The 57,091-nt window shown below is 71.4% G+C and carries 50 protein-coding genes (1 of these 50 cut by a window edge); 29 read left to right on the forward strand and 21 right to left on the reverse strand.

The features are described from left to right. On the reverse strand, positions 1-296 hold a 296-nt coding region (locus tag ACFQRJ_RS03995; protein WP_377017296.1), incomplete at its 3' end, for an NAD(P)-binding domain-containing protein. Between the two features lie 189 nt (positions 297-485). Between ACFQRJ_RS03995 and ACFQRJ_RS04000 the strand changes: the two genes are divergently transcribed. Further along, positions 486-1,193, forward strand: a complete 708-nt coding sequence (locus ACFQRJ_RS04000; protein ID WP_377017298.1) for a glycosyltransferase family 2 protein — start codon at positions 486-488, stop codon at positions 1,191-1,193. A 111-nt stretch (positions 1,194-1,304) separates the two neighbouring features. Here ACFQRJ_RS04000 and ACFQRJ_RS04005 read toward each other — a convergent pair whose 3' ends face one another. Next, positions 1,305-2,222 carry an LCP family protein gene (locus ACFQRJ_RS04005; protein WP_377017300.1) on the reverse strand — a complete coding sequence of 306 codons (918 nt, stop codon included), beginning with the start codon at positions 2,220-2,222 and terminating at the stop codon, positions 1,305-1,307. Between the two features lie 593 nt (positions 2,223-2,815). On the opposite strand from ACFQRJ_RS04005, the gene ACFQRJ_RS04010 reads away from it, so the two are divergent. The 6 genes from ACFQRJ_RS04010 (at position 2,816) to ACFQRJ_RS04035 (ending at position 9,877) form a co-directional block, all read left to right on the forward strand. After that, the gene (locus ACFQRJ_RS04010; RefSeq protein ID WP_377017302.1) at positions 2,816-3,823 is read left to right on the forward strand and encodes a glycosyltransferase; all 1,008 of its coding nucleotides are present in this window, start codon (positions 2,816-2,818) and stop codon (positions 3,821-3,823) included. Continuing rightward, positions 3,820-4,704 carry a glycosyltransferase gene (locus ACFQRJ_RS04015; RefSeq protein ID WP_377017304.1) on the forward strand — a complete coding sequence of 295 codons (885 nt, stop codon included), beginning with the start codon at positions 3,820-3,822 and terminating at the stop codon, positions 4,702-4,704. The genes ACFQRJ_RS04010 and ACFQRJ_RS04015 overlap by 4 nt, the downstream gene beginning before the upstream one ends. A gap of 135 nt (positions 4,705-4,839) precedes the next feature. Beyond that, positions 4,840-6,000 (forward strand): UDP-galactopyranose mutase, encoded by a 1,161-nt coding sequence (gene glf, locus ACFQRJ_RS04020; RefSeq protein WP_377017306.1) that lies wholly within the window; start codon positions 4,840-4,842, stop codon positions 5,998-6,000. A 52-nt stretch (positions 6,001-6,052) separates the two neighbouring features. Further along, positions 6,053-8,170 carry a glycosyltransferase gene (locus tag ACFQRJ_RS04025; RefSeq protein WP_377017308.1) on the forward strand — a complete coding sequence of 706 codons (2,118 nt, stop codon included), beginning with the start codon at positions 6,053-6,055 and terminating at the stop codon, positions 8,168-8,170. Then, positions 8,167-9,093, forward strand: a complete 927-nt coding sequence (locus ACFQRJ_RS04030; RefSeq protein WP_377017310.1) for an ABC transporter permease — start codon at positions 8,167-8,169, stop codon at positions 9,091-9,093. The genes ACFQRJ_RS04025 and ACFQRJ_RS04030 overlap by 4 nt, the downstream gene beginning before the upstream one ends. Positions 9,094-9,163: 70 nt before the next feature. Continuing rightward, positions 9,164-9,877 carry an ABC transporter ATP-binding protein gene (locus ACFQRJ_RS04035; RefSeq protein WP_377017610.1) on the forward strand — a complete coding sequence of 238 codons (714 nt, stop codon included), beginning with the start codon at positions 9,164-9,166 and terminating at the stop codon, positions 9,875-9,877. A 23-nt stretch (positions 9,878-9,900) separates the two neighbouring features. On the opposite strand, the gene ACFQRJ_RS04040 is transcribed toward ACFQRJ_RS04035, so the two are convergent. Together ACFQRJ_RS04040 and cofE are read right to left on the reverse strand one after the other, a co-directional pair. Continuing rightward, positions 9,901-10,584, reverse strand: a complete 684-nt coding sequence (locus tag ACFQRJ_RS04040) for a TIGR03089 family protein (RefSeq protein ID WP_377017312.1) — start codon at positions 10,582-10,584, stop codon at positions 9,901-9,903. Then, entirely contained in the window at positions 10,581-11,687 is a 1,107-nt protein-coding gene (gene cofE / locus ACFQRJ_RS04045; protein ID WP_377017314.1) for a coenzyme F420-0:L-glutamate ligase, read from the reverse strand. The genes ACFQRJ_RS04040 and cofE overlap by 4 nt, the downstream gene beginning before the upstream one ends. A 179-nt stretch (positions 11,688-11,866) precedes the next feature. Between cofE and ACFQRJ_RS04050 the strand changes: the two genes are divergently transcribed. Genes ACFQRJ_RS04050 through ACFQRJ_RS04060 form a run of 3 tightly spaced genes read left to right on the forward strand, consistent with a single transcriptional unit; the run spans position 11,867 to position 17,276 of the window. Continuing rightward, complete coding sequence (locus ACFQRJ_RS04050) at positions 11,867-12,166, forward strand: WhiB family transcriptional regulator (protein ID WP_377017316.1); 300 nt, start codon at positions 11,867-11,869, stop codon at positions 12,164-12,166. A 12-nt stretch (positions 12,167-12,178) separates the two neighbouring features. Then, a complete protein-coding gene (locus tag ACFQRJ_RS04055; protein ID WP_377017318.1) occupies positions 12,179-15,652 on the forward strand; it encodes a hypothetical protein in 3,474 nt (1,157 codons plus the stop codon). Further along, entirely contained in the window at positions 15,645-17,276 is a 1,632-nt protein-coding gene (locus ACFQRJ_RS04060) for a DUF5719 family protein (protein ID WP_377017320.1), read from the forward strand. Before ACFQRJ_RS04055 ends, ACFQRJ_RS04060 begins: the two co-directional genes overlap by 8 nt. A 28-nt stretch (positions 17,277-17,304) precedes the next feature. Here ACFQRJ_RS04060 and ACFQRJ_RS04065 read toward each other — a convergent pair whose 3' ends face one another. Next, complete coding sequence (locus ACFQRJ_RS04065) at positions 17,305-17,760, reverse strand: metallopeptidase family protein (protein ID WP_377017322.1); 456 nt, start codon at positions 17,758-17,760, stop codon at positions 17,305-17,307. 88 nt (positions 17,761-17,848) lie between these two features. On the opposite strand from ACFQRJ_RS04065, the gene ACFQRJ_RS04070 reads away from it, so the two are divergent. Next, positions 17,849-18,229, forward strand: a complete 381-nt coding sequence (locus ACFQRJ_RS04070) for a DUF3499 domain-containing protein (RefSeq protein WP_377017324.1) — start codon at positions 17,849-17,851, stop codon at positions 18,227-18,229. Further along, positions 18,222-19,913 carry a phosphomannomutase/phosphoglucomutase gene (locus tag ACFQRJ_RS04075; protein ID WP_377017326.1) on the forward strand — a complete coding sequence of 564 codons (1,692 nt, stop codon included), beginning with the start codon at positions 18,222-18,224 and terminating at the stop codon, positions 19,911-19,913. The genes ACFQRJ_RS04070 and ACFQRJ_RS04075 overlap by 8 nt, the downstream gene beginning before the upstream one ends. Before the next feature lie 21 nt (positions 19,914-19,934). On the opposite strand, the gene ACFQRJ_RS04080 is transcribed toward ACFQRJ_RS04075, so the two are convergent. Beyond that, positions 19,935-20,786, reverse strand: a complete 852-nt coding sequence (locus ACFQRJ_RS04080; protein WP_377017328.1) for an RDD family protein — start codon at positions 20,784-20,786, stop codon at positions 19,935-19,937. A gap of 117 nt (positions 20,787-20,903) precedes the next feature. Between ACFQRJ_RS04080 and ACFQRJ_RS04085 the strand changes: the two genes are divergently transcribed. After that, positions 20,904-21,899 carry a stage II sporulation protein M gene (locus tag ACFQRJ_RS04085; RefSeq protein WP_377017330.1) on the forward strand — a complete coding sequence of 332 codons (996 nt, stop codon included), beginning with the start codon at positions 20,904-20,906 and terminating at the stop codon, positions 21,897-21,899. A gap of 16 nt (positions 21,900-21,915) precedes the next feature. Here ACFQRJ_RS04085 and ACFQRJ_RS04090 read toward each other — a convergent pair whose 3' ends face one another. Genes ACFQRJ_RS04090 through ACFQRJ_RS04110 form a run of 5 tightly spaced genes read right to left on the reverse strand, consistent with a single transcriptional unit; the run spans position 21,916 to position 27,191 of the window. Next, a complete protein-coding gene (locus ACFQRJ_RS04090) occupies positions 21,916-23,214 on the reverse strand; it encodes a DUF58 domain-containing protein (protein ID WP_377017332.1) in 1,299 nt (432 codons plus the stop codon). Positions 23,215-23,225: 11 nt separating this feature from the next. Then, positions 23,226-24,251, reverse strand: a complete 1,026-nt coding sequence (locus ACFQRJ_RS04095; protein WP_377017334.1) for an AAA family ATPase — start codon at positions 24,249-24,251, stop codon at positions 23,226-23,228. Next, positions 24,248-25,408 carry a DUF4350 domain-containing protein gene (locus ACFQRJ_RS04100; protein ID WP_377017336.1) on the reverse strand — a complete coding sequence of 387 codons (1,161 nt, stop codon included), beginning with the start codon at positions 25,406-25,408 and terminating at the stop codon, positions 24,248-24,250. Before ACFQRJ_RS04100 ends, ACFQRJ_RS04095 begins: the two co-directional genes overlap by 4 nt. Further along, positions 25,405-26,052, reverse strand: coding sequence for a DUF4129 domain-containing protein (locus ACFQRJ_RS04105; protein WP_377017338.1), 648 nt, complete (start codon positions 26,050-26,052; stop codon positions 25,405-25,407). The genes ACFQRJ_RS04100 and ACFQRJ_RS04105 overlap by 4 nt, the downstream gene beginning before the upstream one ends. Then, positions 26,049-27,191, reverse strand: a complete 1,143-nt coding sequence (locus ACFQRJ_RS04110) for a glycerophosphoryl diester phosphodiesterase membrane domain-containing protein (protein ID WP_377017340.1) — start codon at positions 27,189-27,191, stop codon at positions 26,049-26,051. Before ACFQRJ_RS04110 ends, ACFQRJ_RS04105 begins: the two co-directional genes overlap by 4 nt. A gap of 124 nt (positions 27,192-27,315) precedes the next feature. Here ACFQRJ_RS04110 and mtrA point away from each other — a divergent pair, with 124 nt between their 5' ends. The 7 genes from mtrA (at position 27,316) to secA (ending at position 38,150) form a co-directional block, all read left to right on the forward strand. After that, on the forward strand, positions 27,316-28,011 hold the full coding sequence (mtrA, locus tag ACFQRJ_RS04115; RefSeq protein WP_377017342.1) for an MtrAB system response regulator MtrA: 696 nt from the start codon (positions 27,316-27,318) through the stop codon (positions 28,009-28,011). Between the two features lie 16 nt (positions 28,012-28,027). After that, entirely contained in the window at positions 28,028-29,725 is a 1,698-nt protein-coding gene (gene mtrB, locus ACFQRJ_RS04120) for an MtrAB system histidine kinase MtrB (protein WP_377017344.1), read from the forward strand. Beyond that, the gene (locus ACFQRJ_RS04125; protein ID WP_377017346.1) at positions 29,722-31,425 is read left to right on the forward strand and encodes an LpqB family beta-propeller domain-containing protein; all 1,704 of its coding nucleotides are present in this window, start codon (positions 29,722-29,724) and stop codon (positions 31,423-31,425) included. Before mtrB ends, ACFQRJ_RS04125 begins: the two co-directional genes overlap by 4 nt. 144 nt (positions 31,426-31,569) lie before the next feature. After that, positions 31,570-32,352: a ComF family protein gene (locus ACFQRJ_RS04130; RefSeq protein ID WP_377017348.1), complete on the forward strand. Its 783-nt coding sequence runs from the start codon at positions 31,570-31,572 to the stop codon at positions 32,350-32,352. Between the two features lie 241 nt (positions 32,353-32,593). After that, positions 32,594-33,352 carry a ribosome hibernation-promoting factor, HPF/YfiA family gene (hpf, locus tag ACFQRJ_RS04135; protein ID WP_377017350.1) on the forward strand — a complete coding sequence of 253 codons (759 nt, stop codon included), beginning with the start codon at positions 32,594-32,596 and terminating at the stop codon, positions 33,350-33,352. A 115-nt stretch (positions 33,353-33,467) separates the two neighbouring features. After that, positions 33,468-34,991, forward strand: a complete 1,524-nt coding sequence (locus ACFQRJ_RS04140; RefSeq protein ID WP_377017352.1) for a winged helix-turn-helix domain-containing protein — start codon at positions 33,468-33,470, stop codon at positions 34,989-34,991. A gap of 99 nt (positions 34,992-35,090) precedes the next feature. Further along, the gene (gene secA / locus ACFQRJ_RS04145) at positions 35,091-38,150 is read left to right on the forward strand and encodes a preprotein translocase subunit SecA (protein WP_377017355.1); all 3,060 of its coding nucleotides are present in this window, start codon (positions 35,091-35,093) and stop codon (positions 38,148-38,150) included. Between the two features lie 71 nt (positions 38,151-38,221). On the opposite strand, the gene ACFQRJ_RS04150 is transcribed toward secA, so the two are convergent. Next, positions 38,222-38,623: an Rv3235 family protein gene (locus ACFQRJ_RS04150; RefSeq protein WP_377017357.1), complete on the reverse strand. Its 402-nt coding sequence runs from the start codon at positions 38,621-38,623 to the stop codon at positions 38,222-38,224. Continuing rightward, complete coding sequence (locus ACFQRJ_RS04155) at positions 38,620-39,450, reverse strand: LysM peptidoglycan-binding domain-containing protein (RefSeq protein ID WP_377017359.1); 831 nt, start codon at positions 39,448-39,450, stop codon at positions 38,620-38,622. Before ACFQRJ_RS04155 ends, ACFQRJ_RS04150 begins: the two co-directional genes overlap by 4 nt. Positions 39,451-39,731: 281 nt before the next feature. Here ACFQRJ_RS04155 and ACFQRJ_RS04160 point away from each other — a divergent pair, with 281 nt between their 5' ends. Then, positions 39,732-40,277 (forward strand): hypothetical protein, encoded by a 546-nt coding sequence (locus ACFQRJ_RS04160; RefSeq protein ID WP_377017361.1) that lies wholly within the window; start codon positions 39,732-39,734, stop codon positions 40,275-40,277. Between the two features lie 82 nt (positions 40,278-40,359). On the opposite strand, the gene ACFQRJ_RS04165 is transcribed toward ACFQRJ_RS04160, so the two are convergent. Next, positions 40,360-40,599, reverse strand: a complete 240-nt coding sequence (locus ACFQRJ_RS04165; RefSeq protein ID WP_377017363.1) for a helix-turn-helix domain-containing protein — start codon at positions 40,597-40,599, stop codon at positions 40,360-40,362. A gap of 219 nt (positions 40,600-40,818) precedes the next feature. Between ACFQRJ_RS04165 and ACFQRJ_RS04170 the strand changes: the two genes are divergently transcribed. From ACFQRJ_RS04170 to ACFQRJ_RS04180, 3 genes are read left to right on the forward strand one after another with little or no spacing between them, the layout of a single operon-like run. Continuing rightward, positions 40,819-41,460, forward strand: coding sequence for an SAF domain-containing protein (locus ACFQRJ_RS04170; RefSeq protein ID WP_377017365.1), 642 nt, complete (start codon positions 40,819-40,821; stop codon positions 41,458-41,460). Continuing rightward, the gene (locus ACFQRJ_RS04175) at positions 41,457-42,683 is read left to right on the forward strand and encodes a CpaE family protein (protein ID WP_377017367.1); all 1,227 of its coding nucleotides are present in this window, start codon (positions 41,457-41,459) and stop codon (positions 42,681-42,683) included. Before ACFQRJ_RS04170 ends, ACFQRJ_RS04175 begins: the two co-directional genes overlap by 4 nt. Positions 42,684-42,695: 12 nt before the next feature. Continuing rightward, positions 42,696-43,157 carry a DUF6912 family protein gene (locus ACFQRJ_RS04180; RefSeq protein WP_377017369.1) on the forward strand — a complete coding sequence of 154 codons (462 nt, stop codon included), beginning with the start codon at positions 42,696-42,698 and terminating at the stop codon, positions 43,155-43,157. Between the two features lie 146 nt (positions 43,158-43,303). Here ACFQRJ_RS04180 and ACFQRJ_RS04185 read toward each other — a convergent pair whose 3' ends face one another. Then, positions 43,304-43,816: a DUF2505 domain-containing protein gene (locus tag ACFQRJ_RS04185; protein ID WP_377017371.1), complete on the reverse strand. Its 513-nt coding sequence runs from the start codon at positions 43,814-43,816 to the stop codon at positions 43,304-43,306. Positions 43,817-43,912: 96 nt separating this feature from the next. Here ACFQRJ_RS04185 and ACFQRJ_RS04190 point away from each other — a divergent pair, with 96 nt between their 5' ends. Next, positions 43,913-45,403 carry a sensor histidine kinase gene (locus tag ACFQRJ_RS04190; protein WP_377017374.1) on the forward strand — a complete coding sequence of 497 codons (1,491 nt, stop codon included), beginning with the start codon at positions 43,913-43,915 and terminating at the stop codon, positions 45,401-45,403. A gap of 84 nt (positions 45,404-45,487) precedes the next feature. Here ACFQRJ_RS04190 and ACFQRJ_RS04195 read toward each other — a convergent pair whose 3' ends face one another. Continuing rightward, the gene (locus ACFQRJ_RS04195) at positions 45,488-45,736 is read right to left on the reverse strand and encodes a WhiB family transcriptional regulator (protein WP_377017376.1); all 249 of its coding nucleotides are present in this window, start codon (positions 45,734-45,736) and stop codon (positions 45,488-45,490) included. A 426-nt stretch (positions 45,737-46,162) separates the two neighbouring features. Here ACFQRJ_RS04195 and ACFQRJ_RS04200 point away from each other — a divergent pair, with 426 nt between their 5' ends. Beyond that, on the forward strand, positions 46,163-46,612 hold the full coding sequence (locus ACFQRJ_RS04200; protein ID WP_377017378.1) for a hypothetical protein: 450 nt from the start codon (positions 46,163-46,165) through the stop codon (positions 46,610-46,612). 118 nt (positions 46,613-46,730) lie between these two features. Here the strand turns inward: ACFQRJ_RS04200 and ACFQRJ_RS04205 are convergent, their stop codons facing one another. The 5 genes from ACFQRJ_RS04205 to ACFQRJ_RS04225 all read right to left on the reverse strand — a co-directional run bounded on the left by ACFQRJ_RS04205 (position 46,731) and on the right by ACFQRJ_RS04225 (position 53,585). Continuing rightward, positions 46,731-49,244, reverse strand: a complete 2,514-nt coding sequence (locus tag ACFQRJ_RS04205) for an ABC transporter permease (protein ID WP_377017380.1) — start codon at positions 49,242-49,244, stop codon at positions 46,731-46,733. Then, entirely contained in the window at positions 49,244-49,981 is a 738-nt protein-coding gene (locus tag ACFQRJ_RS04210) for an ABC transporter ATP-binding protein (protein WP_377017382.1), read from the reverse strand. The genes ACFQRJ_RS04205 and ACFQRJ_RS04210 overlap by 1 nt, the downstream gene beginning before the upstream one ends. Positions 49,982-50,148: 167 nt before the next feature. Continuing rightward, complete coding sequence (locus ACFQRJ_RS04215; protein ID WP_377017384.1) at positions 50,149-50,838, reverse strand: response regulator; 690 nt, start codon at positions 50,836-50,838, stop codon at positions 50,149-50,151. A gap of 85 nt (positions 50,839-50,923) precedes the next feature. After that, positions 50,924-52,279: a sensor histidine kinase gene (locus tag ACFQRJ_RS04220; RefSeq protein WP_377017386.1), complete on the reverse strand. Its 1,356-nt coding sequence runs from the start codon at positions 52,277-52,279 to the stop codon at positions 50,924-50,926. Positions 52,280-52,403: 124 nt separating this feature from the next. Then, on the reverse strand, positions 52,404-53,585 hold the full coding sequence (locus ACFQRJ_RS04225) for a YihY/virulence factor BrkB family protein (protein WP_377017388.1): 1,182 nt from the start codon (positions 53,583-53,585) through the stop codon (positions 52,404-52,406). Between the two features lie 206 nt (positions 53,586-53,791). Here ACFQRJ_RS04225 and ACFQRJ_RS04230 point away from each other — a divergent pair, with 206 nt between their 5' ends. The 3 genes from ACFQRJ_RS04230 to ACFQRJ_RS04240 form a co-directional block, all read left to right on the forward strand. Continuing rightward, on the forward strand, positions 53,792-54,910 hold the full coding sequence (locus tag ACFQRJ_RS04230) for a CpaF family protein (RefSeq protein ID WP_377017390.1): 1,119 nt from the start codon (positions 53,792-53,794) through the stop codon (positions 54,908-54,910). 43 nt (positions 54,911-54,953) lie between these two features. Next, the gene (locus tag ACFQRJ_RS04235; RefSeq protein ID WP_377017392.1) at positions 54,954-56,687 is read left to right on the forward strand and encodes an N-6 DNA methylase; all 1,734 of its coding nucleotides are present in this window, start codon (positions 54,954-54,956) and stop codon (positions 56,685-56,687) included. A 98-nt stretch (positions 56,688-56,785) separates the two neighbouring features. After that, positions 56,786-57,091, forward strand: partial view of a restriction endonuclease subunit S gene (locus ACFQRJ_RS04240; protein ID WP_377017394.1) — the 5' portion only. It continues 804 nt past the right edge of the window; 306 of the gene's 1,110 nt are visible here — the first part of the coding sequence; the start codon lies at positions 56,786-56,788; its stop codon lies off the right edge, out of view.

Raw genomic sequence — 57,091 nt, forward strand, 5'->3', positions numbered from 1 at the left:
CCGAAGTCCGGCTCCCACGTGGCGTCGTTCACGAACAGCGGTACCACGATCACCACGGCGTCGGCCTGCGGGATCGCCTCGGCGTAGTCGGTCGTCGCCCGCAGCTGGCCCGCCGGGACCAGTTCGCTCAGCTTCTCCTGCAGCTGCGCCTCGCCCGGGAACGGTTCTCTCGCCTGGTTGATCAGCTCGACCTGGCGGGGATTGGTGTCCACGCCGATGACCTCGTGCCCTGCATCGGCGAACTGCACCGCCAGCGGCAGCCCGATCTTCCCCAGTGCCACGACAGCTGTCTTCACGGCGATTCCTCCTCCTGCGGCGCCGACGGGGCGCCGTGTACGCGATGACGGCCACCGGCGGCGGCCCACCGGGACAGGGTATCCTCCTCGGGCGTCCGGGAAGGTCAGTCCCGCACCGTCACGTCGTCGAAGCCGCAGTGTCCGCGCGGCCCCGAGATCCGGGCCGCGCGGAGCCCAGAAGGAGAGCCCTTGAGCACGTCCGAGCCCGAGCGCGAAGGGCCCGATCCGGGAGCCGAGAGCACCTGGTTCGTCGTCCCGCTGTTCAACGAGGGCGCGGTCGTCGGCGACGTGATCCGTGACCTGCGCATGCGCTACCCGCTGGTGGTCTGTGTGGACGACGGCAGCCAGGACGACTCCGCCGCCATCGCGGCCGACGCCGGTGCCGCCGTGGTGCGCCACCCCTACAACATGGGTCAGGGAGCGGCGCTGAAGACGGGCATCGACTATGCGCTCAGGGACCCGGGCATGCGGCAGGTCGTGACCTTCGACTCCGACGGCCAGCACCAGGTCGATGACGCCGCCTCGATGATCGCCATGCGCGAGGCCGAGGGCGTCGACATCGTGCTCGGTTCCCGCTTCCTCGACGCGCGCACCCAGCCGGGACTGCTGAAGCGGATGGTGCTGCGGGGAGCGGTCTGGTACTCGAACCTCACCAGCGGCGTGCGCCTGACCGACGCGCACAACGGGCTGCGCGTGATCGGCCGGGAGGCGTGCGAGAAGCTCACCATCGAGCAGAACCGGATGGCCCACGCCTCCGAGATCGTCGAGGAGATCGGCCGCCACGGCTTCACGGTGCGCGAGCACCCGGTGCACATCCTCTACACCGACTACTCCCGGTCCAAGGGCCAGTCGATGCTGAACTCCGTGAACATCGTCATCGACATGCTCTTCCGCTGACCTGCGGGAAGCGCGGCGCGGGCCGCAGGGACGTTCCCGCGGGAACGCCTCCGCGACCCCGCGGGAACGTCTCCGCGCGAGCCCGCGGGAACGTCTCCGCGCGAGCCCGTCCTATCCCTCCGCGGGGGCCTCGGCCGAGCCGTCCTCGATGGAGTCGAAGAACGCGGCGATGTCGTCGTCGTCCGTGAGGATCGCGATCCCGGAGTTGTTCGTCCGGTACTCCGGATCCTCGATCGGCATCGCCAGCGTGGTGCCCTCGTTCATCGCCTTCCGTGCCGTCAGCGCCATGCGGCCGGCGGCGAAGATGCCGGTGCCCTCGCTGGTGATCAGGGCGTCCGAGCCCGCCCCGGCCAGGCGCACCTGCGCGATCGGGTTCAGCAGCACCGAGGGCGAGGTGGCGCGGTCCATCAGCGCGCCGACGAACTGCTGCTGACGCTGCTGGCGACCGATGTCTGCCGTGGGGTCGAAGTAGCGGGCCCGCACGAAGGCGAGCGCCTGCTCACCGCCCACGTCGTGGCAGCCCTCGGTCATGGACAGACCGGACTTCTCGTCCTCGACGTCCTGATCGATGCACAGGTTCACGTGTCCCACGGCGTCGACCATCCCCGAGACGCCGTCGAAGCCGATCTCCACGTAATGGTCGATGGTCAGGCCCGTGAACTCCTCCACGGTCTCGACCAGCAACGACGCCCCGCCGAAGGCGAAGGCGGCGTTGAGCTTGTAGCCCCCGTGCCCGGGGATGTCCACCAGGGTGTCGCGGGGCAGGGAGACGAGATAGCTGTTCCCGCCCGGGGCCTTGTGCAGCAGCATGATCGTGTCGGTGCGGGCGCCCTCGGTGCCGTCGTCGCCGACCGCGTCACCGCCGCGCCGGTCCGAGCCGGCGATCAGGTAGGTCGTGCCGGGCGTGTTCTCGGCCTCCGAGAGGGCGTCGATGTGCTCGATGCGGCTGTTGGCCCACAATCCCAGGCCGGCTCCCCAGCCCAGCACGATGACCAGCAGGAGCACGAGCAGCGTGGCACCCAGCCGCATCGGCCGCGGCACGCGCGACCGGCGCCGGGGGTTGCGGCCCGCCCCGGGAGGCGGTGGCGGGGGAGGGCCGCCGGGGCTGTCGGGTCCGCCCGGATCGGCGAGGCCGCCGGCCTGCCCCGCAGTGCGGTATCCCTGTCCGTGGTGATGGACGGGAGCGCCAGCCGACCCTGCAGGCCGGCCCGGCCCGGGCCGAGGCTCCTCGGCGCGAGGCAGCGGCCGGGTGGGAGCGGGTCCTCCGTTCCGCGGCTCCGCGTTCCCGGGTCGCGGCACGGGGCGGGCGCTGCCTCCGGCGCGGGCGCGGCTGCCCGCAGGTCTGCGGGGTCCTCCGCGTCGCGGGGAGCGGGGCGGCTCCTGATCGCTCACAGCGGTCTCCTCTCCGGCCGGGGCCCGGCTGGTGTCTCGTATAGCGCCCGCCAGAGTAGCGGGCCGTGCGGCCCGACCGTCCGTGCCGTCGGACCGATGCCCGCGATGTCCCGAGAACATTCCGCGAACCTTCACACGTCCGGCATCCGGCCGGTGTCCTGGCCAGTCGTGGTCTCCGTACACTGGGACCCGCGCCGCCGAGGCGGCCACGCTCACCAGCAGGAGGCGACGTGACCCCATCCGCACCCGCAGGCGGCCAGATGCCGTCAGCAGGGACCGCTCACCCCGACGCCGCGACAGCACGGGTCGTCGCCGTGGTCGTCACCTACAACCGCGAGCAGCTGCTGCGCGCGTGCCTGGACGCCCTGGAGGCCCAGGAGCGCCGGCCGGATGCCGTGGTGGTCATCGACAACGCCTCGAGCGATCTCAGTGGCACGGTGGCCGACGAGCACCCGATCGGGGCCGACGTCGTCCACCTGCGGCGCAACGTCGGTGGGGCGGGCGGCTTCGCGGCCGGGATCGCCCGCGCCCTGGCGCGCCACGGAGCCCAGTGGATCTGGCTGATGGATGACGACACCATCCCGCGGCCCGGCGCTCTCTCCGCGCTGCTGAGTGCGCTGGAGGCCTCCCCGGTACGGCTGAGCGTGCTGAGCTCGCGCGCGGTCTGGACCGACGGGCGCGATCACCCGATGAACAGTCAGCGCGTGCGCCTGGGGGCGAGCGCGCAGGAGCGCCGCGACGCGGCTCGTGCGGGCGGTCATCCCATCCGCACCGCGAGCTATGTCTCGGCCCTGCTCAACGGTGAGGACGTGCGCCGCCTCGGGCTCCCGTGCGCGGACTACTTCATCTGGTCCGACGATTTCGAGCACACCGGCCGCCTGCTGCGCCACGGCCGCGGCCTCCACGTGCGCGACTCGGTGGTCGAGCACCGCACCGTGCGCTTCGGGGACGCCCAGGCCAACCCGGGCTCCCGCTTCTACTACGACGTGCGCAACCGGCTGTGGGCGCTGCTGCGCACCAGGTCCTTCACCCCCGTGGAGCGGGTCCTGTACGGCGGGCGCACCGCGCTGGGATGGGCGGGACAGCTCGTGCGCCACCGCGGCGACCTGCTGGGAGTCGGCACCCGCGGACTGCTGGCCGCGCTGCGCCGAGGGCCGCGCCCGACCGCCGTGGTGCTGCAGGCCGACGGGGAGATCGCGGCCGACGTCCGCGCCATCGAACGGGCGGCCGGCCGGTGAGCTCATCCCCGTTCGCGACACCGCCCTTCGCCGTCCTGATGCCCCTGTGGGGGCGCGATGTGCCCGCGCGCGTCGAGCTGGCCCTGGCCTCCGCGACGCTCGAGCAGGAGCTCCGGCCGGAGCTGCTGATCCTCAGCGTCGACGGCCCGCTGCCTCCGGCGCTGGAGCGGCTCGTCGAGCGTGTCGGATCCGGCGAGTTCGGCCCCGCCCGGGTGCTGCGCCACGAGACCCATCGCGGAGTCGCGGCCGCGCTGCAGGACGGGCTGGAGGCCTCGCCCCATGAGATCGTCGCCCGGGCCGACGCCGACGATCTCTGCCAGCCCCAGCGGTTCGCCCTGCAGATCCCGCGCATGGAGGGCTCCGCGCCTCACGGCCACGAGGGAGAGTGCGAGCCGCTCGACCTCCTCGGCGGCGCGATGCGGGAGTTCAGCGACCGGGTCGCACCCGGCCGGGGGCCGCTGCGCACCCGTCCGCTGACGCACCGCGACATCGTCGCCTACATGCCCCACCACAGTCCCTTCCACCACCCCACCGTGGTGATGCGGCGCTCGGTCGCGCTCGCCGTCGGCGGCTACCGCGACCTGCCGCTGCTGGAGGACTACTGGCTCTGGGAGCGCATGATGCTGGGCGGGGCAAGGATGGCGAACCTCTCCGAGGTGGTCGTCGACTACCGGGTCGAGGACGAGCTGTTCGCGCGCCGTGGAGGCTGGCGGCTGTTCTCGAGCGATGTGCGTCTGCAGCGTCGGCTGCTCGCCGACAAGGTCACCTCGCCCGCGCTGTGCCTGCGCAACCTCACCCTGCGCGGCGCCTACCGTTTCGCGCCCGGATGGGCCCGGCGACTGGGATACCGCCAGTTCGTGGAGAAGGCGGTCCAGGAATGACCTCGCGGCACGAACCCACGATGAGCGTGCCCACACTGTCCGACGCGCCGTGCCGACGTGCTCGGGCGCCCCGCCCGCTCCGCTACTGTGATCGGGTCTCCGGCGGACCTCCCGCCTGCTTCGAAAGGATCCTCTGTGTCGACTCCTGATCTCCTCATCGTCGGCTCGGGCCTGTTCGGCCTGACCATCGCCGAGCGCGCGGTGGCCGAGCACGGCGCGAAGGTGACCATCATCGACCGCCGTCCCCATCTCGGTGGCAACGCCTACTCCGAGGCCGATGAGCAGACGGGCATCGAGGTGCACAAGTACGGGGCCCACCTGTTCCACACCTCGAACCCGCGCGTGTGGGACTACGTGAACCGGTTCACCGAGTTCACCGGCTACCAGCACAAGGTGTACACGAACCACCGCGGCGTGGTGTACCCGATGCCGATCAACCTGGGCACCATCAACCAGTTCTTCCAGGCCGCCTACTCGCCCGGCGAGGCGCGGGCGCTGATCGCCGAGCAGGCCGGTGAGCTCGCCGGCACCGATCCCGAGAACCTCGACGAGAAGGGGATCTCCCTCATCGGTCGCCCGCTGTACGAGGCGTTCATCAAGAACTACACCGGCAAGCAGTGGCAGACGGATCCCAAGGACCTGCCCGCCTCCATCATCTCCCGCCTGCCCGTGCGCTACACATACGACAACCGGTACTTCAACGACAAGTACGAGGGCCTGCCCGCGCAGGGATACACGGCGTGGCTGGAGCGGATGGCCGATCATCCCGACATCGAGGTGCAGCTGGAGACCGACTACTTCGACACCTCGCAGCCGCTGAACAAGGACGCCACCCGCGGGAACCTCCCCGTCGTCTACACCGGCCCCATCGACCGGTACTTCGACTACGAGCAGGGCCGACTGGGCTGGCGCACCATCGACCTCGAGACGGAGCACCCCGAGGTGGGCGACTTCCAGGGCACCTCGGTCATGAACTACGCCGACGCGGAGGTGCCCTACACCCGGATCATCGAGCCGCGCCACTTCCACCCCGAGCGCGACTACTACCCGGACGATCGCACCGTGATCCAGCGCGAGTACTCCCGCTTCGCCGAGTCCGGGGACGAGCCGTACTACCCGATCAACTCCGGCGGTGACCGCGAGACCCTGCTGGCCTACCGGGAACTGGCCGACGCCGAGCCGCGCACGCTGTTCGGCGGCCGCCTGGGCACCTATCAGTACCTGGACATGCACATGGCCATCGGCTCGGCCCTGTCCATGGCCGACAACAAGCTGGCCGACCTGCTGCGGGCGTGACCCGCCCGCCCCGCCGAGCCGGGGCACCCCACCAGCGCCGACGAGGAGCACCATGAATTCGACCCCTGCCCCTGCTGCACCGCACCAGGAGGCCGCTGCCTCCGCAGCCAGCAGCGACGGCGTCGCCCCGCAGCGGCTGCTGCAACGGGTGATCCTGCCCGCCGAGGCGTCCCCGGACGTCGTCCCGCTGTACATCGAGGCGGAGGACGCCCGCTCGGGCGTCACCGGCGGCTCGTTCGGCCTCGGCGGCAACGCCGGGACCGCCGGCGGGCAGGAGGAGGCCTCCGGCTCGCGGTTCGGCTCGCACGCACAGGTCGAGATCAGCGAGCTGGACGACCGCCACTCCGTGCGGATCCCCGCCCATGCCATGCGCTCGTTCGGCACCTATTTCAACGCCTTCCCCGCGGCCTACTGGCGTCGCTGGACCCCGGTGCGCAGGATCCGCCTGACCGTGCGCACCGCCGGATCCGGCCACCTGGTGGTGATGCGCTCGACCGCGCGCGGCACCCTCCAGCGCCATGAGTCCCGCACCGTCAGCGGCGCTGGCGACCAGGTCTTCGACCTGCCGCTGACCGCCTTCGGCGACGGCGGCTGGTACTGGTTCGACGCCTACGCGGGCAGCGAGGACCTCACGGTGATGGGCGCGCAGTGGACGGCCGACGCCGACCTCGCCCGCACCGAGGGCAGCTTCTCGATCTCCATGACCACCATGAATAAGGTCGAGTACTGCCTGGACAACATCCGCACGATCGCGGAGGACCCGGACCTGCGCGCCCTGCTGGACGTGATGTACGTCGTCGACCAGGGCTCCGACCGGCTCACCGACCACCCCGACGAGCTCGGCCCGCTCCAGGAATCCCTCGGTGGGCAGTTGCAGATCATCGAGCAGGGCAACATCGGCGGCTCCGGCGGCTTCTCCCGCGGGATGTACGAGGCCGCGACCGCGGGCACCTCGACCTACGTCATCAACTGCGACGACGACATCGTCATCGAACCGGAGTCCCTGATCCGGATGACCACGTTCGCCGACTTCGCGACGAAGCCGACGATCGTCGGCGCGCACATGTTCGACCTCAACAACCGTTCGGTGCTGCACACCTTCGGCGAGGTCGTCGATCCGTGGCGCATCCAGCCCGCACTGGCCAACCCCTCCAGCGAGATGGGGCACGACTTCACCCTCGCCCCGCTGCGCTCGACCCCGTGGCTGCACCGCCGCGCCGACGTGGACTACAACGGCTGGTGGAGCTGCCTGATCCCCACCGAGACGGTGCGCGCGATCGGGCTCAGCCTGCCGGTGTTCATCAAGTGGGATGACGCGGAGTACGGACTGCGGGCCAAGAAGGCCGGATACCCCACGGTCTCGCTGCCCGGCGCCGGCGTGTGGCACATGAGCTGGGTCGACAAGGACGACCTCGTCGGCTGGCAGGCCTACTTCCACGAGCGCAACCGCCTGATCACGGCCCTGCTGCACTCGCCGTACGAGCGTGGCGGCCGGGTGATCAAGGAATCGCAGTTCATGGACGTCAAGCACTTGATCTCCATGCAGTACTACACCGAGGCCGGCCGCCTCATGGCTCAGCGGGACGTGCTCGAGGGCCCCGGTGCCCTGCACCCGGCGATCGGCACCAAGCTGCCCGAGATCCGCGCGATGGCCTCCGACTTCGACGACGCGGTCGCGAAGAAGGATCAGGACCTCTACCCGCCGGTCCACGTCGACAAGCCCCCGCGCAAGGGCCGGCCCTTCACCGAGCCGCGCCGGGTGCTGCTGCCCGCATGGACGGCCAAGACCCTGGTCAAGCAGCTCATCAAGCCGCCCAAGCCGCGGGCCGATGAGAACCCGCAGGCCGCGATCGCCCACCTCGACGCCAAGTGGTGGCGGCTGTCGGCCTACGACAGTGCACTGGTCTCGAACGCCGAGGGCACGCAGGTCGCCTGGTACAAGCGCAGCCCGCAGCAGGTGCGCGAGATGCTTGCCGAGGCGATCCGCGCGCACGTCGAGCTCCACCGTCGCTGGAACGCCCTGGCGCGCGCCTACCGGGAAGCCAGCGGGGCGATCACCAGCTTCGAGGCCTGGGAGAAGACCTTCGCGGACAACCCCGCGCCGGTGCGCGAGATCGATCGCGCAGACGGCCGGGAGTCAACCGGGACGAGCGGAGGCTCGACGGCGTGAACGACGCAGTCGAACCGCGCACTGCGAAGGTCCCCTCGCGCGCCGAGCAGGCCGAGGGGTGGCGGGCGCCGGGGCAGGACGCCGGCTGGCTGAACCCGCTGACCGAGCGCTTCCTGCTGCGGCTGCTGGTGCGCAAGGAGCTTCGGGTGCGCTACCGCGGCAGCGTGCTGGGCATGGTGTGGAGCTACGTGAAGCCCGCCGTGCAGTTCATCGTGTTCTACATCGCGCTCGGGGTGTTCCTGCAGCTGTCCAAGGGGACCCCGGCCTACGCCGTGTACCTGTTCAGCGGCATCGTCGTCATCAACCTCTTCGGCGAGGTGTTCGGCAACGCCACGCGCTCGATCACCGGCAACCAGGCGCTGGTCTCGAAGATCTACCTGCCCAGCCAGCTGTTCCCCTGGTCGAGCATGATCGTGGCGCTGGTGCATTTCGTCCCGCAGCTGCTGGTGCTGGTGGTCGGCGCGCTGCTGATGGGCTGGATCCCCTCGTTCACCTCCGCGGTCGCCTTCGGACTCGGCATGATCATCCTGCTGGTGTTCACGATGGGACTGGGCATGATCACCGCTGCCCTGAACGCCGCCTTCCGGGACGTCGAGAACTTCGTGGACCTCGTGGTCATGGTCGCCACCTGGCTCTCGCCGGTGCTGTATCGGATCTCCATGGTCCAGGAATCGATCGACGGCACGATCTGGTGGTGGCTGTACCAGCTGAACCCCCTGACGATCGTGGTCGAGCTGTTCCACACCGCGTTCTGGCGCTACAGCGAGCCCGTCGTGCTCAAGGTGCCCACGGATCCGACCCTGGTCACGCCCGGGGAGCCCTACGGGCTGTGGTGGGCCGGACTGCTGATCGCAGGGGCCGTCTTCGTCCTCGGCACCATCGTGTTCGAGCGCTCCAAGCGGCGCTTCGCCCAGGAACTGTGAAGGGAGGAGGCCCGTGAGCCCGAACGTGCAGGACATCCCCGACTCCGCAGCCGTCCCCACCGACCGCGAGATGGTGCGCATTCAGCGCGTCACCAAGCAGTTCTCCCTGCGTCATGATCGCGCGCTGAAGGAGCTGGTCTTCTCCGCGCTGCAGCGCAAGAAGCTGGCCGATACCTTCCTCGCGCTGGACGACGTCGACCTCACCGTCCATGCGGGGGAGACCGTGGGCCTGATCGGGTTCAACGGCTCCGGCAAGTCGACGCTGCTCAAGACCATCTCCGGGGTGCTGTTCCCGGACCGCGGGCGGGTGCTGCTGCGCGGGCGCGTCGCCGGGCTGATCGAGGTCGGCGCCGGCTTCCACCCCGACCTCTCGGGACGCGAGAACGTCTACCTCAACGGTGCGATCCTCGGGATGAGCCGCGAGCAGATCGACGCGAAGTTCGACGACATCGTCGCCTTCAGCGAGATCGAGGAGTTCATCGACACCGACGTGAAGTACTACAGCTCGGGCATGTTCCTGCGGCTGGCGTTCGCCGTCGCCGTGCACACCGAGCCGGACATCTTCCTGGTCGACGAGATCCTCTCCGTCGGGGACGAGCCGTTCCAGCGCAAGTGCCTCCAGCGCATCCGCGAGCTGCAGCAGGCCGGGCGCACGATGATCGTGGTCTCCCACGAGCTCGAGATGCTCGAGAAGCTGTGCTCGCGCATCGTGGTGCTGCGCAAGGGCGAGATCGTCTACGACGGCGATCCCACCGAGGCCGTGCGCACGCTCCGCGCGAGCTGACACGGCTGAGCGGGTCGCCCGGCTCAGGCTCGGCCGGTCACCGACTCCTCCTGCGCCTGGCGCTCGCTCACCGCGGCGGCGGGGCCGACGATGCCGCCCCCGGCCAGCAGGGCAGCCAGCACGGCCGGCGCCGATTCCAGCCCGTCCCCGGCCACCAGCAGCCGGGGCGGTGCCGACGTCGACGCAGTCCCGTCGCCGGCTGCTGCAGCCACCGGGTCCGGTCCGCTCCAGGCCGGCAGAGCCACGCCGAGCCGGTCCGAGCTGGCGCGCACCTCCGCCACCCAGTCGTGGGCGAGGGCGGGCAGCTCGGAGGAGAAGCGCGGGGCGAGGGAGAGGGGCTCCAGGGCCAGCACCTCGTCGGCATCCGCGGCGAGCTCGGACTCGGGACGGTCGGTGATCACCACCCGCGGCCCGGTGCGCTCCGGGCCGGCGCCGTGCCCGTCGGCGATCGTCACCTCGGCGCCCAGCGACCAGGAGGCCAGGGCCAGGACCAGTCGCTTCCAGTGCGGCGGCAGATCGATCAGGACGCTGTCGCCGAGCTCCAGCGCGATCTCGTCGTGGAGATGGCCGACGGCCTTGATCACCCAGTTGGCCAGCACATGCCCCGACAGCTCGATGCGGGACGCCTCGCCGTACCAGGCCAGGACGGGATGGGGGCCGCCGCGCTCGAGCGCGGCCAGCAGGCGGGTGGAGAGGTCGACGGTCATCGGGAGTCCTCCTGCGGGTGGGTGACGACGACGGTCAGGGGCGGCAGCGGCGCGGCGATGGCCTCGGCCCCGAGGGCGGTGCGGACCCGCTCGGCCAGTTCGCCCGCGGCGACCCAGTCTGCGGGATCGGCGCCGCCGGGAGTGACCAGGATGCGCCGCGGCTCGCCGCCGCCCTCGGCGGTGGCGTCCTCGGCGAGGTGGGCAGTGGCCGTGCGCGGCCTCCGGCCCGCCCGGGGCAGCGCAGCGACCTCGAGGGCGCGGGCGATCCGCTCCGCGGCAGGTTCCGGGGACATGCGGGCGATCGGCTCCTGGGCCGGGGCGAGCCCCAGCGCCACCCACACCGACTCGAGGCTGGGGCGGCGGAACCAGTCGTCGGCTCCGGTGCGCGAGAGGTCGCGGGCGGGGACGTCGTCAGCGGTCGCGCCGGGCACGCCGCGCACGATCGCCGCCGGGACCCCGGAGGCCTTGCCCTTGACCAGATCCGCGGCGGCGGCCAGCTCGTCGGCCAGGGCGCGTACGGTCACGGTCAGGGGGCGCCCGTCCGCGTCCGCCCCGCCGCGCAGATCCTGCAGGGAGGCGACCCCGGCGGCGCCGAGCGCGATGTCGCCGCTGCCCACCCGCCAGACCCGCGAGGAGGTGTCGGTCAGCACCACCCCGATCCGGACGCCGAGGGCGGCGATGAGTCCGCTGCGCAGCTCGGCGGCGCACGCATCGGGGTCCTCGGGCAGCAGCAGCGGGCCCTCGGGCGCGTTGGAGGAGTCCACGCCGGCGGCCGCGAGCACCGGTCCCGAGGCGATCTGGACGACGGAGGTGACCAGGCGGGTGTGGCGCCGGCGGGCGATGGTCCGCACCGCCGCGGCCTCGATCGCGGCCTCACGCCGGGCGGCGGGGACGGACAGGCCGAGCGACTTCGAGACGATCTTCGTCGAGACGCACAGGACGTCGCCCTCCTGGACGCCGGCCTCCCGGACGGCGGCGGCCAGGACGGCGGGGAGATCCTCGCCCGCCCGGATCTCCCCGAGGCCGGTGACCGGGATGACCTGCACGGGGCCCGGGGCGCGAGGCGAGGATCCGGCGGGGGCCGACGGCCGGTGCTGCGGCACTCGCGACGGAGGGTGCGGGGTGGCGATGAGGGATCCTCCGGGTTCTGTGATTCGGGACCGCCGGGCCGCGGGACGCGCCGGTGCCGCTTGACGGGCCATAACTACACGGGTGTATTTTAGGCCGCATCAGGCCGTCGGTGGTCATCGGTGGGCAATCAGCAGCGGAAGGAGAGGTGGCGATGGACGAGGAACAGGTCGAGGACGACGCGCGTGCAGAGCTGTCCCTGCTCGACTTCGCCGGGCAGGACTCCGACGATACCGAGCTGTCATGGCAGGAGCGCGCCCTGTGCGCGCAGACCGACCCGGAGGCGTTCTTCCCCGAGAAGGGCGGCTCCACCCGTGAAGCGAAGAAGGTGTGCGTCTCCTGCGAGGTGCGCGCCGAGTGCCTCGAGTACGCCCTGGAGAACGACGAGCGCTTCGGTATCTGGGGCGGACTGTCCGAGCGTGAGCGCCGCAAGCTCAAGCGCCGGGTGGTCTGACATCCTTCCCCGGTGAGCGAACCTCATGTCACTGCTGTCGTCCTGCTGAGCGGGTCGACGACCGCGCATTCCCTCAGCACAGCCCTCGAAGCCGTCACCGGCCAGTCCCGGCACGCCGACCGCCTCGTGGTGGTTGCCACCTCCGATCTCTCCGACGACGTCCAGGATGCCCTCGACGCGCAGGTCGCCGACGGGGTGGTCGACGACGTCGTGACCATATCCGCCTCCGCCGGCCCGGCGGGAGCGGTGCGTGAGGCCGCCGATCTGCTCTCGCGGGGTTCGCGCGAGTCGGGCCGCGCCCCCGCCGCCGACGTCGACGCCGGGGATATCGAGGACACCGCCCGGCCCTCCCGGCGACGCGCCCGAAAGGTCGACCGCACCGCGATCGAGAAGCGCCGCACCCAGCAGGCCGAGGACCTCGCCCGCATCCCGCAGCGGCTGCGCACGCGCCGCTCCCGCCCTGGCCGACGCGTCGGCCTCGGGGGCGGCGCCGATTCCGAGTCCTGGTCGTCCTGGCTGTGGTTCGTCGTCGACGGTTCCACGCCGGGGCCGACCGCTCTCGAGCACCAGCTGCGATTCGCCGCCGAATCCCCGAACACCGGCGTGGTCGGGGCCAAGCGCGTGCGTCCTATGGGGCCGGCACCGGACGGCGACGGCCCCGACCGGGACGGCCTCGGCCAGGACGGTCCCGGCCAGGAACGCCTCGATCACGACCAGCTCGATCACGACCGGAACGACGAGAGTGCGCCGGGAACCGCCCCGCATGCCGATGCCCTCGTGGACGTGGGCATCACGCTGACCCACGGCGGCCGCATCATCACCGGGGTCGACCCCGGAGAGATCGACCAGGGACAGGCCGACTGGCGCCAGGACGTGCTCGCCGTGGCGCTGCCGGGCATGCTGATCCGCGAGCAGACCCTGCGCGACGTGGGCGGTCTGGACCCCGACCTGCCCGCTCCGTGGGCCGAGATCGACCTGTGCCGGCGCGTGTGGCGCTCGGGCGAGCGTGTCGCGGTCCAGTCCGCTGCGACGGTCCTCTACCCCGCACCGACGCGGCCGGGCCTGGAGCGCCTGCAGGAGCAGCGCACCGGGCAGATCCTGGTGCTCCTCAAGCATCGCTCCCTCCTCATGGCCCTGGCCATGCTGCTCGTGCTGCCGCTGAGCACGATGCTGCGGATGGCCGGGGCGGTCGCCGCCTCCGCGCCGCGCCGCGCCGGGATGGAGCTGCGAGCCTGGATCGCGGCACTCGCCCGCGCTCCTCGGGTGCTGGGCCGGGGCCTTCGCGAGCGTCGGCGGGCCCGTGTTCCCAGCGGGCGCCTGGCCCCGCTCTACCTGCCCCGCGGTGAGGGCGCCCGGCGCCTGCTCGACGACACCTGGACCCGGCTGGTCGCCGACGACGACCGGATCCGCCGCATCCGACGCACCACCTGGGGCGTCGCCGGGACCCGTCACGGGATCGAGGACGCCGACTACGGTCGCCACCTGGTGTGGACCGTGGTGGTGGCGCTGACCGCGACCGTGCTGGGGCTGACCGCCCTGCGCCGCCTGTTCGGCAGGGGCGAGCTCACCGGCCCCGGGCTGCGAGCGATCCCTGAGAGCTGGGGCGCGCTGTGGGAGGCCGCCTGGTCCAGTTGGATCCCCGGCGGGCTGGGGGAGCGCGGGCCGGGCGACCCGCTGGTGCGCCTGCTGGGTCATCTCCCGCTCGGCGGTTCCCTGTTCATCGAGATCGTCGTGTTCGCCGCGGTGCCCGTGAGCGCGCTGGCCGCCTGGTGGGCGGCCGGCGCCGTGACCCGCGCCGTCGGGGCGCGGCTCGCGCTGACCACGGCGTGGGCAGTGGCGCCGTCGCTGCTGGCCGCTCTGGCGGCCGGGGCGTGGCCGCTGCTGCTGGTGCACATGCTGCTGCCTCTGATCGCGCTGTCGATCGGCCGGGCCGTCGGCCTCCCGCACAAGGTCTCGCAGGCGAGCATCTCGGCCGCCGCGATCGGCGGCCTGCTGCTGCTGGTCGCCGGCGCGATCCAGCCGGTGCTGGTGCTCCTGGGGGCGGTGGCGCTGGTGCTCATCGCACTCGGCGTGCCCGGCCGCCGGGCCCGTCTGCTGTGGGTCCTCCTGCCCTCCCTCGCTCTGCATGCCCCGTACCTGCCTGTCTACCTGGGCCACCCGCGCACGCTGCTGGCCGTGGGAGGTATGCCGGCCCGCGCAGGCACCGCCTCCACGACGGATCTGCTGTCGCTGTGGCCCGTGGCCCCGGGCCTGCAGGACGCGCTGGCGCCTCAGCTGGGGGGACCGGGCGGGACGATCGCCCTGCTGGCACCGGTGCTGCCGGTCGCCCCCGTCATCCTCGCCGCGATCTTCTCGCCCCTGCTGGCCGGGCAGGCGGGGCGGGTCGGCCGCTTCAGCGTGCTGATGGCCGCCGTGAGTCTGCTGACCGTCCTGCTGGCGCGCGAGACGCCGACCGCCCTCGGCGACGAGCAGCTGGTGACCGCTCCGCTGCACGGCCTGCTGAGCGTGACCCTGCTGCTGCTCTGCCTCGGGGCCGCGGCGAGCTTCGACGCCCTCGCCCGGCGGGAACCGGGTGACGGCCGCCTCCGTCGCCTCCTGACCTCGATCACGGGGGCGGCTGTGGCCGCGGTCTGTCTGGTCACCGTCGTCGGCGGGACCGCGCTGCTGCCCGGCCAGCTGCGCGTGGACCGTGTCGAGGGCGGCGAGGTCCCGGCCGCCGCCGCGGACCAGGGCCGCACCTCCGCCCGCGCCCGGGTGCTCGTCCTCGAGCAGGAGGCCGACGGCTCCGTCGGCGCCAGCGTGGTCGTCCATGGCGGCGACACCGTCATCCAGCACGCCGCGATCGACGACGCCCGGCACGTCGAGACCGTCCGCTCCGGAAACGCCCCCGACGAGGATCCCGGCTCCACCGCGCTGCGGGGTGCCGTCGCCGAGATGCTCTCCTCCGGGGCCGACGCGGCCGCGAGCGACGAGGTCCAGCAGGCCACCGCCACTCTCGCCGTCGCCTATGTCGTCGTCGAGGGCGACCCGGAGCAGCAGGCGGAGCTGATGCGGACCCTGGACACCTCCTCGACGTTCGAGAAGGTCACCGAAGGCGCCCGTGGCGGCATGTGGCGGGTCATCGACTCCGCACCCCGCGCCCGAGTCACCGGCGGAGACGAACCCGTCGCGCTGGACAGCGGCGTGATCGGCGCCGAGGGCACCGTTCCCGCCGCCCGGGATGAACGCACCGTGGTGCTCGCCGAGCGCTACGACACCCAGTGGGAGGCGACGCTCGAGGGCACCGAGCTCGAGCCGGTCGTCGTGGACGGCTGGGCGCAGGGCTTCACCGTCCCGCCCGGCACCGGCGGCGACATCGACATCCATCGCGAGCAGCCCTTCCGCCTGCTCTGGCAGGTCGGCCTGTACGCCGTGCTGGCCCTGACCGCGCTGATCGCGATCCCCTGGCGCGTGCGCCCCCGGGCCGCGGAGGAGATGTATGGCTGAGAGCGATCTGCACACCGACCGGGAGCTGGCTCCATCGCGCCGCGCCCCCCACGGTGGTCCCTGGCGCCCGCTGCTGGCCCTGGCTGCTCTGATTCCCCTGGCCGCCGCGGTGGGGGCGATCGCCGCCACCCCGGGGCCGGAACCGACGACACTCGCCCGCGCCGAGGCGCAGTCGCAGCCGGGGGCGACCTCGCTGCAGTGCCCCGGCCCGCTCACGCTGCCCGAGGAGCTCCTCGCGGAGGGGCCGGACGCCGATCTCGCCGTCACCCCGCCCACCGAGACGGTGGACCTCTCCTCCGTGGCCCTGGAACCGGAGTCCTCCCTGCTGTTCGGGGAGGTCAGCGCTTCGGAGACGCTGCAGGAGGACGACGGCTCCGTGCGAGCTCCCGACATCGTCACCGAGGGCAGCGACGGCACGGCCCTCCAGGACCGGACCGCCGCCCAGGACCTGGGAGCAGGCGTGCAGGCCGTGACCGGCATCGAGGATTCCCCGGTGGTGCGTGCGGCGACCTCGCAGGGTGGCCGCCCTGTGGCGGACACCGTGCAATCCACTGCCACCGACGCCGGCGACTATCGCTCCCTGTCGCTGACCCGCTGCGCCGAGCCGACCACGGACGCGTCGTTCCTGGGGGTCTCGACCGCCACCGGCGACAGCTCGGCGCTGGTCCTGCGCAACCCGACGCAGCGGCCGGCCACGGCCTCGGTGCAGGTGTGGACCGAGGACGGACCCGCCGCGATGGAGGGCCGCAGCCAGGTCGTGGTCGCTCCCGGCGCCGAGGAACGGGTGCTGCTGGAATCCGTGGCCGGTGGCCACGACGTCGTGGGCGTGCGCACCACATCGCTCGGCGCGCCGCTGGCGATGCACGTGCAGACGACCGAGCGCGACGGGCTGACCCCCGGGGGCGCCGAGATCCTCCAGCCGCTCGCACCCGCCGCCGAGGAGCAGGTGATGCCGGGTGTGGAGGTCGCCGGGACCCCGCCGGTCCTCGTGCTCGCCAACCCCGAGGGTGCGGACACCACCGCCTCCGTGGACGTCGCCGGTGACGACGGCCCGGTCGACGAGGCCGCCCTCGAGGATGTCGAGGTGCCCGCGGGCGCTGTCGTCAGCGTGCCGCTGGAGTCTCTGGGTGATGGCACCTTCTCCGTCTCGGTCACCTCCGCGGATCCGGTGCTGGCGGTCACGCGCTCCTCCGCCACGGGCGCGGACCTGCCGGGGGACACGGTGGGCAGCCCGGTCGATTTCACCCTCGTCGGCTCCGCGCCTGCCATCGCGTCCCACGCCATCACGGCCCTGCCGGCCGAGGGCGCGGCGGGGGAGCTGACCCTGGCGGCGACGGCGGATTCCGCGGTCACCGTCATCCCGATTGCCGCGGACGGGTCCGCCGGGGACCCGGTCCGGACCGAGGTCAGCGAGGGCGGCTCGACCTCGGTCGTCGCCGCCGACCTGGAGATCGACGGGCAGTCCGCGGCCGGTCTCACCGTGGTGCCGGAGGTCCCCGGTGCCGTGCATGCCACCTGGATGCAGCGCGAGAGCGACGGCGCCGGCGGCGTGCTGCTCTCAGCCCTGCCGGTGCACACGGCGCGCAGCGGCGGCGACCCGCTCACGGTGCGGCTGCAGGAGTGAACCGCGGGGGAGCCGGGACCGATCGAGGTCACTCGCTCCAGGCGCCCGGATCCACGTCCTCGGGAGCGATGTTCAGCAACGACCCGATCTGCTCGGCGAGCACCTGACGCACCAGCAGCTCCAGGTCCTGCTCGCCGGCGCAGCGGGTCTGGACCGGCCGGCGGTAGACGATCACCCGCGCCGGATGCTCGCGGGTGGGCGGCAGCGCCCGTCCCAGCAGCACCGTAGCGTCCTCCCACGGGGCCGCGTCGGCGGGAGGCACCTCCTCGACCAGCACCTGCAGATGGGCCAGGCGACGCGGGAAGCGCTCCGTGAGGTCCGCCCCGGCGTCGGCGACCAGGTCGTCGAACTGCTCGCGGCGGGTCCGGTAGCCGGGAAGATGCGGCGGGATCAGATCCCAGCGCCTGCCGCGGCCCCGGCGATCGCGGCGACGCGGCCCCGGGCGCGGTCCCGGCACCGCGGGTCGGATCGGCTCGACATCCATGGAGGCACTCTAACGGCCTGGGGGCGACGCCCGGAGGTCAGGGCGCGCCGCCGCCCGAGGGTCGGTTCGCCTGCGTACACTGCTGGACGTGCCTGCTCGTGAATGCTCCCGGACCTCCTGCTCGAGACCGGCCGTCAGCTCGCTGACCTTCGTCTACGAGGACTCGACGGCGGTGCTGGGGCCCTTGTCGCGCACCAGCGAGCCGCACGCGTACGACCTCTGCAGCGAGCATGCCGGCCGCATGACCGCGCCCCGCGGCTGGGAGATGCTGCGGGTGCCCGGCGGCTCCGACGTCAGCGATGATCTCGTGGCCCTCGCCGACGCGGTCCGACAGCGCCCGGCCCCCTCCGGACAGCCCGCGCCGAGCGCGGGGCCGGCGCCGCGCAGCGGCACTCGGACGCATCGCACCGCGGGGCCCGACGAGGTGCCGGAGCGCCACCTCCGCGTCGTCAGGAGCACCGATGACTGAGCGCCCTGCAGCCTCGTCCCCGGACCTCTCCGCACTGGTCACCGCCAATGACGTGCGCGGCGTCGCGGGCGAGGAGCTCAGCGAGGGCGTCGCCCGCGCGCTCGGCGCCGCCTTCACCGACTTCCTGGACGGCGATGCGCTGATCGTCGCCCACGACATGCGGATCAGCTCGCCGGATCTGTCCCGTGCGGTCATCGAGGGGGCCGTCCGGCGCGGGGCCATCGTCGGTGACGCCGGGCTCGCCTCCACCGACCAGCTCTACTGCGCCTCCGGGCTGCACCGTGCAGCCGGCGTCATGGTCACCGCCTCGCACAACCCCGCCGCCGACAACGGGCTCAAGCTGTGCCTGCCGGGCGCCCGGCCCCTCAGTCGCGACACCGGCCTGGACGAGATCCGCCGGGCCGCCGAGGCGTACCTGGCCGCGGGGGAGATCCCGGAGCGGGGCGAGGGTCGTACGCAGCCGCTGGACACGCTGCCCGACTACGTCGGGACGCTGCACGGCCTGGTGAGCGTGCCGGATCGCCGGCCGCTGCGGGTCGCCGTCGACGCCGGCAACGCGATGGCCGGCCTCACCGCCCCTGCGGTCCTCGAGAGCCTCGAGCAGCTCGACGTGGTCCCCGTCCACTTCGAGCTCGACGGGACGTTCCCGAACCATCCGGCCGATCCCCTGGACCGCGGCACGCTGCGCGACCTGCAGGACGCGATCCTCGCCCACGGTGCGGATCTCGGACTCGCCTTCGACGGCGACGCCGACCGCTGCGTGGTCCTGGACGAGACGGGCGCGGCCGTGCCGCCCTCGGCGATCACTGCGCTCATCGCCCGCCGCGAAGTGGCCCGCGCCCGTGCCGCAGGCGAGGAGCGGCCTGTCGTCGTCGCCAACCTCGTCTCCTCCCGCCACGTCGCCGAGGCCGTCCTGGAGGCCGGGGGAGAAGCGGTCCGTTCGCCCGTCGGCCACTCGCTGCTGAAGGCCCTGATGGCCGAGCACGATGCCGTCTTCGGCGGCGAGCACTCCGCGCACTACTACTTCCGGGACTTCTTCTTCGCCGACTCCGGCATGCTCGCCGCCCTGCACGTGCTCGCCGCACTGGGGGAGAGCGACGGACCGCTGTCCGCCCTGATCGCCGAGCACGACCCCTATCCCTCCAGCGGCGAGATCAACACCCGCGTCCAGGACCCCTCCGCTGTCAGGGAGCGGGTACGGGAGCACGTGGAGAACCTGCCCGGGGCGCGTCTGGACGACCTCGACGGGATCACCGCCGTGCACTGGGATCCCGGCTCCCTGCCCGAGGACCGCTGGTGGTTCTCGCTGCGCTCGTCGAACAACGAGCCGCTGCTGCGGCTGAACGTCGAGGCCGAGCTGGAGACGACGATGATCCGGATCCGCGAGGAGATCCTGGCGATCGTCCGCGACCAGGACCTCACCACGGCCCCGTCCTCGGCCGACGCCGACGCAGCGGACTCCGACGGGGGGTCGGTGCCGCCGGCGGAGTCGGAGCTTCCCCCCGGCGCTAGCGGAGCCGACGTGCCCAGCTGGGTGCGCTCGCGTCTGCGCTGCCCCGACTGCGGAGGCGAGCTGCGAGACGTCGACGCGGCCCTGCAGTGCACCGGATGTGCGCGCCGGCACCCCGTCGAGGACGGGATCCCGGTCCTCATCGCCGGTCGCCACGACTCTCCGTCGGCCTGAGCAGGAGCCGCACCGGTCGGCTCAGGCGGAGAACGGCACCGCGCGGACCTCGGCGGACAGCTCCCGCTGACGCTCCTGGCCGCGCCGCAGCCGCTCCTCGTCCCGGCGGGACCGTTCGGCGATCACCGCAGCCAGGAACTCCTCCGGATCCGTCCCCGGCGGCGGGGCCGGAGCGACATGGGGCAGGGTGCGCCGCAGCAGATCGCGCGAGAGCTCGCGGCGCGAGGTCGGGTGAATGGTCGCCGCGCGCGGCAGGAACGAGCGGATGTCCTGCATCAGCGTCACGGGGAGCCGGCCGACGTCCGCCGCGCGGACCCACTCGCTCAGCGCGGCCGGCACCTGCACCCGGCTCGCCTCGAGATCCCGCATCCGCTCCTGGATCACCATGGTCCCGGCCAGCAGATCACCCACCCGGCGTGACCTGCGGTCGATCACCGAGCAGGTCAGCGCGAGCGAGCCCGCGGTGGACCAGATCTCCAGCATCGCCATCACGGCCCGCAGCAGGCTCTGGCGCACGTGGACAGGGCCGCCGTCGTCCCGCACCACTCGGGTGCCCATCACGAGGCGGCCGACGGAGCGTCCCTGCAGCAGCAGCTCGCACAGGACCGGGTAGCCCACATAGACCAGCACCGAGACCAGCACCACTGCGGCGGCGACCAGTCCGTCATCGAGATCGGCCCGCGCGGCCGACCAGGCCACGGCGACCGTTCCGGCGATCAGGATCGCCAGCTGCACCGCGCCGTCGACGGCGGCCGAGAGCATGCGCGTGGCGAACGTGGCGGTGCGCAGGTCCAGCAGCACGGCATCGCCGGTGATCAGTGCTTCCCGATCGGGGCGCGCGGGTACCGCCGCCGTCGAGCCCATCGTTGCCATGCCCCCATCCTGGCAGGATCGGCCCGCGCCGGTGAGCGCCGAGCGTCGGCTTCCGACGGCGGGGCCTCCGACTTTCGTCGGCCGCCGCCGGGCGGCTGCGGATCCTAGGCTGACCCCGTGGACACCGACGCCTTCATCGCCGTGCACCGCCCGCAGTGGGAACGTCTGCGGGAGCTGACCCGCGCCCGGAGACTGGACGCGGCCGGCATCGACGAACTGCTCTCGCTCTACCAGGAGACCGCCACCCACCTGTCCACGGTGCGCTCGACGAATCCGGACCCGGCCCTGACCGCGCGACTCTCGCTGCTGGTCCATCGTGCCCGGCTGCGGATCACCGGCACTCGGACCCCGCTGTGGAAGCACGCGCGCAGCTTCTTCTGGGAGGACCTGCCGGCAGCCCTGTACCAGGCCCGGTGGACGGTCGCGCTCGCAGCCGGGATCTTCCTGCTCGCGGCGGTCGTCACCGGTGTCTACTTCGGCACGGACGCCACCGCTCGCGAGCTCGTGATCTCCGAGGCGGATCAGCGCGACCTGGCCGAGCACGACTTCGTCGCCTACTACTTCCAGGGCGAGGCCTCGGGCTTCGCCGCCCAGGTGTGGACGAACAACGCCTGGATCACCGTGCAGGCCGTGGTGTTCGGCGTGACCGGCATCTGGCCCGTGGTCATGCTGCTCCAGAACGCTCTGAACGTGGGCCTCTCCGGCGGGGTCATGGGCGCCTACGACGGGCTGGGCACGTTCTTCGTGTTCCTGCTGCCCCACGGTCTGCTCGAGATCACCGCCGTGCTGGTCGGGGCCGGGGCCGGGCTGCGGACGTTCTGGGCCTGGGTGCGGCCCGGGCCGCTGCCACGGCTCTGGGCGCTGTCCCGCGCCGCGCGCGCCCTGGTGACCGTAGCGATCGGGCTGGTCCCGGTGCTCCTGGTCTCCGGAGTGATCGAGGCCTTCGTGACGCCGAGCTCGCTGCCGCCCGCGGTGCGCATCGCCATCGGGGTCCTCGCCTGGCTCGCCTTCCTCGTGGTCATGTTCGGCCGCGGCCGGCAGGTGCACCGTCAGGGCGTCACCGGCGACCTCCCGCAGGAGATGGTGGGCGACCACGTCGCCACCGCCGGCTGAGGGGATCGCCCGGCGCTCAGAGGCGCCCGGCGGCCTTGAGGGCGAGATAGGCGTCCGCGAGCGCCTGCGGGGCCCGGTCGGGCGGAGCGTCGGCCACATGGGCACCGACCCGTTCCAGCGCGCGGGCGACCCCCGCCCGCTCGGCCCGAGCCTGCTCGGCGGCGGCAGCGCTGTAGACCGCCTCGACGTCTCCGCGGCCGGCGGCGAGCGCCTCCAGGGCGGGATCGGCGACGGAGGCCACCAACAGCGGATGGTCCCGGGCGATCCGGGCTGCGACCGGCAGCAGACCGGTGTGCACGACGGACGCCTCGACCGGGGTCACCAGGACCACCAGCGCACCGCGCCGCGAGCGCTCCGAGATGGCGCGGGCGGCGCGTTCCCAGTCGGTCTCGACCAGCGCCGGGTGCACGGCCGCGGTGGCGGTGACCATGTCGTTCAGCACCCGGGTGCGGTTCGCGCCCAGCACCGAGACGTGGGTGATGCGATCGATGCACATCAGGTCGACCCGGTCTCCGGCCTGGCCGGCGAGCGCGGTCAGCAGCAGTGCGGCGTCGAAGGCCGCGTCCAGGCGGGTCGAGTCGCCCAGACGGCTCGCCGAGGTCCGGGAGGTGTCCACGACGATCAGCACGTGGCGGTCCCGCTCCGGGCGCCACGTGCGCACCACGACGCTGCGCCGGCGGGCGGTCGCGCGCCAGTCGATCGAGCGCACGTCGTCGCCGTCCACGAAGTCCCGCAGGGAGTCGAACTCCGTGCCCTGACCGCGCTGATGGACGGCCGCGAGACCCTCGATCTCGCGCAGCCGCTGCACCCGCGAGGGCAGGTGCCGCCGGGAGCCGAAGGGATGCAGGGCCAGCATCCTGCCCGGGGCATCGACCCGCGCCGTGCGGCGAGCGAGGCCGAGCGGGCCGCACGAGGCGACCAGCAGCGCGCGGGAGCTGTGCTCGCCGCGACGGGTGGGTGTGAACGACTGGGTGAGGGCGCGCCGCTCCCGGGCGGGGATGCGCAGTGCGGAGCGCTGCCGGTCGAGCCCGGCCGTCGGATTCCAGGCGTCGCGCACCTCCAGGTCCGCGGTGCGGCCGGTGGGATTGGTCAGCAGCAGCCGACCGGAGGTCTCTCCGCCCAGCCGTACCTGCAGCGGGGCCTCGCGGCGCACCCGGATCGCCCCCGGACGCGGGGCGGCGAACGCATCGGCGAGAACCACCAGCGCCCACAGCCCCAGCAGCACCAGCAGCACCCACCAGATCGGCCACAGGACGATGACGGGCAGAGCGAGCAGCGCCAGCAGCGCCGCGCGCGGGGTCAGCGAGATCCTCATCGACGCGTCCCTCAGCGGGGCACCGGGACGGAGGCGAGGGTCGCGGCGAGCACGGACTCGACCTGGGTTCCCTCCAGCTCGGACTCGGTGGTCAGGCGGACGCGGTGGGAGAGCGTGGCCGGGGCCATGGTCTTGACGTCGTCGGGGGTGATGAAGTCCCTGCCGGCGAGGTAGGCCCAGGCGCGCGCGGTGCGCAGCAGGGCGATCGCGCCGCGGGGGGAGACACCGAGCGAGAGACTGGGCGAGCGGCGGGTGGCACGGCACACGTCGACGATGTACTGGACGACCTGATCCTCCGCGACGACGCGGGCGACGTCCTGCTGGGCACGGTGCAGGGACGGCACATCGACCACGGGGCCCAGTCCCATCGCGGCGAGGTCGCTGATGTCGAAGCCCTCCGCGTGGCGGCGCAGCACGTCGATCTCGTCGTCGCGCTCGGGGAGCGGCATCACGGCCTTGAGTAGGAACCGGTCCAGTTGCGCCTCCGGCAGGGCATAGGTGCCGTCGAACTCGATGGGGTTCTGGGTGGCGATGACCAGGAACGGGTCCGGCAGCGGACGGCTCGCCCCGTCCACGGTCACCTGCCGCTCCTCCATGGCCTCCAGCAGCGCCGACTGGGTCTTCGGGGGAGTGCGGTTGACCTCGTCGGCCAGCAGCAGGTTGGTGAACACCGGGCCCTCACGGAAGACGAGGTCGCTGGTGGTGTTGTCGTAGATCAGGGACCCGGTGATGTCGCCGGGCATCATGTCCGGCGTGAACTGGACGCGACGCATCCGCACGTCGAGAGCGGCGGCCAGGGACCGCACCAGGAGCGTCTTCGCGACCCCGGGCACGCCTTCGAGGAGCACGTGCCCACGGCACAGGAGAGCGACGACGAGGCTGGTCACGGCCGCTTCCTGCCCGACGACGCCCTTGTGGATCTCGGTGGCCAGACCCTGCAGCTGACCGCGGGTGTCCACGTCGACGGCGGGGCCGGTGGTGGGACCTGCGTCTGCAGTCCGGGGCGGGTGCGCTGCGGCGGGGGTGGGGTCGGTCATCGGTCGATCTCCTTCTCGAGACGGTCCAGGTCCTGGGCGAGGCGCACGAGGTCCTGGTCGCTGGTGACAGGGGTGGGGCCGAGCAGCGTCCGCAGCTGCTCGGGGGTGCGGTCGACATGGGACGCGAGTGCCGCGATCAGGCCGTCCAGAGCGGATTCGCGGCGCAGGCCGAGGCGATCGGCGAGCCGGGTCGAGGCCGCCGAGCGCAATGCCGTCGCGGCCGCGTCCCGCGCTTCGGCCTGCTGCAGCAGGCGGGCCCGTCCCAGGACCAGCTCCTGGGGGCGGACCGTGACCGGCAGGGGCTCGACCACCACGGGGCCGAAGCGCCTGCCCAGCGCGAGCAGCGCGATCGTGCCGGCTACGAGGATCCACAGTGCCAGCGGACCGGCCCAGTCGGGCAGGTACGTCAGGATGCTCTGCGCGCCCGAGTTCATCGGGTCGCTGGCCGAGGGCAGGTACCAGCTCAGCTCGCCGGAATCGCCGAGAGCATTGAGGACGACGGCGGAGTTGTCGGCCTCGCCGACGCCGTCGTTGGTCAGCAGATCCGCGCTGCCGAGGACCAGAAGACGGTCGTCGCCCACCACCAGGGCCCCGTCACCGGAGAGGAAGCAGTTCTCGCCCCCCTCACCGGCGCGGTACAGGGTGGAGCGCCCCCGCAGCCCGTCCTCACCGGGCACCCGCAGCTGGCGCGCCCCGTGGGCGAGATCCCCGCAGCCGGCACCGGCCTCCAGCTCGGTGGGGCTGCGGAGGGCGCCTGCGGGACTGATCTCCGTGCTCAGGGACGACAGCGTCATCTCGTCCGGCTGCACCAGCACCATGCGGCCGCCCCCGTCCTCGTGGGCCTCGGCCAGGGCGTCGAGCTGCTCGGCGGTGAGGCTGTTCGGGGCCGCGACCAGCACCGTGCGGCCGGCCCGGAGGGAGTCGGCGGCATCGGCCGTGAGACGTTCGACCTGCACGTCGACGCCGAGATCTCCGAGCACCTGGACCACGGCCTTCGAGCCCTGTCCGGTGGGCGCATCGGGCTCCAGCGGTCCGTCGCGGTAGATGCCGCGGGCGATGGAGGCCACCACCGCGGCGACCACCGCGAGCGTCACGAGCACGATGAGCCAGGGGCGGCGGCGCCCTGCCTCGGGACGGGGAGCGGTCGGCGAGCTCATGAGGCGGCTCGTTCGTCGGCGGCCGACAGGTCGGGGGTCGACTCGGAGATGTATTCGGCCAGACGCAGCAGGTCGTCGGCCTGCTTCGGCGACGTCGCGCGGTGGGAGTAGGCGGCGGTGTCGAAGGCATCGGCCCCGCGCAGCAGGCGGCCGCGAAGGTCGGGGAAGGACTGGGCGGCGCGGTTCGCGGCCTCGTGCGCCGTCATCCCGGCGGCCACGTCCAGCAGGGTGCGCTCGTCGAGATCGCGCACGAGCGCGCGCAGGGCGAGCACCGTGCCGTCGTCCGTCCGGCCCGCATCGATGGCGGAGCGGGCCGACGCGCGCAGCTCCGAGGCGCTGAGCACCGGCTGCGCATCGAGTCCCGCGGGGACGGCGAGGGTATGGCTGCGGCGGATCAGCCCGGTGCGCCGCAGCACCAGGAACGCCGCCAGCAGCAGGGCGAGAGCCACGGCGACGGCGAGACCGGCCTGGGCGGCGGAGGAGCCGTCGATGCCGTCGACGAGGTTCGTCAGCCACCGCTCGATCACGCCGAGCAGCCAGCTGACGAAGCCGGGGGAGTCGTCGTACTCGGATTTGGACAGCTCCTCGAGGATGCGGGAGCGGGCCTCGTCCGGGTCCAGGGGCGGGGGGCCGGCAGGGTTCATCGCATGCCGCCGGTGTCCCAGTTCTCCCGCGAGCGCCGCGTCAGCTCGACGTCCCACGCCTCGTGCCGCATGCGGTTGTCGGCGTAGACCGCCGCGAACCCGGCCGAGAGGAACGGCGCCAGCAGGAACGTCGCGATGTAGCTGCCGATCATGGTGATGAGTGTGAGCACGGTCATGGCGACCACGAGCGCCTGCATCGAGCTGCCCAGGAGGATCGCGACGTAGACGATGCCGCCGACGAACCCGAACACGCCGGCGACGACCTGCAGGGCGATGGTGTAGACGAGGTAGAGCAGCGCACCCGTCCCCAGCACCCGCCACAGCCGGCGCCCCCGGGTCATGGCGAAGCTGCGACGCAGTGACCCCAGGATCCCGGCGTCCTCCACCACCAGTGCCGGGACGGCAAGGATCGTGCGGGCCCAGATCCAGATCATGGCCAGCACGCCGAGGGCCAGCCCGAGCAGGACCGCGCCGATCGTGACGACGCCGGCCTCCTGCACCAGCAGCACCGGCAGCGCGCCGAGCGCCAACGGCACGGAGAAAGCGAGAACCGAGGCCACGGCGATCAGTGCGCTGATGGCTATCGCCGGCACGGCCAGGCGCCGGGCGGTGGACCACATCTGCGAGCCGGAGACGGGCTCACCGGTGGCCTCGCCGATCGCGACGCGGGTCAGGGCCACGGTGACCAGGGACGCGGCGAACATCGAGATGATCCCGGAGATCGCCGAGGAGACGACGGTCAGGACGAGATCCGAGGCATCCGGCCCGATGGGCGCCGCATCCGGGTTGTCCATGGTGGCCTGCATCTCACCGATGAACGGAACCATCCCCGCCCCGGTCAGGACCGTCGTCAGAGCGAACGCGACGCCGTAGACGGCCGCTGCGAGCCCGAGGACGGTCTTCGCGCGCAGCCGGTAGATCCGCACGGCGGCGCCGAACACCTCGCCGAGGCTCAGAGGCCGCAGCGGGAACAGCGGGACGTTCTCGGCCAGCTCCCGCCGTGGTCGCCCAGGGTGGCCCGCCTCGCCGTTCGCGCCCTCGGGCACCTCGTGAGAAGCGTCCTCGGAGGTCTCCGGGGCTCCGGGGCCGGGCTGATCGGAGCTCCCGCTCGTTCCCGGTGCGGTCCATCCGGTGCTCATCGGTTCCTCCTGCTGCTGGTGCCGTCCTGGGCTCTCTCCTGGGCCCTCGCAGGACAACTTACGGACTCCCGGCCCGGTACCCGATCCGACGAACGTCGATGACCATGTGTCGTGCGGTGGCACAATGAGGCGCATGACGACGCCTTCACGGATCCTCGTGGTCGACGACGATCAGGCGATCGCCGAGATGGTCGGCATCGTTCTGCGCGGCAAGGGCTACGAGGTCGCGACCTCCCCCGACGGCGCCTCCGCACTGGAGACGTTCCCGCGACTTCGCCCCGACCTCGTCCTGCTCGACCTCATGCTCCCCGGGATGGACGGGATCGAGGTGTGCCGGCGGCTGCGCCGGGACTCCGGGGTGCCGATCATCATGCTCACCGCGCGCACCGACACCGCCGACGTCGTCGAGGGCCTCGAGGCCGGCGCCGACGACTACCTCACCAAGCCCTTCGAACCCGAGGAGCTGGTCGCCCGCATCAAGGCGCGGGTGCGCCGGGTCGAGCCGCCCACCACGGAGCAGCTGAGCATCGGCGACCTCGTCATCGACGTCGACGGGCACGAGGTGCGCCGGGGCGATGAGCTGATCTCGCTGACGCCGCTGGAGTTCGATCTGCTCACCCAGCTCGCCCGCAAGCCGTGGCAGGTCTTCACCCGTGACGTGCTGCTGCGCGACGTGTGGGGATACCGGCACAGCGCGGACACCCGACTGGTCAACGTGCACGTCCAGCGGCTGCGCTCCAAGGTCGAGCACGACCCCGAGAACCCGCGCATCGTGGTGACCGTGCGCGGCGTCGGCTACCGCGCCGGGGGCGTGTCCTGACATCGCCGGAGGATCCGTGATCACCCGGGCCGCACCGGCGACGCGCGCGGCGGATCCGCGCAGCTGGCCGCTCGCGCTGCGCGTCGTGCTGGTGACCACGCTGCTGTCGATCGTCTCGATGCTCGCCGTCGGCGCCTACCTCTCCTCCGTCATCGCCGACGGCCTCTACGAGCAGCGCCGCGACCGCGTCCTCGAGGAGACGGTGGAGGTCCGCCGCGACCTCACCGAGACCCTGGGGCAGCTCTCCGGCGCCACCAGCACCCAGCAGCAGGATGCGGCGAACGCCTTCGTCCAGACCGCGGGCGGCCAGGGCGGCGGGGACCGCCGCGAGGTGGCGCTGGTCCCGGTGCAGACCTCCGGCGTCGCCTTCCCGGTCGCCTCCTCGGACCGGACGCTGTTCGACGAGGTCGATGAGGACTTCACCGCCGCCATCGCCGATCAGCCCGACGCCGTCTCGTGGCGATCGATCGGCCGCGAGGACAGCGAGGGCAACACCGAGCCGGCCCTGCTGGTGGGCACCCGGGTCCTCGTGCCCGGCGTCGGATCCTACGACCTCTACCTGGTCTACTCCCTGCAGGAGGAGCAGGACACCCTCGCCTTCGTCCAGCGCGTGATCCTCGGCGGCGGGGCCGTGCTGCTCGCCCTGATCGTCGGCATCGCGATCGTGGTCGCCCGCATGGTGACCACACCGCTGAAGCGGGCAGCGGGAGCCGCGGAGCGACTGGCCGGAGGGGACCTGACCAGCCGCGTCGAGGTCGCCGGCGCGGACGAGCTGGCCAGGGTCGGGGAGTCGTTCAACGACATGGCCCGCAGCCTGGAGTCGAAGGTCGAGGACCTCACCGAGCTCTCCCGGGTCCAACAGCGCTTCGTCTCCGACGTCTCCCACGAGCTGCGCACGCCGCTGACCACGATCCGGATGGCCGCCTCGGTGCTGGACGGCAAGCGCGACGAGCTGCCCGGGGAGCTCCAGCGCACCGTGGAGCTGCTCTCGACCCAGGTCCAGCGCTTCGAGGTGCTGCTGACCGACCTGCTGGAGATCTCCCGCTTCGATGCCGGCGCCGCCGAGCTCGAGGCGCAGCGGGTGGATCTGGACGCCCTGGTGGTCCGCGCCGTCGATGACGTGCGGCCGCTCGCCGGTGCCCGCGGCTGCCTGCTGGACGTCCGCCTGGCCGGGGAAGGGATGGACGCCGTGGTCGATACCCGGCGTGTGGACCGGATCCTGCGGAACCTGCTGACCAACGCGATCGAGCACGGGGCCGGCGGTCCCGTGCTCGTGGAGACCGGGTTCAGCGACGACGCGGTCGCGGTGGTGGTCCAGGACCACGGCCACGGGATCTCCCCGGAGGCGGCCGAGCGCGTCTTCGACCGCTTCTGGCGCGCCGACCCGTCCCGGGCGCGGACCCTCGGCGGCACCGGGCTGGGACTGTCGATCTCCGTCGAGGATGCCGGACTCCACGGCGGCTGGCTCCAGGCCTGGGGCCAGGAGGAGGAGGGAGCCGTGTTCCGGCTGACCCTCCCGCGCCGGCCCGGCGGCGCCCTCGCCCGCTCCCCGCTGCGCCTGGAGCGCTCCTTCGACCGTGACGCCCGCGAGAGCAGCTCGAGCACACCCACCGGGGAGATCCTCATCGGTCCCGGCCTGGTCCCCGACCTCACCGAACCCTCCGGCGAGCCCGGCCCGGGCCCCGGCTCCACGACGGCAGGAGGAGAGCGATGATCCCCGCCCGACGCGACATTCTGCGTGCGGCAGGTGCCGCGACCGTGCTCGGTCTGGGGGCCGCCTGCGCCCGTATCCCGACGTCGTCCCCGATCGACAGTCGCCCTCTGAGCGCGCGCTCCCAGCCCGGCGTCCCCTACGTCCAGGCGCTCCCGCCGCCGGCGGACGCCACGGCGGAGCAGGTCGTCTCCGGCTTCGTGCAGGCCGGGGTGGGATCCGAGGACGACTTCGCCGTCGCCCGCGAGTACCTCACCGACGATCTCAGCGAGGTCTGGGAGCCCACCGCCGGGATCACCGTCTACTCCGGCAGCCGAGAGCTGGAGGTCGAGGCGATCAGCGACACCGAGATGGTGCTCGTTCTCGAGGTCCTCGCGCTGGTGGACTCCGAAGGCGTGCGCAGCCTGCTGGCGGGACCGACCTCGCGGGAGATCGAGGTCGGCGTGGAACTGGTCGAGGACCAGTGGCGCCTCAGCGACGTGCCCGACGGGATCTTCCTGTCCGAGGCGGCCTTCGAGACCCTGTACGCCCCGGCGCGGCTCTACTTCATCGATGCCCGTTCCCAGCACCTCGTGCCCGACCACCGGTGGTACCCGCTCCAGCGCGGCGCGGAGGCCGTGCTGGAGGGACTCAGCGGCGGCCCGGTCGATTTCCTCGACGGAGCCGTGCACACCGAGGTGCCCGGCAATTCCGGAGTGGCCGACACCGAGGTCTCCACCGGCGCCGACGGCACCGCACAGCTCACGGTCCCCTCCGCGGTGGCCTCGCTCGCTCCGGGCCGCAGAGCGCTGGCACTGACGCAGCTGGAGTCCTCGCTGCGCTCCCTGCGCACCCTCTCGGGGGTCCGGCTGGTGCGGGACGGGGCAGACTTCGCTCCGAGCGAGGACGCCGGGATCGAGCGCGCTCTGCCGGGGCACCGCCCGATCGCGGCAGGTCCGACGGGCGTCATCTCGCTCGCCGATCCCGGGACCGACGCCCCCGCGACCCAGCTGGTTCCGGACCTGGCCGAGCTGGCGCTGAGATCTCCGGTGATCGCCCAGGACGGGGTGCTCGCCGCGGCCCTGACCAAGGAGGCCTCGGTGGTGCTGCTCGCCTCGACCGACGGCTCCGTGCCGCTGCGTGAGGCTGCCACCGGGGGCCTGTTCGTCCCTCCCCGGGTGGATGACGCGGGGTACGTGTGGACCTCCACCCGCTCCAGCGCCGGTGTGCTGATGGCATTGTCCGCCGACGGACCCGAGAGCGACGCCAAGGTCGACGCCCCATGGCTGGACGGCCGCGAGGTCCAGGAGCTCGACGTCGCCGCCGATGCCACCCGGATGATCGTGCTCTCCTCCGACGCCGGCGGGTCACGGCTGGACCTGTGCTCGGTGATCCGTGACGGCAACGGGGTCCCGCAGTCGGTGACCGAACCGGTCCAGGTGCGCACCTTCCTCTCGGACGTGACCCAGGCCAGCTGGTACGACGAGATCGCGGTCATCGTGCTCGGCTCCGATCCCGGCACGGGCGAGCAGCGCGCTCAGATCGTGGATTTCGCCACCGGGCGCGAGCCGCTCCCGTCGCTGCGACCCGACACCGACCGCATCGCCGGCACCGTCGTCGGCGAGACCATCTGGGCCGGCACGGCCGACGGCTCCCTGCTGCGCAACGACGGGGACGGGTGGACCACGGTCGACCTCGAGGCCCGCGACCCCTGGTTCTACTGAGCGGGCGGCTCCGGTGAGTCGGTCGTCCTCGGCAGCGCGCGGCACCGCTGATCGGCTCGTGCCACCTGTCCTCCCCACAGCTCGTCCGTCCCCGAACGGCCCCGGCCCCTCGTGCGCCGGGTCGGCGTGCGATGGGATCGGGAGATGGACGATGCGAGAGGCGGTCTGCTGCCGAGGATCCGTGAGGTCGCGGCCCAGACCTGCGCACTGGTCGCGCCGCGGCAGTGCCCGTGCGGCACGGACGGGGCCTGGCTGTGCCCGGGCTGCGCCGCGGCGCTGGAGTCCCCTCCGGTCCGCGTCGAGTCCTGCTGCGATGCTCTCCAGCAGCTCTCCGCGGCGCGCGTCCGCGAGGAGGGGGCGCACCGTCCCGCCGGCGTGGACCACACCAGCCTGCTGCCCGTGCTCGCCCTCGGGGAGTATGCGGGCGACCTGCAGCGCATGGTGCTCGCCTGGAAGAACGGCGGGATGCTCCATCTCGGCCGCCGGATCGCGCCGGCCCTCGCCCCGGCGGTCACCACCCTGGCGGCCGAGGCGCGGGTGAGGCGCCCCCTGCTGGTGCCGGTGCCCTCGCGCCGCAGCGCCCGGCTGCGCCGGGGCGAGGATCACACCGGCGAGCTGGCCCGGGACCTGGCGCGGCTGGGCGCGGGCCGGGCCCGGCTGCTGCGAGCAGTTCCCACCACCGGCCAGGAGGGGCAGGGAGCCCGGCAGCGCCGCACCCGTCGGATCCGGCTGTCCCCGGCGGCGGCCCGGCGCGCCGGGGAGGACCGCGCCCCGGTGGTGATCGTCGACGACATCGTCACCACCGGCGCGACCCTGCGCGGGATGCACGAGGCGCTGACCGAGGCGGGGGCGAGGGTGCTCGGCGCCGTGGTCATCGCCTCGGCGCGCGTTCCGGCACCGGCCGTGCCGCCGGGCGCAGCACCGTGAAGCGATGGCCGCACCCTCCTGCGGGAACACGGCGGATCCGCACGGACCCCATGCAGCGCACGCCGGGATTTTTTTTGGTCCCAGGGGCGCAAGGCCAGGAAACGTCGAGCAAAACGTGGCATGCTGGTGCGTCTCGTCACAGGATGACGAGTCCCTCTCTCTCAGGAGGTGCGCACCCCAGCCGACGAGCCACTGCGGCCGGGCTCAGAGCGGCCGCACCCGGATTGGAGGAGAACATCTCATGGAGATCAATGTCGTCGGACGTCACATGGACGTCCCGGATCGTTTCCGTCGCCATCTCACCGACAAGCTCGACAAGGTCACCCAGTTCGCCCCCACGGCGCTGCGAGTGGATGTGGAGATCTCACAGGAGAAGAACCCCAGGCAGAGCGAGCTCAGCGACCGTGTCGAGCTCACCGTCCATGACAACGGCGCCGTGATCCGCTCGGAAGCGCGGGCGGACGACCTCTTCGGCGCCCTCGACATCGCCTACGGGAAGCTGCTCGAACGCCTCCGCCGTGCCAGGGACCGGCGCAAGGACCGTCACCGCGGTCGCGACCGCGCCCATCACGGAACCGGTGCCAGCGTGCGCACCATGCCCGCGGACCAGGAACTGCCCGTCCCGCTCCAGGAGACGCCGGTGGAACCCGCCACCGAGCCGCGGGCCGCCGCCGGCGCAAGCGTCTCCGGGGCCGACGGGACCCGGAGAGAGACCGATGATCCCGAGCGTCCCGAGAACCCGGACCAGTCGGAGGCTGCGAACCCTGCGGACGTCTCCGAGCTGGATGTGGCCGAGTCCGGCAGCCCCGTGGTGATCCGCGAGAAGAAGCACCCCGCCACACCCATGGCCGTCGATGATGCCCTGTACCAGATGGAGCTCGTCGGCCATGACTTCTTCCTCTTCGTCGATGCCGACTCCGGCAACCCCAAGGTGGTCTACCGCCGCAAGGGCTGGAACTACGGTGTGATCGAGCTCGATTCGGAGCTGCAGTCGTCCTGAGACCCCGAGACGCCTCCGGGCGGGAGGAGCGAGATACGCGCCCTCCCGCCCGGTGCTGTGGGACCCCTCGTCCCGAACCCTCCGTCCCCGCACCGCCCGACAGGGAGACCCACTGGTGACCTCCACGATCAGCTGGACGCAGGCACGGCGCATCGCCCTCCGCGCCCAAGGGATGGGGCCCGCGCGCCGTACGGCCGTCCCGTCGGCGGCCGCCAGTCGCCGCGCGCTGGAACGCACCCTGGCCCGCACCCATCTGCTCCAGATCGACTCCGTCAGCATCTTCGCCCGCGCCCACCACCTGCCGGTCTTCACGCGCACCGGCAGCTGGGACCCCGCGGTGCTGGATCGGCTGGCCCGCCCCGGCCCGGCCCGACTGGTGCGCGAGGCCCTCGCCCACGAGGCGGCCTATACGACCCACGAGGTTCATCGCCTGCTGGCCTTCCGCCGTCGCGCCGCGGCCCGCCAGGACTGGGGCGCAGTGCGCGCGGCCGCGGCGTCCTCGCCGCAGCTGCTGGCGAACATCCTCGCGACCCTCCGTGAGCTCGGCCCCGCGAGCGCCGCGGCCGTGTCCCGGCATCTGGGCGACACCGAGCGCGGCGACGGGTGGGGGTGGCGGCGCACCTCCAGCCAGTGGGCCGTGGAGTACCTGTTCCGCTCCGGAGCGCTGGACGCCGTCGGCCGCAATTCCCAGTTCGAACGGCTCTACGTGCTCGACGAGGACGCGGCCCCGTCCGCGCTCGACCCTGCGACGGCCGGCGAGCAGGATGAGTCCGGCAGCTCGGGGGAGGAGCCGACGGCCGAGGCCCCGGAGGTCTCTGGCACGCCGGGTGCACAGAACGAGGCCGACGCGGTCCGGGCGCTGGTGGCCCTGGCGGCCCGTTCGCTCGGCATCGCCGACGTCGGGGCGCTCGCCGACTATTTCCGGCTGCGGATGCGCGAGGCGCGGCCCGCCGTCGAGGATCTGCTGGCCACCGGGGAGCTCACCGAGGTCGAGGTCGTCCACCCTGCCGGTCGCCTTCCCATGCTGCTGCACCGGGAGGCGCCGCGGCCGACCCCGTTGCGCACCGCTGCCCTGGTCAGCCCCTTCGACCCGATCGTCTTCCACCGGCCGCGGCTGTCCCAGCTGTTCGACGTGGAGTACCGCATCGGCATCTATACCCCCGCACACCGCCGCACCACGGGGTACTACTCGCTGCTCTTCCTGCAGGGGGACGTCATCCCGGCTCGGGTGGATCTCAAGGCGGACCGCGCCCGCGGCGTGCTCGAGGTCCGCGGCACCTTCCGCGAACCGCTGCCCCACCTGCCCTCGCGACAGCGTCCCGGGGATGACTCCGTGGCCCGGGCGCTGGCGGGGGAACTGCAGCGCGCGGCCCACTGGCAGGGACTCGAGCGGATCGATGTGCTCACCGGGCCCGGGACCGGCGAGCTCGCACGTGCCCTGGCCGAGCACGTGGAGGCGGCGACCTGGGCCCCGCCGGCGTTCACAGCAGACTCAGCGGACGCAGCAGACCCAGCGGACGCAGCAGACGCGGAGGATCTGACACCGTCTGCCATAGACACCGCAGATCCTCCCACCGGCACCGCAGATCGTGTCCCGGCGGTGTCCGCCCGGGTCGCCGCGGACGGCGCCGCGCAGTGACGGTGCCCGCATCCCGTCATCTCCACTTGCCCTGACGCTTACGATGGGTCAGGCACCAACCGTCCGCGAGGACGTATACAGACATTCACGGGAGCACGAGTGGTCAACCTCTTCGACAAGATCCTGCGCGCCGGCGAAGGCCGGGAACTGCGCCGGCTCGAAGTCATCGCGCGGAAGGTGGGTCAGGCTGGGGACGTCTTCAGCGAACTCAGCGACGACGAGCTGCGGGAGGAGACCGACCGCTTCACGGAGCGGCTGGAGGACGGCGAGACCCTTGACGACATTCTGGTCGAGGCCTTCGCAGCGGTCCGCGAGGCGGCCGACCGCACCCTGGGCCAGCGCCCCTTCGACGTGCAGATCATGGGCGGTGCCGCCCTGCACCGCGGCAGCATCGCCGAGATGAAGACCGGTGAGGGCAAGACCCTGGTCGCCACCCTGCCCGCGTATCTCAACGCGCTGGCCGGCAAGGGCGTCCACATCGTCACGGTCAACGACTACCTCGCCGGCTACCAGAGCGATCTGATGGGCCGCGTGTTCCGCAGCCTGGGCCTGACCACGGGGGTCATCAAGTCCGGCATGACTCCGGCCGAGCGCCGTGAGCAGTACGCCGCCGACATCACCTACGGCACGAACAACGAGTTCGGCTTCGACTACCTGCGCGACAACATGGCGCTCTCGCCGGACGACCGGGTCCAGCGCGGGCACAGCTTCGCGATCGTCGACGAGGTCGACTCCATCCTCATCGACGAGTCCCGGACCCCGCTGATCATCTCCGGCCCGGCCAGCGGTGACGCCAACAAGTGGTACAGCGAGTTCGCCAAGGTCGTGAAGCTGCTGCGCCGTGACCGCGACTACGAGGTCGACGAGAAGAAGCGCACCGTCGGCGTGCTCGAGTCCGGGATCGACAAGGTCGAGGATCACCTGGGCATCGAGAACCTCTACGAGTCCCTGAACACGCCTCTGATCGGGTTCCTCAACAACGCGATCAAGGCCAAGGAGCTGTTCAAGAAGGACAAGGACTACGTCATCCTCAACGGCGAGGTGCTCATCGTCGACGAGCACACCGGCCGCATCCTTGCCGGCCGTCGCTACAACGAGGGCATGCACCAGGCCATCGAGGCCAAGGAGGGGGTGAAGATCAAGGCGGAGAACCAGACTCTGGCCACGATCACCCTCCAGAACTACTTCAAGCTCTACGACAAGCTCGCGGGCATGACCGGTACGGCCGAGACCGAGGCCGCCGAGTTCATGAACACCTACTCCCTCGGTGTGGTGCCCATCCCCACGCACAAGCCGATGCAGCGCGAGGACCAGCCCGACCGCATCTACCGCACCGAGAAGGCGAAGTTCGACGCCGTGGTCGAGGACATCGTCGAGCGCCACGACCGGGGACAGCCGGTGCTGGTGGGCACCACCAGCGTCGAGAAGTCGGAGTACCTCTCCAAGCTGCTGACCGCGCAGGGCGTCGACCACGAGGTGCTCAACGCGAAGAACCACGCCAGTGAGGCCGCCATCATCGCGATGGCCGGCGCCAAGGGCGCCGTCACCGTGGCCACCAACATGGCCGGTCGCGGCACCGACATCATGCTCGGTGGCAACGTCGAGTTCATGGCGCACGCCGCGCTGGAGAAGCGCGGTCTGGACGCCGAGGAGGACCCTGAGGCCTACGAGGCCGCCTGGGACGAGGAGCTGGAGAAGGCCAAGGAGGCCGTGGCCGAGCAGCACGATGAGGTCGTCGAGCTCGGCGGCCTGTACGTGCTGGGCACCGAGCGCCACGAGTCCCGCCGCATCGACAACCAGCTGCGCGGCCGTTCCGGCCGCCAGGGCGACCCGGGCGAGTCCCGCTTCTACCTGTCCCTGCAGGACGACCTGATGCGCCTGTTCAACTCGGGCGCGGCGGAGTCCCTGCTGGCCCGCGGCGGGGTCGACGAATCGATCCCACTGACGGGCCGCATGGTCTCCGGCGCCATCCAGCGTGCCCAGAACTCCATCGAGTCGCGCAACGCCGAGATCCGCAAGAACGTCCTGAAGTACGACAACGTGCTGACCAAGCAGCGCAAGAAGCTGTACGAGGAGCGCGCCCGCATCCTCGAGGGCGAGGACCTCGACGAGCACGTTGAGCGGTTCATCGACGAGGTCATCGGCGGCACCATCGACGCTCACACCAAGGGCAAGAACCCCGAGGACTACGACCTCGAGGAGCTGTGGGGCGCGCTGCGCCCGGCCTACCCGGTCTCGATCACGGCGGAGGAGCTGATCGAAGAGGTCGGCGGCAAGGAGGACCTCACGGCCGCCGTGCTCAAGGAGGAGATCCTCGCCGACGCCCGCGTCGCGTACGAGAAGCGCGCCGAGGAGCTCGGCGAGGAGGGTCTGCACCAGCTGCAGCGGCGAGTGCTGCTGTCGGTCATGGACCGTCGCTGGCGCGAGCACCTCTACGAGATGGACTACCTCAAGGAGGGCATCGGCCTGCGAGCCATGGCCCAGCGCGACCCGCTCATCGAGTACGAGCGCGAGGGCCACCTGATGTTCAACGAGATGATCGCGGGCATCAAGGAGGATGTGGTCGGCTACATCTACAACCTCGAGGTGCAGGTCGAGAAGACCGAATCCGTGGTCCCGCAATCGGTGAGCAACCTGCTGCGCCCCTCCGGCGGCCAGAAGGCCGTGGTGGGAGCGGCGGCAGCGTCGAGCAGTACCGGCACGTCCGCGGCTGCCGATGGTGAGGCCGCCGACGAGGCGGCGGACGACGGGACGGCCGACGCGGGGGCGGGCATTGACAGCTCGGGCTCGGCGACAGGCGCCGACGCCGACACTGAGGCCGAGGCCGACGAGCCCCAGGCGGCGACTCCGGAGGAATCCGCTGAGGAGGCCGACGCGCCTTCGGACGTCCTCGCGGAGGAGAACCAGGTCGTGATCACCGCCAAGGGTCTGGATGACCGTCCCAGCTCGGGGCAGCTGCGGTACACCTCGGCGGAGGGCACCGGCGTCCAGGATGACTCGACGCTCTCTCGTGCCCAGCGTCGCCGACAGGCACGACGAGCCAAGAAGGCTCCCGCCGGCGAGCGCGCCGTCAGTGATACGCCGCAGGACAAGCCGGAAGGCGCTCCCACGGGAGCCGGGCAGAACCGGTCCCAGCGCCGCAGTCGCCGCCGGCGCTGATCAGGCTCGCCCGAAGGGCTGTTCGGCTCGTCGGGCGAGACCGCTGCCGTGTCGCGGTGACGTTCGGCTGTTCAGCCGATCTCCAGAACCGTGACGCGCCATCCTGAGTGCCGCAGCTCCCATCGCATCGCGAGGAATCGCGCGCGGTCCGGTTCGCGCAGGACGCAGCTCGCCTCGACGGTCTGCTCGTTGACCACGCAGGTGCGCACGCCGGTGACCAGGAGTCGCTGCGGCGGAGCGTAGCCCGTAGCTGCCCGCAGCCGGCGCGTCAGGGCCGCACGGCGGGACAGCAGCTTCGCGACCTCCGGGGTCACGATCCGGGCCAGTGCGTTCTCCGGGCGCATGTCGCGCACGATCTCCACGGCCCGGCGGGCCACGGGCTCCACCATCCGTTCGACCACGCGGGGATCGTCGGCGGGCAGGGTCTCGGAGGCGTCGCCCGCGCGGGCGGCGCGCTGGTCGGTGGTCGTCATGGCTGCTCCTGGATGGGAATGGTCGAGGGCACGGTGAGCTCCTGCCCGGGTTCGAGATGGTCGGGATCGGTTCCGACCTCGCCCCGGTTGGCCTCATACAGCAGTGGCCACGCGGCGGCGATGTCGGCGGGGTCGTCGGGCGCCGTGCCGAGCAGATCGTCCGTGATGCTCCAGAGGTTGTCTCCGGGGCGCACGATCACGGTCCCCTCGGTCCGGGGTGACGAACCGGTCGCGTCCGGTCCGCTGTCGGGTGCGTTGCCAGCACCGGGGCTCGCACCCGGCTCCTCCGTCGGCTCCGGGTCCGAAGCTCCGTCCGCGGGCCGGGAGTTCTGCCCCTCCGGATCCGTGTGGCCACTGGCGGCGGGACCGTCGCCCCACCCCAGCCCAGGCAGGGTCCCCTCGTCCTCCTCGCTCGAGGCGGGAGCCGCTGCCTCCGGGTCCGGATCGGATTCGGAGGGAGCGGAGGGCGTCAGCTCGGAGGACATCGCGAAGGACGGCGACGCCGCACCGGAGGACTGCGCATCGGGGCTGGCGGCCGTGGCAGGCACGAGCGCCAGCCCGGTGGCCGTCGTCGCCACGGCCGCACTGACGGCCACGCGGCGTGCCATCCGGGGTGCCAGCAGGCGCAGAGCGGCCAGCAGTGCAGCGCCGACCCGGGTGGCCGGCCCCGCGATGAGTACGGTCGAGGCGAGTGCCCACACCAGGGTCAGGTACAGGCAGAGCAACGCGCCTGATCCGGCGGCAGCCACGAGGACCCACGCGATCAGTCCTTCCTCGCCGTGGCCCGTCAGCGCCGCGGGCAGCAGGCTGGATGCTGTCGTCGCCATCGCAATCGTCCCTGCGGCCGCCAGTACGGTGCTCAGCAGCGACGACGCAGGCCGTGTGCTGCGCGGCGCGTCCGCGTCCTCGTCGACCCCCATGGAGTCCCCCCGTCGTGATGCGACACGTCCTCTGCAGTCCATGTCGTTTGATGCAGTTTGGTGTCATTCACGGTGCTATAGAGCAAACTAGCGTGCCGTGGCCCACAGCACAACGTCTGTTCAACGGTTGTGCAGAATCGTGATGGGGGAGGAACGGTGTCGGAGGCGGCCGCGTCTACAGTGGCGTCATGCGATTCGAGCGGATCTTCGACGATCTCGAGGGGCGCTTCGCGCACCACGAGCGGGAAGAGATGCGAGCGGTCTCCGAAGATCTGGCCCGTGCCGAGCGCGCACAGCTGACGCTCGCCGATCGGCTGCGCGGTGCCGGGGAGCACTCGATCACCCTGCATCTCGGCCAGAGCCTTCGGCTGTCCGGGGTGGTCGAGGACGTCGGTCAGGAGTGGCTCTCGCTGCGGGAGGAGGGCAGCGGACAGCGAGCCGTCGTCCCTCTGGGAGCCATCGCGCTGGTGCAGGGGTTATCCACGCGCGCCCGGCCGCCGGAGGAGTCTCTGCGCTCGCCGCTGGGACTGGGGTCGGTGCTGCGCGCGATCGCGCGGGACCGGAGCACCGTGAGACTGGAGACTGCGGCGGGGAGCATCACGGCGCGGATCGCCGCCGTGGGTGCGGACACCGTCGATGTGAATTCCCTGCCCACCGGAGAATCCGGCACCGTGCCCGGATCGACCCGGATCACCGTGGCTACCTCGGCCCTGCTCGCTGTCATCCCGCGGTGAGCGCGGAACCGGGCACCGGAGCCTGGAAGCAGCTGGGGCGGGGGCAGATGGGTCTGGGCGCGGGTCGATCGAGAGCAGCGAGTCAGAGGCGTTCGTCCGACGTCCGCCGCTCCTGTTCACGCTCCTGCTCGAGGGCGTGGGCGGTCGCGGCGTAGCTGCGCTCGATGTAGGACTCGATCTCCGAGACCTCCACCCTCCACTGTCCGCGCCCTCCGACCTTGATGGCCCTCAGCTCGCCGGACCGGACCAGGGAATATGCCTGTGAGGCAGAGATCGAGAGCATCTCGGCGACATCGGACAACGGTACGAAACGAGGTGCCATCGTCCCTCCTTCCGATCGGATCCACCTTGGCAGACCTGCATATTCTCGCACCCTCGGCGCCTGTGGCGATCAGGCGGTGTGGACAACGTCGCCGCAGGTGCCTCGCGGAGGGAGTTGTCCACATTCCACGGCGAACACGGCCGGGGGAGCGCCGAGGGGTTGTAGCCTCGCCGGCAGAGCCGGGCCATACGGGTCGCGGCCAGGGGGCAGGAGGATGCCGTGGGGGCCACCGCACCGATGATGAGGCTGCGCCGGCCGCGCTGGAAGGACCCGCGCCTGATCGTCGGGATCGTCCTCGTGCTGGCCAGCGTACTGATGGGCGCCCTACTGGTCTCCCGTCTGGCCGAGACCACACCGGTCCTCGTCGCGCGCTCTGCCATCGTCCCCGGGGACGAGATCACACCGGATGACCTCACGACCGTCGACATGCGGCTCGGCGACCACACTGATCATTACGTCGGCAGCCTCGAGGCGATCCCTGACGGTGCGGTGGCGACCCGCACGATCGAGGGCGGCGAACTCCTTCCCACGTCCGCCGTGGGACAGGCAGGTGATGTCCCGCTGCGCCCGGTCGTGATCCCCGTGGACGAGACCGTTGCCGAATCCGTGAGACCGGGCGCCACGGTCGAGCTGTGGCACACCGGTCCGGGAGACGAGAGCGGCGGCACCGGGACGGCGGAGCTGCTGGTCTCCGACGCTGTGGTCCGGAGCATCGACGAGGGAAGCTCCTTGGGAATGAGGTCGATGGCTGTGGAGGTGCTGGTGCCCCGCGACAGCCTGGCCGGGGTTCTCGAGGTTCTCTCGCAGGAGGAGCGGCTCGACGTGATCGGCGTGCCCGGCGCCTACGGAGTCGACCCGTGATCGACGTCGTGCTCTGCGCCTCCGGCCGGGACGAGGTGCGCATAGTCCACGACCTGGCCCATGACCGGAGCCGGACGGCCCGCGTGGTGCGCCGCTGCGCCGACCTCGCCGAAACGCTGGCCGTGGTCGCCGCGGGGATCGGTGATGTCGTGCTGATCGATGTCTCCGTGCGCGGGCTCGGGCGTGACTCGATCGCTGCGATGCTCCGGGACGCCGCCGTCGTGGGTCTGCGTTCGCAGGACACCGCGGAACGCACCAGTCTGGGTCTGCGGCACATCCTGCCCTCCGACACCCCGAGTGAGGAGATCCTTGCGGCGCTGAGCGCAGCGGTCGCCTCGGATGAGGAGGACGCGACCGCCTGGGTGCAGGAGGCGGCCACGGAGACTGCGCAGCGCGTCGGCCGGCTGGTCGCCGTCTGGGGGCCGACGGGCTCCAGCGGCCGTTCGACGATCGCGGTCAACCTCGCCGCGGAGGCGGCGCTCGCCGGTCAGGAGACACTCCTGGTCGATGCCGATACCTATGGGCCATCGCAGAGCCAGATGCTGGGCGTCCTGGACGAGACTCCCGGCCTCGTCGCCGCCTGCCGCGCCCACGATCGGGACACCCTCGACGAGGAGACCCTGGAGTCTCTCCTGCCGCTGGCACAACCGCGCCTGCGGCTGCTCAGCGGAATCGGGGTCCCAGCTCGCTGGGCCGAGCTGCGGCGCACCTCGATGGACGGCGTCTGGCACGCTCTCGCCCGTCGGGGAGGGCTTGTGGTCGCTGACGTGGCAGCTGTGCTCGAAGAGGACGAGGAGCTCAGCTACGACACCGCGGCGCCGCAGCGCAATGCGGCCGCGATCAGCGCGCTGGAGAGTGCCGACGCGGTGGTCGCGGTCGTGACGGCGGACCCCGTGAGCATCACCCGCTTCCTGCGCGACCACGCGCGACTCGAGGAGCTCGGAGTGGACGAGCTGCACGTGATCGTCAATCGCGTGGGAGCGCCGATCCCGGGAGACAAGGTCCGCGACCTGATCACGTCGCGGGTGTCGGTGACCACGCTGAGCCTGCTGCCGGACGATCCGGTCTCGTGCCGCACCGCGACCTGGGACGGAGCCCTGCTGGCCGAGGCCGCCCCGCGGTCCGCCCTGCGCAAAGGGCTGCAGGAGATCGCGGCGTCCCCGACCGTGCTCGGGCAGAGTGCCCCGGCGCTCGCCGGGGAATCCATCCCGTCGCCCGGGTGAGAAGATGACCGTATGAGGATCTATCTGCCGCTGACCACCGGGGACCGCCGCGCACTGGAGAGCGCTGGCTCGGACCTCGAGCTGGCACCCGGGCGCGCCGCGTGGGCCGTGACGACCCCGGCCCGAGCGGATCGTCCCGACGAGGACGAGGAGGACCTGGAGTACGAGGCGCTGCAGGACGCCGTGCACGTCGCCTTCAGCGCGAGTGCAGCGTCAGACCGGGCACTCGTGATCGCGGCCGACGTGCCCGACAGGATCACCCGGCCCGCCGACGAGGAGGGCGGCGCGTTCGGAATCGTCCTGAGCGGGTCCACGCGCGCGAGGATCGCGAGCCTCCACGTCACCGAGCTGGATGCCGCCTCGGCCGAAGCCGACGACACCGACCCGGCCCTGCTGTGGTTCGACGCGTCGGAAGGGTCCGAGGCGCTGGCATTCCTCGACGGCGCGGCGGACGACGGCACGCTCGAGAGCTGAAACGACTGGAGCTGGCGACGACCGGAGCTGGCCACAACCGGCGCGTCCGACACGTCGGGGCCGGACTGCCGCGGCGCGGAGCGTCCCGTCGTCGGCCACTCGGCCGAGCGTCTCGTGGCCGTCACTCAGCCGGACGCGCCGCCGGCTCAGTCCGTCTGCGCGGCGCTCGCCTGGTACTTCGCGGCAGATTTCTCCTCCGCGCAGAGCACCTTGGTGACGTAGGGCGCGGCGGCCTTCTCCAATCGCGAACCCAGCAGCGGAATCTTCGCCGTCAGCTCCCCGTCGATGACGACGCCGCTGGCCTGCTCGCCCGCCGGGGTCAGGCGCAGTGACGCGGTCATTCCTGCGGGAGTGCCTGCGACTTCGAGCTTCGTGGTGCCACTGCGGCTGCCGTCGGCCTCCGGTGCGGACCAGGTCTGGACCTCGTGGATGGTGACCGACGACCCCACGAACGGGCGCACGACGTCCGGGACCCGGTCGGTCGGCATGGCGAGCTCGGTACGCACGGTGAAAGCGCCGGCCGGGTCGCCGTCGGCCGTGGCCTCGGCGCGGGTGGCGCCGAGCGTCTGCTTGCGGATCTCGGCATATGCCGGATCGGTGTACATGGCGGCAGCGGCACGGGCCGACAACGGCAGGTTCAGTGTCTCGCGAAGCTTCATCCTCGTCCTCCCCAGGGGTTTCGTCAGCCCTCAGCCTAGGCCAGCTCCGCACCCGGTACGACACGAGCTTTCAGCGCAGCGCACTACCCTGGGACCATGCCGAGCCTGTCCAAATTCCTCGCTGACAATCGCGATCTCTCCGAGAAGGAGGCCGACTGGTTGCAGCACCTGGTCGGAGACTGGAATCTGGTCTCCGATCTGCTCCGATCCGACCTCGTGCTGTGGATCAAGGGGGAGGACGGCCCGCTCGCCGTCGCCCACTGCCGCCCTGCGACCGGTTCCACCGTGTATTACGAGGATCCTGTGGGCAGTGGCCTCGAGGATGCCGGCGGCTCCGAGATCGCCGCACTGCTGGATGGCGCCGAGCCGTCCGGCGAGATGGTCCCGATCGAGCGCGAGGGCCGTGAGGCCACGGGCCTGCTGGTGCCCGTGCGCAAGAGCGGGCGGACCCTCGCGGTCCTGGCCGTCGAATCGCCCGTCGCGGACGGGGCACCGTCCTCGAGCGCGGTGAGGGAGCGCCAGCTCGGCATGCGGCTGCTGACGATGCTCGAGAACGGCGCGTTTCCCATCGATGGCGCCCCGATCCCGCCGCGCCGCGGAGCCCCACGCGTCGGGGACGGGGTCGTCGAGCTCGACGGCGCCGGTGTCGTCCAATGGACCTCCCCGAACGCGCTGTCGGCCTTCCACCGATTCGGGATCGAAGGGGACATGGAGGGCATCACCCTGGCCGAGCTCTCGACCGACGTGCTGCAGTCGCGAGCACCGGTGGATGAGTCGTTGCCGCTGGTGCTGATGGGTCGGGCCGCCTGGCGCTCGGACATGCAGGCACGCGGCGGGACCCTCTCGCTGCGCGCGGTGCCGCTGACCGAGCGTGGCCAGCGCACCGGAGCGATCGTCCTGGTGCGTGACGTGACGGAGCTGCGGCGCCGGGAGCGCGAGCTGATCACCAAGGATGCGACGATCCGCGAGGTCCATCATCGCGTCAAGAACAACCTGCAGACGGTGGCGGCGCTGCTACGGATGCAGTCGCGGCGGATGAAGACGGACGAGGCGCGCGACGCTCTCACGGAGGCCATGCGAAGGGTCTCGACGATCGCCCTGGTCCATGAGTCGCTGCTCCAGGGCTCCCAGGAAGCGGTCCACTTCGACGAGGTGATCGATCGTTGCCTGCGCCTGGCCGTCGACGCCGCCAGTGCCACCGTCCATCGCGCCGGGACCCCGCGGCTGACGGAGACCCAGGTGGAGGTGCGCACCGAGAAGATCGGCCGGGTCGGGTCGATCCGGGCGGAGGAGGCTACGCCGCTGGCCCTGGTGGTGACCGAACTGGCCACGAATGCCGTCGAGCACGGCTTGTCCGAATCCGGGGGGACCCTGACCGTCCGCAGCGAACGGACCGGTTCGCATCTCGTCATCGATATCGAGGACGACGGGACCGGCATGGCCGGGTCGAAACCGACCGGGCTGGGCACGAACATCGCCCACACGCTCGTGCAGGGTCAGCTCGGCGGGACGCTGACCTGGCAGGGACGGCCCGAGGGCGGGACCCGGGCCACGATCGACGTCTACTTGGACCCGCTGACCGTCTGAGATCCGCTGACCGTCTGAGGCTCAAGCCTGTTCTCCCGCGGCTCCGTCACCGGCGCAGCCGGGAGCGGGCCGCAGGAGCGCGAGTCAGCTGGCGCGGCGGGCGCGCGCGTTGCGGCGCTTGAGCGAGCGGCGCTCATCCTCGGAGAGGCCGCCCCAGACGCCGGAGTCCTGGCCGGTCTCGAGAGCGAACTTCAGGCACGCCGTCATGACGTCGCACCGCTGGCACACCGCCTTCGCCTCCTGGATCTGCGTGATCGCCGGCCCTGTGTTCCCGATCGGGAAGAACAGCTCGGGATCATGGTTGAGGCACTCGGCACGGTGGCGCCAGTCCATCGTCACTCTCTCTTTCCAGAACGCCACGCCTCGCCCCGTAGGGGTGCGACGCGGCGAGGTTCGCTCCGGGTGGGGCGTTGTCGGGTCACCGGCTCGGCGCCACGAACCCGTGAGCGGCACAGGCTGCTGCGGGTCACGGTGGCGGTTTCGAGCCGTAATCCATTGTCTGAGCCGGTCGCGGCGCCGACAAGGGCCTACGTCCTCGACCTGGGTGGTACTTCCCACACGGCGCGATCCCGTGCCATCGCGGGCGTGATGCCCGGCACGGAGGCGTTGCGCTCGAGCCGATGGAGTGCTTCGGCGGGCCGGTCCTCGCGCCGCCGGGCAGCGGCCCGCGGACGCGCCCCGGGCACGCCGCGACCTCTCGGGCCTCTCGCGAGCTGCGATGAGAGATCGGGTGAGGGGGATGCCGGATACAGTTCCCCCATGCCCCGAGACGCCCGTGCACGCAGCTCCGCCGCCTCGGACACCGGCGTGTCCGGCCCCGCCGACGCCGCCGATCCAGGCCCCCGGACCCGGCCGGGCGCCGCAGTGCTGCTGGTGGTCGAAGCCCTGATGCTGACCGGGGCCGCCACCTTCTGCTTCGTGATGGTCACCGCTGGTCAGCTCCAGGCCCGTCTCGGCACGGGACTGGGACTGTTCCTCGTGCTCTTCGCGATCGCCTGCGCGGTCGCGGCGCGCTCCGTGCTCACCCGGGGACGGTTCGGGCTCGGCTTCGGTCTGACCTGGCAGATGTTCCAGGCTCTCGTCGGCGCGAGCATGCTGCGCAGCCAGATGTACTGGCAGGGCACGCTCGCTCTGGTGCTGGCGATAGCCCTCTTCATGCTGCTGACCCGGCTCGTGCGCTCCACGCCGCTGCCGCGTGGCGAGGACTGAGCGGGCCCGATCACGAAAGGACTCGCACCGGAACGGTCCGGTGCGAGTCCCTCCCGCCTCGAGCTGGCGGCCGTTCTCGAGCCGCCGGCCCATCCGGCGTCAGCTCACGCCCGTGGGCTCACTCGCCACCGGCGAGAGCAGCGGCCGGGGCCGTGCGGGCGGCGGCTCGCCCCGGCAGCACCGAGGCCACCCCGCCGGAGACGATCGCCAGCAGCAGCACCAGTCCCACCTGGCCCCACGGGACCGTGACCGAGACCGGGTAGGTCGAGCCCAGCAGGGCATTGATGCCCAGAACGCCGTAGACGGTGCCGATCACGATGCCGAGGACCGCCCCGACCAGAGCGAGCAGCACGCCCTCCCAGCCCAGCATGGAGCGCATCTGACGCTTGGTGGTGCCCAGGGCCCGCAGCAGCGCATTCTCGCCGGTGCGTTCGATGACGCCGAGACTCAGAGTGTTGGCCACGCCGACCAGCGCCACCAGTACGGCCACCGCGAGCAGCCCGATGGTGATGCCCAGCAGGACGTTCAGGATCTGTGCGTAGGACTCCCGCTCCAGACCGCCCATGTCGGCCTGGCCCTGGACGAAGCCGTCGCTGGCGGCCGTGTCCCGGATGTCCCGCGCCAGATTGGTCATGCCCACGCCGTCCCGGTCGGGGGAGCCGGGGTCGGCGAAGTCGCCGAGGACGACCGGCGTGGCCGCATCTCCGACGAGCTCTTCGAGCGTGCCCGGGGTGACCAGCGACATCTGGAGATTCGCATCGACCTGGACGCGCAGCTCGTGCGGGGCACCGTCGGCGCCCTCGATCTCCAGCACCTGGCCGTCGGTGAGCCCGAACTCCTCGGCGCGTTCCTGTCCCAGCAGGACCACTCCGTCGCGGAGCTCGTCGGCCATCTCCGGTCGGTGCGAGGTATCGCGCACCGCCTCCGGGTCGGCGCCGTACAGGGTCATCGGGATATCGGCTCCCACCTCGACGTCCCCGCGCGCGGCCGTGTGCGTGGCGTCCATCCCGTCGATCGCGGCCACCTGCTCGGCGGCGTCATCGGGCATCTGCTCGGCGGACAGGACCATGTCGATGGGCCGGCGCGAATCGAGCTCGGAGGTCAGGGTCGCCTCGGCGCTGCGTGCGCCGACGGCCATCATCGTCATCAGGGTGGTCCCGATCAGCAGGGCCGCGACCGTGGCGGCGCTGCGCTTGGGGTTGCGGGCCACATTGGCTCCGGCGATCCTCGCGGGCAGACCCCCGATCCGGGCCATCACCCGGGCCACGAGAGCCGACAGGGGGCGGGTGAGGACGATCAGGGAGGCCAGCACACCGCTGAAGCTGATCACGCCGCCGGCCATGGCGAGCAGGATGCCCGGCCCCGCGGTGCCGTTGAGCGCCAGCGCAGTGCCTCCGGCCAGCGCTGCGACTCCGACGACGACGGCGACCAGCCCCAGCACACCCTGCACGCCGAGACCCCGGTGCTGAACGGGCGGGGCCGGGCGCAGCGCCTGCAGCGGGGCGACCCGGGTCGCTGCACGCATCGGTGCCAGGCTCGCCGCCAGGGTGATCAGCATCCCCGCGACCAGCGGGAGCGCCACCGAGAGCACGCTGACGGGCACCAGGGCGACCCCGTCGAGCCAGCCCAGAGCGGCGGCCGCGGCGAGCGCGGCCTGGACCAGCAGGTGCCCGCCGACAGCGCCGGCGAGCCCGCCGATCAGTCCCACCGTCAGCGACTCGCGCAGCACCACGCCGCGCACCTGGGAACGGGTGGCGCCGAGAGTGCGCAGCAGTGCAAGGCTGCGGGTGCGCTGGGCGATCGTGACGGCGAACGTGTTGGCGATGACGACGGCACTGGTGAACAGGGCGATCACCACGAACACCGCGAGGATCAGGCCGACGGCACCGAACCCGGCGAGGGCCTGCTGGGTGGCCTCTTCCTCGGCCTCTTCCACCGTGCGCACGGTGACGTCGCCGGAGTCGCCGTGCGCCGCGACCTCGGCGGGGTCGGTGCCCTCGGGGACGGTCGCCAGCCAGGTCTCGGTCAGCGTCCCCTCGGTCGGACCGTTCAGCTTCTCGGCGTTGACGTCGGAGATGAGCACGCGCGGGGTCGCGCCGAACGCCGACCCGTCGGCCGCAGGGACGAGGCCGACGAACGTGAAGGTGGCTTCCTGCCCGTCCATGGACATGTCCGCGGGCATGGTGACGGCCTCTCCGAGGCCCACGCCCAGCTGTTCGGCGGCGGCCGAATCGAGCACGATCTCGGACTCCGAGCTCGGCAGCCGCCCCTCGGACAGGAGCTCCTGGCCGGTCCCGTCCGGCGGGAGCATCGTGGAGGTGAGGAAGAGGTCCTCGCCGGAGTCGGAGGTGAAGACGAGGGAGCTGCTCAGCTGGGGCCACACGGCCTCTGTGCCCTCGACCTGCGGCGCCTCGAGAGGCTGCTGGGACTCGTAGTCCTCGTCGGAGAGCGGGCGCTGGATCTCGAGGTCCGCGCCCTCGTAGTCCCGGGCGGACAGTGTCGAGATCGCCGAGGTCATCAGGTTCCCGGCGACCACCATGACGGCGACGAACGCGCAGGACAGGGCGATGGTGATGACGGCGGCCAGGTGCCGCCGCAGCGGGGTCAGCTTCACGGAGGTCCGCAGTGCCATCAGCGCTGCCCTCGCAGGTTTTCGTCGCTGGCGATGCGGCCGTCGGCGAGGGTGACGATGCGGTCGGCGCGCTCGGCGGCATCGCGCTCGTGGGTGACCATGACGACGGTCTGGCCGAACTCGTCGACCGACAGCCGCAGGAAGGAGAGCACTTCCTCGGTGGTGTGCGAGTCGAGGTTGCCGGTGGGCTCGTCGGCGAAGACGACGGCGGGGGAGGTGACCAGCGCGCGGGAGATCGCCACGCGCTGTACCTGCCCGCCCGAGAGCTGGGAGGGCAGGTGGGAGAGACGGTCGGTGAGACCGAAGGCGGAGGTGATCGTCTCCAGCCAGGCCCGGTCCACCCGTTTGCCGGCGAGCTCGAGCGGCAGCAGGATGTTCTGCTCCGCGCTCAGCATCGGCAGCAGGTTGAAGGACTGGAACACGAAGCCGATGCGCTCGCGGCGCAGCTTGGTCAGCGCGTCATCGTTCAGTCCGGTGATCTCGGTGCCGTCCAGCCGGATGGAGCCGTGGTCGACGACGTCGAGACCGGCCAGGGTGTGCAGGAGGGTGGACTTGCCCGAACCGGAGGGGCCCATGATCGCGGTGAACGCGCCACGGGCGATGTCGAGGTCCACCGCGTCCAGGGCGGTGACTGTGCCAGCACCGGTGCCGTAGGTGCGGGTGACGTTCCGGGCGACGATGGCGGGGGCGGCGTCTCCGGTGGGTGCGGCGGGGGCGGCCTGAGGTTCGGCGGTCATCGGTGTCCTTCGCGAGGAGGTGTGCGGTCACCACCGATGTTTCCGTACCGGGGCTACGGCCGACGTCCTCCTGCGGTCTCGACGCTGCGAGGCGGCCCCGACCTCAGGATGGGGTGGTGTCATACCGGAGGCTGACACACCGGGCCATCCGGGAAGGGGCGGGCATCTCAGTCGGCTCCGGGAGCGACCAGTCCGGTCTCGAACGCGATGATCACGGCCTGGACTCGATCGCGGGCCCCGAGCTTGGCCAGCACCCGTCCGACGTGGGTCTTCACCGTCGCCTCCGCGACGAACAGCTCGGCGGCGATCTCCTGGTTGGAGAAGCCGCGCCCCATGAGCGTGAGCACCTCGCGCTCACGGTCGGTCAGCTCGTCCAGGACGGAGGTGTCCTTCTGCTGCGGCTCGGGGGCGGCGACCACACGGGCCAGCAGCCGGCGGGTGGCCGACGGGGCGATCACCGCGTCCCCTCTGTGCACGGTGCGGATGGCCCCGAGCAGATCCTCGGGCTGGGCATCCTTGAGCAGGAACCCGCTGGCTCCGGCCCGGATCGCAGCGACCACGTATTCGTCGAGATCGAAGGTCGTCAGCACCACCACGCGCGGGGCGCGTCCTTCGGGGGCCTGGGCGAGGATCTTCTCGGTGGCCTCGATCCCGTCCATCCGCGGCATGCGCACGTCCATCAGCACGACGTCGACGGTGCGGGCGCGGAGCTGGTCGACGGCGGCGGCGCCGTCGGCCGCCTGGACGACGACCTCCATGTCCTGCTGCGAGTCGATGACCATGGCGAACCCGGCGCGCACCAGCGGCTGGTCATCGACCAGAGCGATGCGCAGCGGGTGGTCGAGGGGCTCGGTCATGGGGTCTCCTCCGGAGGAATGCGGATGGTTCAGGGGCTCAGGGGTCCAGGGGCTCAGGAGTTCAGGGGCTCAGTGGCTCTAGTCGTCAGGGGTTCGAGGAGGGAGCCTGCCCGGGAGGGGGCGGCACGGATCGGTTCTGCGGGGACCGACCTGGCGAGGAGCGGCTCAGCGCAGAGCGGGCGGGCGCCGATGGGATCGTGCCGGAAGAGAGCGCGGCGCCGTCCAGCGGCACCGTGGCGAGCACTCGGAATCCGTGTCCCGGCAGCGGCCCGGCCTGCAGGACCCCGCCGAACACGGCGACGCGCTCACGCATACCGGTGAGCCCGTGGCCCTGCCCGTCGGAGCCGGCAGCGGCGCCCTGGCCGTCGTCGACGATCTCGACCTGGAGGCGCTGGGGGCTCCGGGTGATCCGCACTGCGGCGGTGGCACCGGGCCCGGCGTGCTTGAGGACGTTGGTCAGTGCTTCTTGGACCAGGCGGAACAGTGACATCCCCAGCGCTTGAGGCAGGTCGTCCAGCCGGCCCTCGATCTCGAGGCTGACCTCGAGGCCTGCGGCGCGCACCCGCTCGGTGAGGTCCTGGAGCATCTCGGGTCCGGGTTGGGGTCCGTACCCGGTCTCGTCCTCCTGGCGGAGCACGCCCAGCAGTGACCGCATGTCCGACAGTGCGGCGCGGCCGGTCTCCCCGATGGTGCTCAGCACCTCGCCTGCCTTGTCGGGTTGCTGGGAGGCGATGAAGCGGCCGCCGTCGGCCTGGGCGATGATCACCGAGAGCGAGTGGGCGACGACGTCGTGCATCTCGCGGGCGATGCGGGCACGCTCGTCGGCGACCGCGAGCGCCGTGCGCTGCTCGCGCTCACGCATGGCCTGCTCGGCGCGCTCGCGGGTGAGGGCCAGCTGGCGCACCCGGGCGCGCTGAAGGTTGGCGAGGGCCCAGATCGCGGTGATGGTGACGATGCCGACGACGAACAGGCCCGCGGATGTCCCGGCCGCCTGGAGCGGATCCCCGTACGGGTCGCTCGCGATGAATATGCCCCAGTACCCCGACTGGACCAGCACGCCGAGGAACCCCGCCGCCATGCCCAGGGCGTGGACCGCCGGCCTGCCGTACGCGACGGCACAGAACATCGCGTAGAACGTGAGGACGTCTCCGAGGACGACCGGGACGACCGGGACGTGCATCACGGCCAGGCACCCGATGAGGATCACGCCGAGCCCGGGCCGGACCCGGCAGACGGCGGCCGAGACGATCATCGGCAGCGAGAACAGGGTCCACCAGCCGATGCCTCCGGAGCCCGCGGCGAACAGCAGCACGAGGAATGCGGCAGCGGAGAAGACGATCGCATCGACCTTGCCGGGATTCTCGATGATCCAGCGGAACGGGTCGCGGAACCGGACGCGCCTGGCCGGCGCGTCCGGCCGTGCATCGGGTCCGTTCGTCATGGCCACGAGGGTACGGGGGCGGGGCAGCGGGCGCGTCAGACCGCGGTCGGATCCCGCGGGACAGGCCTGCTGGGCTCAGAACCCTTCCCGCGGGCCGCTCACAGACCGCGTGTTGTCGACTGCGTCAGTGCTGCCGGTCGGTCCCGTTCGCCCCGTCGGACCCATCGGACCCACCGGTCCCCTCATGGTCGGGTGACACGGTCGGCACGCCATGGCGCGGAGTGAGCCGGGCGTCCTCGCCCGTGTAGGCGTCCGCGTCGCGATGGAGATTGCGCAGGCGGATGTCGCGCCCCTGGTCGATGAGGTCCTCGTGCTTCGCCTCGGCCTTCTGGGCGCCCTTGTCCTCGCGCAAGGGCAGGTCCAGGCTCTCCTCGGCCGGCTTCCCGGCCTCCAGCTCCCGGGCGCGCTCGAACTCGGCGTCGACCTCCGCGCCGATCAGCACGACGATGTTCACGACCCACAGGGCGAAAAGCACCGCCATGATGCCGCCGATCGCGCCGTAGCTGGAGTAGCCCGCGACCGTGGTCATATAGATCGACAGCGCCACGGCCGCGAACGCGATGCCCAGGATCGCGACCACGCCGCCGGGCGAGATGAGCCGGAACGGCTTGTCCACGTTCGGCGCGCCCCAGTACAGGATCGAGATCAGCGCGAAGGCGAGCAGGAGGATCACCGGCCACTTCACCCACGCCCAGATGGGCAGGAACGACTGGGTGAGGAAGATCAGCAGATCATTCATGCCCAGCGGGGTGGCGATCGGGCCCAGTAGGCCTTCGATGATGGACTGGCTCAGCAGCAGGGAGACGAGCATCAGAAGGATGCCCAGGATCATCACCACGGTCAGCCCCAGCATCCAGGCGTTCATCCGGATCGCGCCGCGGCCCTCGGGGATCTCGTAGATCAGGTTGGCCACCCGCCCGTAGGCCTTCACATAGGCCGACGCCGACCACAGTGCCGTGGCGACACCGATGATCAGACCGATCGTGCCACCGGTGGAGGAACCCATCAGCGACTCCACCGTCGAGTCCACGGCATCGCCCATCTGCATGCCGCTGCCGCCGACGGCGGCCTGGATCGTGTCCTTGAGCAGATCGGCGATCTGCTCCTGGAACCCTCGCAGCAGCAGCGTGGCCAGGGAGAACAGGGCCAGCAGCGTCGGTGCGATGGAGAGGACCATGTAGTAGGTGAGCTTGGCCGCCTGATCCGTCCCGCCGTCGCGCGAGAACTCCGCGAGGACGCGCTTGACCATGTACTTGAGGGTGGGAACGCTCAGGCGCGGGGCCTTGGTGCCGGGGGACTCGGCCATGAGGAGGCCTCCTGGGGTGTGGCGATCTCGCGGGCGGATGCATTGTCATCCTGCCATGAGTGCGAGCTGAGAGAGTTGTCCACAATTCTCGGGAGAAGCGAGCAGGGGATCTGCCTTCATGCATACAGTGGCGGTCGTGTGCGAGATGCAGCACACACCGGGCCGGGGACGAGGGGTCCGGGGACACGGGGCCGGGAGGGGACTGGATGGATGCCGCCACCATCATCGAGAGCGAGTCGCGCGAGCTGATACGCCGCCGCGGCCTCGATGCGCATGCCGACCAGCTCGAGCGGCTGATCCGCGAGGTGGTCGCCGACTACGACCGGCGCTCATCCTCCGGCGAGGTGCCCGTACTGCACGGCGATGACTCCACGGTCGCCGAGATCGCCGCGAGGATCGGCGGCTTCGGCGCGCTCCAGGAGATGCTCGATGATCCGACCATCGAGGAGATCTGGCTGAACTCGCCCAGCCAGGTGTTCTGCGCCCGCAACGGCCGAAGTGAGCTGACCACCATCGTCCTGGGGGACGCCGAGGTGCGCGGGATCGTCGAACGCATGCTCGTCAGCTCCGGCCGGCGGCTGGACATGAGCACCCCCTTCGTCGACGCGCTGCTGCCCGATAGCTCGCGCCTGCACGTGGTGATCCCGAGCGTGACCCGCACGCACTGGGCGATCAACATCAGGAAGTTCGTCGCGAAGGCACAGGATCTGCAGGGGCTGGTCGCACTGGGATCGCTCACGCCCCAGGCGGCAGATTTCCTCGACGCGGCCATCGCCTCCGGCCTGAACGTCATCGCCAGCGGCGCTACCGGCGCGGGCAAGACGACGTTCCTGCGCTGTCTCGCACAATCCGTGGGCGCACGGGAGCGCGTGGTGACCATCGAGGAGGTCTTCGAGCTCGACCTCGGGCTTCGCGATGTGGTCGCCATGCAGACCCGCCAGGCGAACCTCGAGGGGACGGGGGAGATCTCCATGCGGCGTCTGGTGAAGGAGGCGCTGCGGATGCGCCCCAGCCGCGTCATCGTCGGCGAGGTGCGCGAGGCCGAGTCGCTGGACATGCTGATCGCGCTGAACAGCGGCTTGCCGGGTCTCGCGTCGATACATGCGAACTCGGCCCGCGACGCTGTCACCAAGCTGTGCACCCTGCCGCTGCTGGCCGGGGAGAACGTGTCGGAGGGGGCGTGCAGGCTCCGCCGCTCCCGCCGTAGACGTCCGGCGTGCTCGTCGACGCGATGTGCGCGCCTGTCGGTTGCGCGGTATCAATCGGGCACCAACTGGCCTGTCCCTCCCGGGCTGCGGTCCAGGAATGTCCCTGTCGCCATCTAACGTGGGACGCGACTCGTCAACCTATGGAGAAGCGGACTCATACATGAACAACCTCGGGCCCTTCGTCTGGTCGATCGCAGACCAGCTACGCGGTGTCTACAAGCCGCACCAGTACGGCAGCATCGTCCTGCCGTTCACGATCCTTCGCCGGCTCGACGCACTCATGGCGTCCACGCGCGACGAGATGCGGGCGCTGGCGGCGAAGCACACCGGTGGCGTCCTCGATGCGCAGATGCGGCGCGCGACGGGCCTGTCCTTCTACAACACGAGCAAGTACGACTTCGCTCGGCTTCTCGAGGACCCTGACCAGCTACGCGAGAACCTGATCGAGTACGTCACGAGCTTCTCGTCGAACATCGATGTGTTCGAGCAGTTCGGCTTCGAGCAAGTCATTGACGTCCTCGACGAGAACAACCGGCTGTACCTCGTCGTGGAGCGGTTCGCGGGGGTTAACCTCCACCCCAGTGCGATCTCCAACGCGGAGATGGGTGACCTCTACGAGCACCTGATCTACAAGTTCGCGGAAGCCTCGAACGAGGAAGCCGGTGAGCACTACACGCCCCGCGATGCGATCCGCTTGATGGTGGACCTACTGTTCGCCGAGGAGCAGGAGTCGCTTCTCGGCGAGGGAGTCGTCCGCACGGTCTACGACCCGACCGCGGGCACCGGTGGCATGCTCTCGGTTGCCGAGGAGCGTCTGCGTGAGCGCAACCCCAGCGCCCGGCTGACCCTGTACGGCCAGGAAATCAACCCTCAGTCCTACGCGATCTGCAAGTCGGACATGATCTCCAAGGGCCAGGACATCGGCAACATCCGCAAGGGCGACACCCTGATCCAGGACCACTTCTATCGCCGCACCTTCGACTTCTGCCTCTCCAACCCGCCTTACGGCGTCGACTGGAAGGCCGCCGAGGATTTCGTCAAGGAGGAGGCGCGCACCGGCAAGCTCGGACGCTTCGGTGCCGGGCTCCCGTCCGTCAGCGACGGGCAGATGCTGTTCCTGCAGCACCTCGTTAGCAAGATGCGCCCGGCCCACGAGGGTGGTGGCCGCGCCGGCATCGTGTTGAACGGCTCGCCACTGTTCACCGGTGCCGCCGAGTCTGGGCCGTCCAAGATCCGGCAGTGGCTGCTGGAGGAAGACCTCGTCGACGCGATCATCGCGCTGCCGACGGATATGTTCTTCAACACGGGCATCGCCACGTACGTCTGGGTGCTGGACAATGCCAAGACGCCGGAGCGCCAAGGCACCGTGCAGCTCATCGACGCCAGCGGCATGTGGACCAAGATGCGCAAGGGCATGGGATCGAAGCGTCGCGAGATCTCCGTGGGCCAGCGGGACGACATCGTCTCGCTATATGACGCCCACGAGGACGGCGAGCAGTCGAAGATCCTGTCCACCGATGAGTTCGGATATTGGACGATCACCGTTGAACGCCCGTTGCTCGATGACGATGGCCAGATCGTCCGGGACCGCAAGGGCCACCCGAAGCCCGACGCCAAGAAGCGCGACACGGAGAACGTGCCGTTCACGTATGGAGGCAACACTTACGGTGCCGACGGCAAGGACGCGACGGTCGAGGCGTACTTCGCCGCCGAGATCGCTCCGCACATTTCAGATGCCTGGATCGACGACAAGAAGACGAAGGTCGGGTACGAAATCCCATTCACCAGGATCTTTTACAAGTACGTGCCTCCGCGTCCACTTGAGGAGATCGACCGTGACCTCGAAGCCAAGGTCGCCAAGATACTCACCATGCTGAAGTCGGTGGAAGCATGAGTGCGCTCCCCTGGAGCTCAGCGCTTCCTCGTCATTGGCAAGTCGTACCCGCACGAGCGGTGGCACAACCTGTGAGACGCGAGCCAGAGCCCGACGATATGACCGTAACGGCGTTCCGTGACGGCCGCGTTACGCTTCGGTCAAATCGTAGAACTGATGGATTCACCGAATCTGTCAAGGATGTTGGCTATCAAGGCGTGCGCGACGGTGAGGTTGTTATTCATTCGATGGATGCCTTCGCGGGGGCAATTGGTGTGTCCGATTCGAATGGAAAGATGTCGCCGGTTGTGCACATCTACAGAACCCCAGGCGACAACCCGGAGTTTATTGTCCACGCTCTGCGTGCCGCGTCGATGGCCGGATTTATCCGCGCGCTCGCAAAAGGTATTCGTGAACGTTCGACT

Source organism: Brachybacterium sp. GCM10030252 (assembly GCF_042666535.1).
GTDB lineage: Bacteria > Actinomycetota > Actinomycetes > Actinomycetales > Dermabacteraceae > Brachybacterium.

Coding starts and splice junctions, on each gene's coding strand:
- ACFQRJ_RS04185 (WP_377017371.1), bottom strand. CDS start 43,816: ATGAAGCTTCGCGAGACACTGAACCTGCCGTTGTCGGCCCGTGCCGCT.
- ACFQRJ_RS04125 (WP_377017346.1), top strand. CDS start 29,722: ATGATCCCCGCCCGACGCGACATTCTGCGTGCGGCAGGTGCCGCGACC.
- ACFQRJ_RS04035 (WP_377017610.1), top strand. CDS start 9,164: ATGGTGCGCATTCAGCGCGTCACCAAGCAGTTCTCCCTGCGTCATGAT.
- ACFQRJ_RS04025 (WP_377017308.1), top strand. CDS start 6,053: ATGAATTCGACCCCTGCCCCTGCTGCACCGCACCAGGAGGCCGCTGCC.
- ACFQRJ_RS04100 (WP_377017336.1), bottom strand. CDS start 25,408: ATGAGCTCGCCGACCGCTCCCCGTCCCGAGGCAGGGCGCCGCCGCCCC.
- ACFQRJ_RS04210 (WP_377017382.1), bottom strand. CDS start 49,981: ATGACCGCCGAACCTCAGGCCGCCCCCGCCGCACCCACCGGAGACGCC.
- ACFQRJ_RS04225 (WP_377017388.1), bottom strand. CDS start 53,585: ATGGCCGAGTCCCCCGGCACCAAGGCCCCGCGCCTGAGCGTTCCCACC.
- ACFQRJ_RS04235 (WP_377017392.1), top strand. CDS start 54,954: ATGAACAACCTCGGGCCCTTCGTCTGGTCGATCGCAGACCAGCTACGC.
- ACFQRJ_RS04050 (WP_377017316.1), top strand. CDS start 11,867: ATGGACGAGGAACAGGTCGAGGACGACGCGCGTGCAGAGCTGTCCCTG.
- ACFQRJ_RS04190 (WP_377017374.1), top strand. CDS start 43,913: ATGCCGAGCCTGTCCAAATTCCTCGCTGACAATCGCGATCTCTCCGAG.
- ACFQRJ_RS04105 (WP_377017338.1), bottom strand. CDS start 26,052: ATGAACCCTGCCGGCCCCCCGCCCCTGGACCCGGACGAGGCCCGCTCC.
- ACFQRJ_RS04130 (WP_377017348.1), top strand. CDS start 31,570: ATGGACGATGCGAGAGGCGGTCTGCTGCCGAGGATCCGTGAGGTCGCG.
- ACFQRJ_RS04060 (WP_377017320.1), top strand. CDS start 15,645: ATGGCTGAGAGCGATCTGCACACCGACCGGGAGCTGGCTCCATCGCGC.
- mtrA (WP_377017342.1), top strand. CDS start 27,316: ATGAGGCGCATGACGACGCCTTCACGGATCCTCGTGGTCGACGACGAT.
- ACFQRJ_RS04205 (WP_377017380.1), bottom strand. CDS start 49,244: ATGGCACTGCGGACCTCCGTGAAGCTGACCCCGCTGCGGCGGCACCTG.
- ACFQRJ_RS04110 (WP_377017340.1), bottom strand. CDS start 27,191: ATGAGCACCGGATGGACCGCACCGGGAACGAGCGGGAGCTCCGATCAG.
- ACFQRJ_RS04080 (WP_377017328.1), bottom strand. CDS start 20,786: ATGGCAACGATGGGCTCGACGGCGGCGGTACCCGCGCGCCCCGATCGG.
- ACFQRJ_RS04065 (WP_377017322.1), bottom strand. CDS start 17,760: ATGGATGTCGAGCCGATCCGACCCGCGGTGCCGGGACCGCGCCCGGGG.
- ACFQRJ_RS04090 (WP_377017332.1), bottom strand. CDS start 23,214: ATGAGGATCTCGCTGACCCCGCGCGCGGCGCTGCTGGCGCTGCTCGCT.
- ACFQRJ_RS04155 (WP_377017359.1), bottom strand. CDS start 39,450: ATGGCGACGACAGCATCCAGCCTGCTGCCCGCGGCGCTGACGGGCCAC.
- ACFQRJ_RS04230 (WP_377017390.1), top strand. CDS start 53,792: ATGGATGCCGCCACCATCATCGAGAGCGAGTCGCGCGAGCTGATACGC.
- ACFQRJ_RS04180 (WP_377017369.1), top strand. CDS start 42,696: ATGAGGATCTATCTGCCGCTGACCACCGGGGACCGCCGCGCACTGGAG.
- ACFQRJ_RS04165 (WP_377017363.1), bottom strand. CDS start 40,599: ATGGCACCTCGTTTCGTACCGTTGTCCGATGTCGCCGAGATGCTCTCG.
- ACFQRJ_RS04095 (WP_377017334.1), bottom strand. CDS start 24,251: ATGACCGACCCCACCCCCGCCGCAGCGCACCCGCCCCGGACTGCAGAC.
- ACFQRJ_RS04195 (WP_377017376.1), bottom strand. CDS start 45,736: ATGGACTGGCGCCACCGTGCCGAGTGCCTCAACCATGATCCCGAGCTG.
- ACFQRJ_RS04040 (WP_377017312.1), bottom strand. CDS start 10,584: ATGACCGTCGACCTCTCCACCCGCCTGCTGGCCGCGCTCGAGCGCGGC.
- ACFQRJ_RS04075 (WP_377017326.1), top strand. CDS start 18,222: ATGACTGAGCGCCCTGCAGCCTCGTCCCCGGACCTCTCCGCACTGGTC.
- ACFQRJ_RS04150 (WP_377017357.1), bottom strand. CDS start 38,623: ATGACGACCACCGACCAGCGCGCCGCCCGCGCGGGCGACGCCTCCGAG.
- hpf (WP_377017350.1), top strand. CDS start 32,594: ATGGAGATCAATGTCGTCGGACGTCACATGGACGTCCCGGATCGTTTC.
- ACFQRJ_RS04220 (WP_377017386.1), bottom strand. CDS start 52,279: ATGACGAACGGACCCGATGCACGGCCGGACGCGCCGGCCAGGCGCGTC.
- ACFQRJ_RS04215 (WP_377017384.1), bottom strand. CDS start 50,838: ATGACCGAGCCCCTCGACCACCCGCTGCGCATCGCTCTGGTCGATGAC.
- ACFQRJ_RS04200 (WP_377017378.1), top strand. CDS start 46,163: ATGCCCCGAGACGCCCGTGCACGCAGCTCCGCCGCCTCGGACACCGGC.
- ACFQRJ_RS04160 (WP_377017361.1), top strand. CDS start 39,732: ATGCGATTCGAGCGGATCTTCGACGATCTCGAGGGGCGCTTCGCGCAC.
- ACFQRJ_RS04005 (WP_377017300.1), bottom strand. CDS start 2,222: ATGCGGCTGGGTGCCACGCTGCTCGTGCTCCTGCTGGTCATCGTGCTG.